At 71.1% G+C, this 52,352-nt stretch carries 58 protein-coding genes, 1 tRNA gene and 1 riboswitch (1 of these 60 only partly in view); of the genes, 27 read left to right on the top strand and 32 right to left on the bottom strand.

The annotated features are described in order from the left end of the window. Positions 1–19: 19 nt before the first annotated feature. The gene (locus DEJ06_RS08700; RefSeq protein ID WP_111039053.1) at positions 20–457 is read right to left on the bottom strand and encodes a YdeI/OmpD-associated family protein; all 438 of its coding nucleotides are present in this window, start codon (positions 455–457) and stop codon (positions 20–22) included. Positions 458–641: 184 nt separating this feature from the next. Here DEJ06_RS08700 and DEJ06_RS08695 point away from each other — a divergent pair, with 184 nt between their 5' ends. Genes DEJ06_RS08695 through DEJ06_RS08680 form a run of 4 tightly spaced genes read left to right on the top strand, consistent with a single transcriptional unit; the run spans position 642 to position 4,763 of the window. After that, complete coding sequence (locus tag DEJ06_RS08695; RefSeq protein WP_111029030.1) at positions 642–1,784, top strand: ABC transporter substrate-binding protein; 1,143 nt, start codon at positions 642–644, stop codon at positions 1,782–1,784. A gap of 5 nt (positions 1,785–1,789) precedes the next feature. Then, positions 1,790–2,785, top strand: coding sequence for an ABC transporter permease subunit (locus DEJ06_RS08690; RefSeq protein WP_258372461.1), 996 nt, complete (start codon positions 1,790–1,792; stop codon positions 2,783–2,785). Continuing rightward, positions 2,782–3,696, top strand: a complete 915-nt coding sequence (locus tag DEJ06_RS08685) for an ABC transporter permease (protein ID WP_111039051.1) — start codon at positions 2,782–2,784, stop codon at positions 3,694–3,696. The genes DEJ06_RS08690 and DEJ06_RS08685 overlap by 4 nt, the downstream gene beginning before the upstream one ends. Next, the gene (locus DEJ06_RS08680; RefSeq protein ID WP_111039050.1) at positions 3,693–4,763 is read left to right on the top strand and encodes an ABC transporter ATP-binding protein; all 1,071 of its coding nucleotides are present in this window, start codon (positions 3,693–3,695) and stop codon (positions 4,761–4,763) included. The genes DEJ06_RS08685 and DEJ06_RS08680 overlap by 4 nt, the downstream gene beginning before the upstream one ends. Before the next feature lie 174 nt (positions 4,764–4,937). Here the strand turns inward: DEJ06_RS08680 and DEJ06_RS08675 are convergent, their stop codons facing one another. Further along, the gene (locus DEJ06_RS08675; protein WP_017888122.1) at positions 4,938–5,417 is read right to left on the bottom strand and encodes an NUDIX domain-containing protein; all 480 of its coding nucleotides are present in this window, start codon (positions 5,415–5,417) and stop codon (positions 4,938–4,940) included. A 60-nt stretch (positions 5,418–5,477) separates the two neighbouring features. Here DEJ06_RS08675 and nagB point away from each other — a divergent pair, with 60 nt between their 5' ends. Next, complete coding sequence (gene nagB / locus DEJ06_RS08670) at positions 5,478–6,263, top strand: glucosamine-6-phosphate deaminase (protein ID WP_110895274.1); 786 nt, start codon at positions 5,478–5,480, stop codon at positions 6,261–6,263. 160 nt (positions 6,264–6,423) lie between these two features. On the opposite strand, the gene DEJ06_RS08665 is transcribed toward nagB, so the two are convergent. Further along, positions 6,424–7,599 (bottom strand): MalY/PatB family protein, encoded by a 1,176-nt coding sequence (locus DEJ06_RS08665; RefSeq protein ID WP_111039049.1) that lies wholly within the window; start codon positions 7,597–7,599, stop codon positions 6,424–6,426. A 44-nt stretch (positions 7,600–7,643) separates the two neighbouring features. Beyond that, on the bottom strand, positions 7,644–8,216 hold the full coding sequence (locus tag DEJ06_RS08660) for a TetR/AcrR family transcriptional regulator (protein WP_111039048.1): 573 nt from the start codon (positions 8,214–8,216) through the stop codon (positions 7,644–7,646). A gap of 78 nt (positions 8,217–8,294) precedes the next feature. Here DEJ06_RS08660 and DEJ06_RS08655 point away from each other — a divergent pair, with 78 nt between their 5' ends. The 5 genes from DEJ06_RS08655 to DEJ06_RS08635 all read left to right on the top strand — a co-directional run bounded on the left by DEJ06_RS08655 (position 8,295) and on the right by DEJ06_RS08635 (position 14,494). After that, complete coding sequence (locus DEJ06_RS08655) at positions 8,295–9,185, top strand: SDR family NAD(P)-dependent oxidoreductase (protein WP_111039047.1); 891 nt, start codon at positions 8,295–8,297, stop codon at positions 9,183–9,185. Positions 9,186–9,285: 100 nt separating this feature from the next. After that, on the top strand, positions 9,286–11,733 hold the full coding sequence (locus DEJ06_RS08650; RefSeq protein ID WP_258372460.1) for a GH92 family glycosyl hydrolase: 2,448 nt from the start codon (positions 9,286–9,288) through the stop codon (positions 11,731–11,733). Between the two features lie 67 nt (positions 11,734–11,800). Further along, complete coding sequence (locus DEJ06_RS08645; RefSeq protein ID WP_111029039.1) at positions 11,801–12,079, top strand: hypothetical protein; 279 nt, start codon at positions 11,801–11,803, stop codon at positions 12,077–12,079. Beyond that, a complete protein-coding gene (locus DEJ06_RS08640; RefSeq protein ID WP_111039045.1) occupies positions 12,076–13,947 on the top strand; it encodes an alpha/beta hydrolase in 1,872 nt (623 codons plus the stop codon). The genes DEJ06_RS08645 and DEJ06_RS08640 overlap by 4 nt, the downstream gene beginning before the upstream one ends. Then, positions 13,931–14,494 (top strand): hypothetical protein, encoded by a 564-nt coding sequence (locus DEJ06_RS08635; RefSeq protein ID WP_258372459.1) that lies wholly within the window; start codon positions 13,931–13,933, stop codon positions 14,492–14,494. The genes DEJ06_RS08640 and DEJ06_RS08635 overlap by 17 nt, the downstream gene beginning before the upstream one ends. A gap of 34 nt (positions 14,495–14,528) precedes the next feature. On the opposite strand, the gene nagA is transcribed toward DEJ06_RS08635, so the two are convergent. From nagA to DEJ06_RS08600, 7 genes are all read right to left on the bottom strand, one after another. Continuing rightward, the gene (gene nagA, locus DEJ06_RS08630; protein WP_111039043.1) at positions 14,529–15,695 is read right to left on the bottom strand and encodes an N-acetylglucosamine-6-phosphate deacetylase; all 1,167 of its coding nucleotides are present in this window, start codon (positions 15,693–15,695) and stop codon (positions 14,529–14,531) included. Continuing rightward, on the bottom strand, positions 15,692–16,099 hold the full coding sequence (locus DEJ06_RS08625; RefSeq protein ID WP_111039042.1) for a YrdB family protein: 408 nt from the start codon (positions 16,097–16,099) through the stop codon (positions 15,692–15,694). The genes nagA and DEJ06_RS08625 overlap by 4 nt, the downstream gene beginning before the upstream one ends. Before the next feature lie 8 nt (positions 16,100–16,107). Next, positions 16,108–16,968, bottom strand: coding sequence for a formyltetrahydrofolate deformylase (gene purU / locus DEJ06_RS08620; RefSeq protein ID WP_110861849.1), 861 nt, complete (start codon positions 16,966–16,968; stop codon positions 16,108–16,110). 127 nt (positions 16,969–17,095) lie between these two features. Further along, a complete protein-coding gene (locus tag DEJ06_RS08615) occupies positions 17,096–17,308 on the bottom strand; it encodes a hypothetical protein (protein WP_111029042.1) in 213 nt (70 codons plus the stop codon). A 107-nt stretch (positions 17,309–17,415) separates the two neighbouring features. After that, entirely contained in the window at positions 17,416–18,792 is a 1,377-nt protein-coding gene (locus tag DEJ06_RS08610; RefSeq protein WP_111039041.1) for an MFS transporter, read from the bottom strand. A 109-nt stretch (positions 18,793–18,901) separates the two neighbouring features. Continuing rightward, a complete protein-coding gene (locus DEJ06_RS08605; protein ID WP_220036499.1) occupies positions 18,902–19,336 on the bottom strand; it encodes a MarR family winged helix-turn-helix transcriptional regulator in 435 nt (144 codons plus the stop codon). 56 nt (positions 19,337–19,392) lie between these two features. Further along, complete coding sequence (locus tag DEJ06_RS08600; RefSeq protein ID WP_071404704.1) at positions 19,393–19,848, bottom strand: MarR family winged helix-turn-helix transcriptional regulator; 456 nt, start codon at positions 19,846–19,848, stop codon at positions 19,393–19,395. Between the two features lie 75 nt (positions 19,849–19,923). Here DEJ06_RS08600 and DEJ06_RS08595 point away from each other — a divergent pair, with 75 nt between their 5' ends. Continuing rightward, positions 19,924–20,796: an NAD(P)H-binding protein gene (locus DEJ06_RS08595; RefSeq protein ID WP_111039040.1), complete on the top strand. Its 873-nt coding sequence runs from the start codon at positions 19,924–19,926 to the stop codon at positions 20,794–20,796. A gap of 43 nt (positions 20,797–20,839) precedes the next feature. On the opposite strand, the gene DEJ06_RS08590 is transcribed toward DEJ06_RS08595, so the two are convergent. Both DEJ06_RS08590 and clpS read right to left on the bottom strand, forming a co-directional pair. After that, complete coding sequence (locus tag DEJ06_RS08590) at positions 20,840–21,313, bottom strand: DUF2017 family protein (protein WP_111039039.1); 474 nt, start codon at positions 21,311–21,313, stop codon at positions 20,840–20,842. Beyond that, a complete protein-coding gene (gene clpS, locus DEJ06_RS08585; protein ID WP_071404706.1) occupies positions 21,310–21,615 on the bottom strand; it encodes an ATP-dependent Clp protease adapter ClpS in 306 nt (101 codons plus the stop codon). Before clpS ends, DEJ06_RS08590 begins: the two co-directional genes overlap by 4 nt. A 38-nt stretch (positions 21,616–21,653) precedes the next feature. Next, positions 21,654–21,738: riboswitch (ZMP/ZTP riboswitch) on the top strand. Positions 21,739–21,834: 96 nt separating this feature from the next. Here clpS and glyA point away from each other — a divergent pair. The 3 genes from glyA to DEJ06_RS08570 all read left to right on the top strand — a co-directional run bounded on the left by glyA (position 21,835) and on the right by DEJ06_RS08570 (position 24,605). Beyond that, positions 21,835–23,112 carry a serine hydroxymethyltransferase gene (gene glyA, locus DEJ06_RS08580; RefSeq protein ID WP_111039038.1) on the top strand — a complete coding sequence of 426 codons (1,278 nt, stop codon included), beginning with the start codon at positions 21,835–21,837 and terminating at the stop codon, positions 23,110–23,112. Further along, complete coding sequence (locus DEJ06_RS08575) at positions 23,109–24,044, top strand: tetrahydrofolate dehydrogenase/cyclohydrolase catalytic domain-containing protein (protein ID WP_071404707.1); 936 nt, start codon at positions 23,109–23,111, stop codon at positions 24,042–24,044. Before glyA ends, DEJ06_RS08575 begins: the two co-directional genes overlap by 4 nt. 111 nt (positions 24,045–24,155) lie before the next feature. Next, positions 24,156–24,605: a hypothetical protein gene (locus DEJ06_RS08570; protein WP_111039037.1), complete on the top strand. Its 450-nt coding sequence runs from the start codon at positions 24,156–24,158 to the stop codon at positions 24,603–24,605. 148 nt (positions 24,606–24,753) lie between these two features. Here the strand turns inward: DEJ06_RS08570 and galK are convergent, their stop codons facing one another. Together galK and galT are read right to left on the bottom strand one after the other, a co-directional pair. Continuing rightward, positions 24,754–25,893: a galactokinase gene (galK, locus tag DEJ06_RS08565; protein ID WP_111039036.1), complete on the bottom strand. Its 1,140-nt coding sequence runs from the start codon at positions 25,891–25,893 to the stop codon at positions 24,754–24,756. Further along, positions 25,890–26,987 (bottom strand): galactose-1-phosphate uridylyltransferase, encoded by a 1,098-nt coding sequence (galT, locus tag DEJ06_RS08560; protein WP_111039035.1) that lies wholly within the window; start codon positions 26,985–26,987, stop codon positions 25,890–25,892. The genes galK and galT overlap by 4 nt, the downstream gene beginning before the upstream one ends. Positions 26,988–27,051: 64 nt before the next feature. On the opposite strand from galT, the gene DEJ06_RS08555 reads away from it, so the two are divergent. Next, a complete protein-coding gene (locus tag DEJ06_RS08555; protein ID WP_111039034.1) occupies positions 27,052–27,906 on the top strand; it encodes a DeoR/GlpR family DNA-binding transcription regulator in 855 nt (284 codons plus the stop codon). Next, entirely contained in the window at positions 27,903–28,835 is a 933-nt protein-coding gene (locus DEJ06_RS08550; protein WP_111039033.1) for an aldose 1-epimerase family protein, read from the top strand. Before DEJ06_RS08555 ends, DEJ06_RS08550 begins: the two co-directional genes overlap by 4 nt. Before the next feature lie 87 nt (positions 28,836–28,922). Here the strand turns inward: DEJ06_RS08550 and DEJ06_RS08545 are convergent, their stop codons facing one another. The 4 genes from DEJ06_RS08545 to DEJ06_RS18045 all read right to left on the bottom strand — a co-directional run bounded on the left by DEJ06_RS08545 (position 28,923) and on the right by DEJ06_RS18045 (position 30,572). After that, complete coding sequence (locus DEJ06_RS08545) at positions 28,923–29,243, bottom strand: hypothetical protein (RefSeq protein ID WP_027466636.1); 321 nt, start codon at positions 29,241–29,243, stop codon at positions 28,923–28,925. A gap of 175 nt (positions 29,244–29,418) precedes the next feature. After that, positions 29,419–30,255, bottom strand: coding sequence for an SGNH/GDSL hydrolase family protein (locus DEJ06_RS08540; protein ID WP_146245820.1), 837 nt, complete (start codon positions 30,253–30,255; stop codon positions 29,419–29,421). A 29-nt stretch (positions 30,256–30,284) separates the two neighbouring features. Beyond that, positions 30,285–30,357, bottom strand: a tRNA-Lys gene (locus DEJ06_RS08535). A gap of 53 nt (positions 30,358–30,410) precedes the next feature. Next, entirely contained in the window at positions 30,411–30,572 is a 162-nt protein-coding gene (locus DEJ06_RS18045; protein ID WP_017888098.1) for a hypothetical protein, read from the bottom strand. A 127-nt stretch (positions 30,573–30,699) separates the two neighbouring features. Between DEJ06_RS18045 and DEJ06_RS08530 the strand changes: the two genes are divergently transcribed. The 3 genes from DEJ06_RS08530 (at position 30,700) to DEJ06_RS08520 (ending at position 33,332) form a co-directional block, all read left to right on the top strand. Next, positions 30,700–31,329, top strand: coding sequence for a hypothetical protein (locus DEJ06_RS08530; RefSeq protein ID WP_027466634.1), 630 nt, complete (start codon positions 30,700–30,702; stop codon positions 31,327–31,329). 531 nt (positions 31,330–31,860) lie between these two features. Next, positions 31,861–32,460 (top strand): ECF RNA polymerase sigma factor SigK, encoded by a 600-nt coding sequence (gene sigK, locus DEJ06_RS08525; RefSeq protein ID WP_111039031.1) that lies wholly within the window; start codon positions 31,861–31,863, stop codon positions 32,458–32,460. Beyond that, positions 32,457–33,332, top strand: coding sequence for an anti-sigma factor domain-containing protein (locus DEJ06_RS08520; protein WP_111039030.1), 876 nt, complete (start codon positions 32,457–32,459; stop codon positions 33,330–33,332). The genes sigK and DEJ06_RS08520 overlap by 4 nt, the downstream gene beginning before the upstream one ends. A 184-nt stretch (positions 33,333–33,516) precedes the next feature. Here DEJ06_RS08520 and pstB read toward each other — a convergent pair whose 3' ends face one another. The 9 genes from pstB to DEJ06_RS08475 form a co-directional block, all read right to left on the bottom strand. Next, a complete protein-coding gene (pstB, locus tag DEJ06_RS08515) occupies positions 33,517–34,296 on the bottom strand; it encodes a phosphate ABC transporter ATP-binding protein PstB (RefSeq protein WP_027466631.1) in 780 nt (259 codons plus the stop codon). 49 nt (positions 34,297–34,345) lie between these two features. Beyond that, positions 34,346–35,431 carry a phosphate ABC transporter permease PstA gene (gene pstA, locus DEJ06_RS08510; protein WP_111024123.1) on the bottom strand — a complete coding sequence of 362 codons (1,086 nt, stop codon included), beginning with the start codon at positions 35,429–35,431 and terminating at the stop codon, positions 34,346–34,348. Between the two features lie 13 nt (positions 35,432–35,444). Next, positions 35,445–36,395: a phosphate ABC transporter permease subunit PstC gene (gene pstC, locus DEJ06_RS08505; RefSeq protein WP_111039029.1), complete on the bottom strand. Its 951-nt coding sequence runs from the start codon at positions 36,393–36,395 to the stop codon at positions 35,445–35,447. 196 nt (positions 36,396–36,591) lie between these two features. Next, complete coding sequence (gene pstS / locus DEJ06_RS08500) at positions 36,592–37,698, bottom strand: phosphate ABC transporter substrate-binding protein PstS (RefSeq protein ID WP_071404717.1); 1,107 nt, start codon at positions 37,696–37,698, stop codon at positions 36,592–36,594. A gap of 287 nt (positions 37,699–37,985) precedes the next feature. Then, on the bottom strand, positions 37,986–38,933 hold the full coding sequence (locus DEJ06_RS08495) for an NUDIX domain-containing protein (RefSeq protein ID WP_071404718.1): 948 nt from the start codon (positions 38,931–38,933) through the stop codon (positions 37,986–37,988). After that, complete coding sequence (locus DEJ06_RS08490; RefSeq protein WP_111039028.1) at positions 38,930–41,095, bottom strand: RNA degradosome polyphosphate kinase; 2,166 nt, start codon at positions 41,093–41,095, stop codon at positions 38,930–38,932. The genes DEJ06_RS08495 and DEJ06_RS08490 overlap by 4 nt, the downstream gene beginning before the upstream one ends. Before the next feature lie 116 nt (positions 41,096–41,211). Further along, complete coding sequence (locus DEJ06_RS08485; RefSeq protein WP_111029055.1) at positions 41,212–41,805, bottom strand: hypothetical protein; 594 nt, start codon at positions 41,803–41,805, stop codon at positions 41,212–41,214. A gap of 83 nt (positions 41,806–41,888) precedes the next feature. Continuing rightward, positions 41,889–42,719, bottom strand: a complete 831-nt coding sequence (gene mshD / locus DEJ06_RS08480; protein ID WP_111039027.1) for a mycothiol synthase — start codon at positions 42,717–42,719, stop codon at positions 41,889–41,891. Next, the gene (locus tag DEJ06_RS08475; RefSeq protein WP_017888078.1) at positions 42,719–43,402 is read right to left on the bottom strand and encodes a response regulator transcription factor; all 684 of its coding nucleotides are present in this window, start codon (positions 43,400–43,402) and stop codon (positions 42,719–42,721) included. Before DEJ06_RS08475 ends, mshD begins: the two co-directional genes overlap by 1 nt. A gap of 136 nt (positions 43,403–43,538) precedes the next feature. Between DEJ06_RS08475 and DEJ06_RS08470 the strand changes: the two genes are divergently transcribed. The 3 genes from DEJ06_RS08470 to DEJ06_RS08460 all read left to right on the top strand — a co-directional run bounded on the left by DEJ06_RS08470 (position 43,539) and on the right by DEJ06_RS08460 (position 45,641). After that, positions 43,539–43,820 (top strand): hypothetical protein, encoded by a 282-nt coding sequence (locus tag DEJ06_RS08470; RefSeq protein ID WP_128780538.1) that lies wholly within the window; start codon positions 43,539–43,541, stop codon positions 43,818–43,820. A gap of 136 nt (positions 43,821–43,956) precedes the next feature. After that, the gene (locus DEJ06_RS08465) at positions 43,957–44,559 is read left to right on the top strand and encodes an FABP family protein (RefSeq protein WP_027466617.1); all 603 of its coding nucleotides are present in this window, start codon (positions 43,957–43,959) and stop codon (positions 44,557–44,559) included. Next, positions 44,559–45,641: a folate-binding protein YgfZ gene (locus DEJ06_RS08460; RefSeq protein WP_111039026.1), complete on the top strand. Its 1,083-nt coding sequence runs from the start codon at positions 44,559–44,561 to the stop codon at positions 45,639–45,641. The genes DEJ06_RS08465 and DEJ06_RS08460 overlap by 1 nt, the downstream gene beginning before the upstream one ends. A 95-nt stretch (positions 45,642–45,736) precedes the next feature. On the opposite strand, the gene DEJ06_RS08455 is transcribed toward DEJ06_RS08460, so the two are convergent. Further along, positions 45,737–46,510: a class I SAM-dependent methyltransferase gene (locus DEJ06_RS08455; RefSeq protein ID WP_111032326.1), complete on the bottom strand. Its 774-nt coding sequence runs from the start codon at positions 46,508–46,510 to the stop codon at positions 45,737–45,739. Between the two features lie 44 nt (positions 46,511–46,554). Between DEJ06_RS08455 and DEJ06_RS08450 the strand changes: the two genes are divergently transcribed. Beyond that, positions 46,555–47,301 (top strand): phosphoglyceromutase, encoded by a 747-nt coding sequence (locus tag DEJ06_RS08450; protein WP_071244006.1) that lies wholly within the window; start codon positions 46,555–46,557, stop codon positions 47,299–47,301. 182 nt (positions 47,302–47,483) lie between these two features. Here DEJ06_RS08450 and DEJ06_RS08445 read toward each other — a convergent pair whose 3' ends face one another. Together DEJ06_RS08445 and phoU are read right to left on the bottom strand one after the other, a co-directional pair. Next, positions 47,484–48,032 (bottom strand): AAA family ATPase, encoded by a 549-nt coding sequence (locus DEJ06_RS08445; RefSeq protein ID WP_035809234.1) that lies wholly within the window; start codon positions 48,030–48,032, stop codon positions 47,484–47,486. A 50-nt stretch (positions 48,033–48,082) separates the two neighbouring features. Beyond that, positions 48,083–48,751 (bottom strand): phosphate signaling complex protein PhoU, encoded by a 669-nt coding sequence (gene phoU / locus DEJ06_RS08440; protein ID WP_027466613.1) that lies wholly within the window; start codon positions 48,749–48,751, stop codon positions 48,083–48,085. 146 nt (positions 48,752–48,897) lie between these two features. Between phoU and DEJ06_RS08435 the strand changes: the two genes are divergently transcribed. Together DEJ06_RS08435 and DEJ06_RS08430 are read left to right on the top strand one after the other, a co-directional pair. Then, positions 48,898–50,064 (top strand): cell wall metabolism sensor histidine kinase WalK, encoded by a 1,167-nt coding sequence (locus DEJ06_RS08435; RefSeq protein WP_071404724.1) that lies wholly within the window; start codon positions 48,898–48,900, stop codon positions 50,062–50,064. Then, entirely contained in the window at positions 50,061–50,741 is a 681-nt protein-coding gene (locus DEJ06_RS08430) for a response regulator transcription factor (protein ID WP_027466611.1), read from the top strand. Before DEJ06_RS08435 ends, DEJ06_RS08430 begins: the two co-directional genes overlap by 4 nt. Positions 50,742–50,837: 96 nt before the next feature. On the opposite strand, the gene DEJ06_RS18245 is transcribed toward DEJ06_RS08430, so the two are convergent. Continuing rightward, positions 50,838–51,494, bottom strand: coding sequence for a hypothetical protein (locus DEJ06_RS18245; RefSeq protein WP_128780543.1), 657 nt, complete (start codon positions 51,492–51,494; stop codon positions 50,838–50,840). A 141-nt stretch (positions 51,495–51,635) separates the two neighbouring features. Between DEJ06_RS18245 and DEJ06_RS08420 the strand changes: the two genes are divergently transcribed. After that, positions 51,636–52,118, top strand: a complete 483-nt coding sequence (locus DEJ06_RS08420) for a CarD family transcriptional regulator (protein ID WP_017888066.1) — start codon at positions 51,636–51,638, stop codon at positions 52,116–52,118. Positions 52,119–52,179: 61 nt separating this feature from the next. Further along, positions 52,180–52,352, top strand: the beginning of a protein-coding gene (gene ispD / locus DEJ06_RS08415; RefSeq protein WP_111039025.1) for a 2-C-methyl-D-erythritol 4-phosphate cytidylyltransferase. 1,045 nt of this gene lie beyond the right edge of the window; the window shows 173 of its 1,218 coding nt (coding positions 1–173); it begins with the start codon at positions 52,180–52,182; the stop codon falls past the right edge of the window.

Here is a 52,352-nt window from a genome sequence, read left to right as displayed (position 1 = left end):
GGACCTGGCCGCCGCACCCCTACCCCCGCAGGGACTCCACGGCCTTCTCGATCCGCCGGGCCCGTGTCTCCGGGGCCTTCGCCTGCGTGACCGGGTCGGCGAGTGCGCGCTGCCGCGAGTTCGACAGGGTGTCGAACGCCGCACGCACGCCGGCCTCCTGCAGCGCGGCGGCCAGGTCCTCCGGCAGGTCGACGGTCCGGGGCAGGGTGTCGACCTCGAGCGAGACCTCGACGGTGTCCCCGGCGGCGATCCCGGCGGCCGCACGTTGCGAGGCCGACAGCGGCACCAGGAACTGCCCGTCCATGACCCCGACGGTGGAGCGGTAGGTGTAGCCCCGGTGGATCGTGACGACCACCGCGGGGCGCTTGCCGGATCCGAGCGCCTCGATGACGGACTCCGGGACGGGGAGTCCGGTCGCCGTCTTCCGCGCTTGCAGGACCGTCGTCGTGAACCGCATCCGTGCCTCCAGGCCTGGTGTGGGCGCGACCCTGCGCCCAGAACGAGCAAAGCGTACAGCCGCACCCGCTGTTCCGCCGTCGTTCACCACCGGAGCACGGGCCGGAAACCGGCCGCGTCCACGATCGAGCAGAACCCGGACACCCGGTCCCCGCAGCACCTTCCCCCACCCGAAAGGCCCACCCGTGCAGCACAAGCGCACCCTGGCCGGCATCGCCCTGGCCGCCGCCGCAGTCGTCACCCTCGCCGGATGCTCCTCGACGAGCTCCGCCAGCACGAGCAAGGGCGACGCCGACTGGAAGACCACCACCAGCGCCGAGTCCGCCGGCGGCATGGACGCCCTGGTCAAGGCCGCCAAGGCCGAGGGCCAGCTCAACGTCATCACGCTCCCGCCGACGTGGGCCAACTACGGCAAGATCATCGACGGCTTCACCAAGAAGTACGGCATCAAGATCAACTCCGCGAACCCGAACGGCTCGAGCGCCGACGAGGTCGCCGCGGTCAAGTCGCAGAAGGGCCAGTCCACCGCCCCCGACGTGCTCGACCTCGGCAACGCCGTGCTGCAGGAGAACCTCGACCTGTTCGCCGACTACAAGGTCGCGAACTGGGACGACATCCCCACGAACCTGAAGGACGAGGACGGCGCCTGGACGCGCGACTACACCGGCCTGATGTCGATCGGGTACGACTCGTCGAAGATCTCCGACGCCCCGAAGGACATGACGGACCTGCTCGGCTCCGAGTACAAGGGCAAGGTCTCGATCGGCGGCGACCCGACGCAGGCGAACCAGGCCGCGTCCGCGGTGTACCTGGCGGCGCTGGAGAACGGCGGCTCGGCCGACGACATCACCAAGGGCGTCGACTTCTTCGGCAAGCTCAAGCAGGCCGGCAACTTCCAGAACGTGCTGCCGACGCAGGCCACCGTCGCCTCGGGTGAGACCCCGGTCGTCGTCCAGTGGTCGTACAACAACCTGGCCTGGGGCCCGGCGGCGGGCGCGAGTGGCAACAAGGACTGGAAGACCGTCGTCCCGAAGGGGCAGGCGCTCGGCTCGTACTACTCGCAGGCCATCAACAAGGACGCCCCGCACCCCGCGGCCGCCCGCCTGTGGGAGGAGTACATCGCCAGCCCCGAGGTCCAGAACCTGTACCTGCAGGCCGGCGCCTTCCCGTCCACCCTCGCCGCGCTGACGAAGTCGGGCAAGGTCGACCAGGACGCCCTCGACGCCGCCGGTGGCGCACCGAAGGACTACGTCGAGCTGACCGACGCGCAGGTCGCCGACGCCGCCAAGGTGCTCAAGGCCAAGTGGTCCTCGACGATGGGGTCCTGAGCAGCATGACCACCGCATCGGCAGACGCGCCCGCGGCGAGCGGCGCAGCCGCGACCGACGCCGCACCGGCGACGAGCGCGACGAGCCCCGTGCGCCCGACGTCCGCACGAGCGTCCGCCGATGCCGTCCGCCGCGGCGCCGGACCCCGTGTCCGGCGCCGCGTCGGCCTCGCCTGGCTGGGGCTGACGCCCTTCGCCGCCTACGTCCTGCTGTTCCTCGCCGTCCCCGCCGTGATCGCGATCGGCAGCGGCTTCTTCGACGCCTCCGGAGCGTTCACGTTCGCGAACCTCGCGGCCTTCGCCGACCCGTCCGTGCTGCGGGCGTTCGGCGGGTCGTTCGGCCTGTCCGCCGCCTCCGCGGTCATCGGTGCCGTGCTCGGCGCGGTCGTCTGCTGGGCGCTCTCGGCACTGCGGCCGGACGGGCTGGTCCGGTCGATGATCGACTCGGCGGCGAGCGTCCTCGCCCAGTTCGGTGGCGTCATGCTCGCGTTCGCGTTCATCGCGACGATCGGCGTGCAGGGCCTCGTCACGACGTGGTTGGTCACGGTCTTCCACGTCGACCTCAACGCGGACGGCGCCTTCCTGTACACGGTGCCCGGGCTCGTGATCCCCTACGTCTACTTCCAGGTGCCGCTCATGGTCCTCACGTTCATGCCCGCACTCGAGGGCGTCAAGGCCCAGTGGGGCGAGGCCGCCGCGACCCTCGGCGCCTCGCGCCTGACGTACTGGCGCCGGATTGCGTTGCCGGTCCTGGCACCGGCGTTCTGGGGGTCGCTCCTGCTGCTCTTCGCCAACGGCTTCTCGTCGTTCGCCACCGCCGCGGCCCTGATCTCGCAGGGCGGCATCGTGCCGCTGACGATCCGCACGCAGCTCACCAGCGAGACGCTCGCCGGCCTGCAGAACGTCGCCGGGGTGCTCGCCTTCGGCATGGTCGTCGTGATGGCGGTCGTGATGGGCGCGTACTCGCTGCTGCAGCGCCGTGCCGCGAGGTGGCAGCGATGAGCGCGGCGGCCCCGGTCCGTCCGGCCCGCCCGGCGCAGCCGGTTCGGCTCGGAGGCCCGTCCCGCGTCCGCCGCTTCGGCACGGCCCCGTCCCGTGGTGCGGCAGCGATCGTGCTCACCGTGATCGGGCTCCTGTTCGCCGTGCCGCTGGTCGCCCTGCTGCAGTTCACCTTCCGGCAGGGCACCGACGGCGGGCTCACCTTCGCGCACTGGGCGGCGATCGGTGACCCGGCCAACGCGTTCACCTACCAGCCGGTGTTCGACGGGCTCGGGGCGTCGCTGCTCATCGCCGTGATCACCGTCGGGATCGTGCTGCTCGTGCTGCTGCCGGCCCAGATCATCACCTCGCTCCGCTACCCCAGGCTCCGGAGCGTCCTGGAGTTCGTCTGCATCGTGCCGATCACCGTGCCGGTCGTGGTGCTCGTCGTCGGGTTCATCCCCGTGTACCAGGTCGTCTCGCAGGTCTTCGGGTCCGGCTCCTGGACGCTGGCGTTCGCGATCGGGATCATCACGCTGCCGTTCGCGTTCCGCCCGATCGCCGCCGCCATCACCGCGACGGACCTGATCGTCCTGTCCGAGGCGGCCCGGTCGCTCGGTGCCTCGTGGTGGACCGTCACCTGGCGCGTGCTCCTGCCGAACCTGCGCCGGGGCATCACCGCCGCGTGCTTCCTCACGATCACCGTGGTCCTCGGCGAGTACACCCTCGCCGCGTTCCTCTCCCGCAGCACGTTCCAGACCGGGCTCGTGCTCGTGCAGGGGACCGACCCGTACGTCGCCGCGATCTTCTCGGTCGCCGCGCTCGCGTTCGGCTTCGTGCTGCTCGTCCTCATCGGCCGCATCGGGACCCGTCGCACGGGCCGCGTCCGCCGCACCCGCACCACCCGTCGTCCCCGCCTCGAGGAGTCCGCATGACCGTCACCGCTCCGGCAGCCCCGGCGTCCCTCGCCACCACCGGTGCCGTCGTCGAACTCCACGCCGTCGAGAAGCACTACGGCGCACACCGTGCACTCGCGGGACTGTCGCTCCGCGTCGAGCCGGGGGAGTTCGTCTCGCTCCTCGGGCCGTCCGGTTGCGGCAAGACGACGGCCCTCCGCGCGCTCGCGGGCCTCGAGGCCATCGACGCCGGCTCGATCCGCATCGACGGCCAGGACGTCGCCGACACCCCGGTCAACAAGCGCGACATCGGCATGGTGTTCCAGCAGTACTCGCTGTTCCCGCACATGACGGTCCGGCAGAACGTCGCCTTCGGCCTCGAGATGCGCCGGGTCCCCGCCGCCGAGCGCAAGAGCCGCGTGGTCGAGGCCCTCGACATGGTCCGCCTCGGCGAGTTCGCCGAGCGGTACCCGCACCAGCTCTCCGGCGGGCAGCAGCAGCGCGTCGCCCTGGCCCGTGCCCTGGTCACCCGCCCCCGGGTGCTCCTGCTCGACGAGCCGCTGTCGGCCCTCGATGCGAAGGTCCGGGTGTCGCTGCGCGACGAGATCCGCCGCATCCAGAGCGACCTCGGCATCACCACCGTGTTCGTGACGCACGACCAAGAGGAGGCGCTCGCCGTCTCCGACCGGATTGCCGTGATGCAGGCGGGCGACATCGAGCAGGTCGGCACGCCCGAGGAGCTCTACCGCACCCCGTCGTCGGCGTTCACGGCGGACTTCGTCGGCCAGTCGAACCGGCTGCAGGGCGACCTGCGCGGGGGCGACGTCTTCGTGTACGGGTTCCGGGTGCCGGCGCTCGACTCCTCGGCTCCGGACGGGCCGGTGCTCGCCTACGTCCGGCCGGAGGACATCGCCTTCGCTCCGGAGGGTATCACCGGCACCGTCGTCTCCTCGAGCTTCCTCGGGTCGATCCGCCGCACCACCGTCCGCCTGGACGACGACACCGTCGTGACCGTCCAGCACGAGGTCGGCGACCGCCGGGCCACCGGCGACCCCGTCGCCGTGCGCCTGCTCGGCGCACCCGTGGCGGTCGCGCCGCTCGCGTAGCTCCCCCCCCCCCGCGAAAGCGACAGATCGCGCTCGCGACCGCGCTCACCGTCGCGAAAGCGACAGATGGGCGCGGATGCTTCGCGGACTTCTGTCGCTTTGGCGGGGTGGGCGGCACCGACGGCGGACGGGAGGCTCGTGGCGGCCTGGCACCGCGCCTCCAGACCGGTGGGGTCAGCGCTGGAAGCGCGCCTCGCGCTCGTCGGCCAGCCCGGCCTCGACGCGTGCCCGCATGTTCTCCGACATGTCGGGCAGGGCGTCGAGCCGAGCCCAGAACGCCTCGGTGTTCTCGCCGTCGGCGGGGTTCGGCGTCCCGGAGACGTACCGGCAGGCGAAGACGAGGTCGAGGTACTGCGACCGGTCGCCGTTCGGGTAGGTCATCTCGGGCAGCACCTGCACCCAGGCCAGGCGTTCGGCGACGGCGACGACGTCGGCTTCTTCCAGGACCTCGCGTTCGGCGGCGACGGCGGGTTCCTCGCCCGGGTCGACGATCCCGGTGACCGGGGTGTACGCGCCCGTGTCGGCCCGCCGGACCACGAGCAGTTCGCGATCGGCGCCGGAGCCGCGGGTCACGATGGCGCTCACGCCCGACAGCCAGAGCGGCGCCGTGCCGATCTTCTCGCGCAGGGACAGGACGAAGTCGGGGGTCGGCATGCCTCCACGCTACCCATGCGACCCCTGTCGCAGACTGGTCATGACCAGTAGGCTTGCCGTGTGGAGATCATCATCCTGCCCACGCCGGACGAGGTCGGTCGCGTCGCCGCGGCCAAGATCGCGTCCGTCGTCGCCAAGAAGCCGTCCGCCGTCATCGGTCTCGCCACCGGATCCAGCCCGCAGGGCATCTACACCGACCTGCAGCGCCGGGTGCAGGCGGGCGAGATCTCGTTCGCCGAGGCTCGTGGGTTCGCCCTCGACGAGTACGTCGGCATCCCGCTCGAGCACCCAGAGTCGTACGCGGCCGTGATCGCCCGCGACGTCGTGGCACCGCTCGGCTTCGACGCCTCGCGCGTGCGGGTGCCGGACGGCCGTGCCGCCGACCTGGAGTTCGCGGCCAAGGAGTACGACGCCGCGATCCGTGCCGCGGGCGGGATCGACGTGCAGATCCTCGGCATCGGGGCCAACGGCCACATCGGGTTCAACGAGCCGACCTCGTCGTTCGCCTCGCGCACCCGCATCAAGACCCTCGCGCCGTCGACCCGTGACGCCAACGCGCGCTTCTTCGACTCGCCCGAGCAGGTCCCGACGCACTGCATGACGCAGGGGCTCGGCACCATCCTCGAGGCCCGCGAGCTCGTCCTCGTCGCCCAGGGGCCGTCGAAGGCCGCGGCCGTCGCCGCTGCGATCGAGGGGCCGCTCAGCTCCTTCGTGCCCGGTTCGGCCCTGCAGCTGCACGAGCACGCGACCGTCGTCGTCGACGAGGAGGCCGCTGCCGGGCTGCAGCTCGCCGACTACTACCGCTACACGTACGCGAACAAGCCGGCCTGGCAGCGGTTCGAGTAGGCGCTGCGCCCTTCTCTCCACTCACACGCCGGCGTCTTGCCCCGGCGCCGCCGAAGCGTCGAGACGCCGCCGAATCCCGCGGCGTCTCGACGCTTGCGGGGCGTCGAACGCACACGCCGGCGTCTCGCGGCAGCCACACGCCGGTCGACGCAGCTCGGGCTCAGCCTCTGGCCGCTGCGGCGAGGCGGCTGAGCCCCTCGTCGAGGGTCTCCGCCGAGCACCCGAAGTTCAGCCGCGCGAAGCCCCGGCCCTGCCGTCCGAACGCCGGGCCGGAGCCGAGCGCCACCTTCGCCCGGTCGACGAGCTCCGCTGCGGGGTCGTCGCCCCACGGCAGCGCCCGCAGGTCGAGCCACGCCAGGTACGACGCCTGCGGCTGCCGGTACTCGGCGCCGGGCAGCACGTCGCCGATCCGCTCGGCCAGGGTGCGCCGGTTCGCCGCGAGCTCGGTGAGCAGTGATGCCAGCCACGGCCCGCCCTCGCTGAAGGCCGCCACGCTCGCCGTGTAGCCGAGGATGCCGGTGCGCTCGACGACCTCGGCCGGCAGTCCGTCGAACCAGGCGCGGGCCCGCTCCGAGGCGCCGATCATCATCGCGCACTTCGTGCCGGCGAGGTTCCAGGCCTTGCTCGCACTCGTCAGGGCGACGCCGAGCGACGTGGCCTCGGGGCAGGACTCCAGGAACGGCGTGAACACCGCGTCGGCGTGCACGAGCGGCGCGTGGATCTCGTCGGACACCACGACGGCGTCCCACTCGGCGGCCAGCTTCGCGAGTGCGACGAGCGACGCGCGGTCGTGCACCAGGCCGAGGGGGTTGTGCGGGTTGCAGAGCAGCACCGTGCGGGCTCCGTCGGCGAACGCCTGCGCGATGCCGTCCAGGTCCATCCGCCAGCCGGCCGTGGTGTCGAAGGGGTCGGCCGGGCCTGCGGGGGCGAGCAGCGGGACCTCGGTGACGGTGCCGCCGGCCTCGGACACGTACTCCCAGAACGGCGGGTACACGGGCGGCATGATGACCACCTGGTCGCCCGGCTCGATGACCCGGCGCAGCACCTCGACCGCCGCGACCGACACGTCCGTGGTGGTGCGGACCAGGTCGGGGTCGACCCGCCATGCCCACCGGCTCTCGGCGAAGTCGGCGAACGCCTCGGGCAGGGCCCGTCCGTGCCCGACGTACCCGGTGTCGCCGTTCGTCACCGCGGTGACCAGGGCGTCGCGGATCGGTTCGGCGAGCATGCTGTCCATCTCGGCGACGAACATGGGGAGCACGTCCGGCGGGTAGGCCGTGTACTTCTCGCTCGTGCGGGACCGGTACGCATCGAAGACGGACACCATGACGCTCATGCGCCCATCCTGACAGCGAGGCACGCAGGGCGCGAGGGTGGTGGTCAGGCCGGGCGGAGGCCCGCCAGCAGCACCTCGACGTAGCGCTCGGGGTCGTGCACCCGGGAGCCACCCGCCACGGCGGCCACCCGCATCCCGCACAGCAGCCGTCGCAGGTCGTCCGCATCGACGTCGGCACGCACGAGCCCCTCGGCCCGTGCCCGTGCGAGCAACGCGTCGACGGACTCGACCAGGTCGCCCGCGAGCGCCGCGGTGTCAGCGCACGAGAACCCGCCGTTCGTCAGGAGGTCGCCGAGGGCCGCGTCGTCGACCATGCTCCGGAACGCAGCCGTCACGACCCCCCGGAGCGCGTCCACCGCGTCGGGCAGCGCGACGGCGACACGGACGAGGTCGAGCATGTCCTCGAGCGCATCGATCGCGAGCGCCTCGAGCAGGTGCTGCTGCGACGGGAAGTGCCGGTAGGCGGTCCCGACACCCACACCGGCCTCGTGTGCAACGGCGTTGAGGAGCGGCTGCTCGCCCCGCTCGAGGAACGACCGGGCGACGTCGAGCAGCGCGGTCCGGTTGCGTTGCGCATCGGAGCGCAGCGCTTCGGGTCGGGCCATCGCGATCGTCATGCGGACACTCTATCCGCTTGTGCTACCGTTCCGGATGGATCATCCGATTCCACACGACGAGTGAGCAGGAGACGACCAATGGGCACCTTCGAGTGGGAACCGTCCGCGATGCCCGACCAGCACGGCCGGACCGTGGTGGTCACCGGCGCGACCGGCGGACTCGGGCTGGTGGTCGCGACCCGACTCGCAGCCGCCGGAGCACGCGTCATCGCTGCGGTCCGCAACCCCGACAAGGCGGCTCGCGTCCTGCCCGTCGGCCTGGAGGCGCGGGTCGTCGACACCGCGTCGGTCGCCTCGGTCACGGCGTTCGCCCGGCAGCTCGCGGCGGACGGCATCGTCGTGGACGCCCTCGTCAACAACGCCGGCGCGACGCTGGGCGCGTTCGGGTTGACCGACGAGGGCATCGAGCGCACCTGGGCTACCAACGTCGTCGGGCCGGCCGTGCTCGCCGACGCGATGCTCCCGGTGCTCGGCGGACCGTCGCCCCGGGTCGTGCTCGTCGGGTCGAACCTGTCGCAGCGCACCCGCCGCGTGCCCGCACCGGGCGGGGTCGACGATCCGAGCGACTACTCGCAGCTCGCCGTGTACACCGACTCGAAGACGGCGGCGACGGCGCTCGCGGTCGACCTCGGTGAGCGGCTCCGCGCGGCCGGCTCGGACGTCCGCTCGGTCATCGCACACCCCGGCATCGCGGCGACGGGGATGAACGACCAGGCCGAGACCCTCGCGCAGCGCCTCGGCGGCATGATCGCGCGCAGCATGGCCCGGACCGCGGAGGACGGCGCTCGCTCGACGCTCTGGTCGGCCACCGCGCCGGACGTCGCCGAGGGGGTGTTCGTCGGGCCGGCGCTGCGACGTGGTGACCGGCGGCTGCACGTCGTGCCCGTCCGCGGGACCGCCACCGACCCGGTGTTCCGGCAGCGGGTCCGCACCTTCGTCGACGCGGTCGCCGCGCGCACGGTTGTCTGACCGAACGGCGCCGGCCCGACGCCGAACCCGACGTGAACAGCGGGAGAGCGCTCGGTGACGCGGGCGGCGTCCCCCGTCCGAGGGGGCTAGCGTCACCGATGTGAACCGATCTCGCGTGCACCGTCGCCCGCTCGTCCGTCCGCTCCCGCTCGCCGCGGTGGCCACGATCGCCGCACTGCTGGGCACGGCGATCGTCGCCGCGCCGGCCGTGGCCACGCCCTCGACGCAGGCCGGGCGCACCGTCAGCGATCCCGCGCGGTACGTCGACCCCTTCATCGGCACGAGCAACAACGGCAACACCTGGCCCGGGGCCACCGCGCCGTTCGGCATGATGCAGTGGAGCCCCACGGGCACCGCGGGCGACCAGACGTCGACCCCGGTCGCGAACGGCTACTCGTACGACGTGAACCGGCTGCGCGGCTTCAGCCTGACGCACCTGAACGGTGCCGGGTGTGCTCCCGGGGCTGCTGGTGACGTGCCGATCATGCCGGTCACGACCCCGGTCACGACCTCGCCGTCAGCCGACTCGAAGGACGCCGTCTACGCCGCCGGGTACTCCCACGACCAGGAGTCCGCGAGCCCCGGCCGCTACGGCGTCACGCTCGACAACGGCGTCCGCACCGACCTGGCCGTGACCACCCGTGCCGGCGTCGGCGCGTTCACGTTCCCGGCCGGCAAGGACGCGAACCTGCTCTTCCGCACGTCGAACTCGATCAACGGCAGCGAGGCCGCGACCACCCGCGTCGACCCGCGCACCCGCACGGTCAGCGGCAGCGTCCTGACCGGCGGCTTCTGCAGCCGCCGCGCGAACGGCGGCGGCGCCACCAACCCGGACCGCCGCAGCTACTACCGCCTCTACTTCACCGCGACCTTCGACACGGCGTTCGCGAGCACCGGCACCTGGAAGGACGGCACGGTCCAGCCTGGAGGCACGTCCTCCTCCGGTGGGGAGGGGTACCTGACCGGCGCCGACCGCGCCGGACGCGGCTCCGGCGCGTGGGTCGGGTTCGATGCGCGTCGCGGAGCGACGGTGCAGGCGAAGATCGGCATCTCGTACGTGAGCGCAGCCGGGGCGGTCGCCAACCGTGACGGCGAGGTGACCGGGCGCTCGACCGTCGCCAGCGTGGCGGCCGGCACACGGGCCTCCTGGAACCGTGAACTGTCGCGCCTGCGCGTCGGTGGCGGCACGGCTGACCGGACCACCCAGCTGTACACGTCGGTCTACCACGCACTCATGCAGCCGAACACGCTGAACGACCGTGACGGGCGCTACCTCGGGCCCGACCTGCGGGTGCACCGGATGGACCGCGGACACCGGGCCGTCTACGGCACGTACTCCGGGTGGGACCAGTACCGGGCGCAGATCCAGCTGCTGGCCCTGCTGCGGCCGGACGTCGCCGGGGACATGGCGCAGTCGATGCTGCGGTTCGCCGAGCAGAACGGCGGCGTGTGGGACCGGTGGCTGCACCTCGGAGCGCCGACGCACGTGATGACCGGCGACCCCTCGGCCGCGACGCTCGCCACCTGGTACGCCATGGGCGTCCGGAACTTCGACGTCCGGGCTGCCTACGCCTCGCTCAAGCGCCAGGCGACGGTCGAGAACGCGGACGCCGAGAGCGACATCGGGTGCCCGGGGCAGTGCCTGGCGCAGCGGCCCGCACTCGACGAGTACCTGGAGCGGCAGTACGCGGCGAACGACGACTGCTCCTGCTGGGGCGGTGCGGCCGAGACCCTCGAGGACTCGATCTCCGACAGCGCGCTCGGGTACTGGGCCGGTTCCCTCGGGCTGCGGTCGGACGCCCGGATGTTCGCGGAGCGGGGGACCTACTGGAAGAACACCTTCAACGCCGCCGTCGGCTACCAGGCTGCTCGTCAGGCCGACGGATCGTGGACGCCCGACTGGTCGCCCTCGACCGGCACCGGATTCGCACAGGGCACCAGCGCGCAGTACACCTGGCTCGTGCCGCAGGACGTGCAGGGACTGTCGAGCGCGCTCGGCGGTGACGACGCCACGGTCGCACGGCTCGACGACTTCTTCCACGACAGCACCGGTGCGTTCGCGGTGACCGGTGGCGACGCCACGAAGTTCGACCCGACGAACGAGCCCGACATCCACACGCCGTGGATGTACAACGCGCTCGGCAAGCCCTGGAAGACGCAGGAGACCGTGCGGCAGGTCGTGGACGACGCCTACTCGACCGGCCCAGGCGGCCTGCCGGGCAACGACGACCTCGGCACCATGAGCGCCTGGTACGTCTTCGCCTCGATCGGCCTGTTCCCGCAGACGCCCGGGCGAGCGGAGATGCTCATCGGCAGCCCGACGTTCAGCACGGTCGACATCCGGCGGTCGAGCGGCGAGCGGATCGTCATCCGGTCCTCGGGGACCGAGCCGTACGTGCAGGGCGCCCGGTTGAACGGGTGGACGCACGAGCGGTCCTGGGTGCCGGCGTCGTTCGTGACGCGGGGTGGCACGTTGTCCTTGCGGGTCGGGGACGCGGCGGACACGAGCTGGGCGAGCGGCGAGCGGGGGCGCCCGATCGACCGCTGAACACCGCTTGACACACTGTACTTCAGCGGTGATATGTTGACCTCCTCGGGGAACACGAGGGGGCACCATGGGGGATCTGACGGTCGACCTGCCGACCATGCAGGCGGTCGCACGAGCGGCGGGGCAGGCGGTCACCGACCTCCGCTCTGAGCGCCCGTTGTCCGGTTCGGACGGCGGTGCATTCGGCTCGGGGGCGGTCGAATCCGCGTTCGTCGCGTCGGCCAGGGCGCACGACGCGATGATCCGGTCCCTCGGTGACGACGCGGACACGCTGCGCGAGTACGTGACCGCCGCCGCCGAAGCGGTCCTGCGTGCGGATGCCGACCTCGCCCGGCGGGTCCGGTGAGCGCGGACCCCGTCGCGGGCGACCCGGACGGCATCCAGCGGATCGCCCGTCGGCACGACGACCACTCGGACGCGGTCCGTGACGGCGCCCGGCACGTGCTCGTCGCCGCGGAGCACGCGGCGTCCGGCTGGGCGGGGCGGGCGCAACAGCGGTTCCTCGTGACGGCGGCGGCGATGCCGGCGAGTGCCCAGCGCGTCGCGGCGCGGCTGGCCGCGGCGTCGGCCGCACTCGCCACCTACGCGCGCCAGGTGCGGGAGATCCAGGACGACGCCGCGAGCCTGCAGACGACCCGGCGGAACACCGCGGACGACATCGCGGCCAACGAGCGGGCGATCCGCGATGCCACCGTGGTGGCGTCCGGACCGGATGCGGTCGAGTCGGACCGTGCGCTCCTGCAGCAGCTGGAGCGCAGCGGCGAGTGGTTGGCAGCGCTGGACGCTCGGCTGACGGCGCAATGGGACGAGCTCGTCGCCCGCCGAGCCGCAGCCGACCGAGTGGCGGCCTCCGCGCTCGAGGACCGGTCGGTGCTCGGCAAGCTGGTCTCCGCCACGGTCGTGTCCGCGATGAGCGACGGCCAGTTCCTCACGTGGCTCGGCACCCTCGACCCGGAGACCGTCGCCGCGCTCGGTGACGACGCACGGGTCGCCGAGCGGCTCGCCGGACTCGACCCTGCGCAAGTGGCCGGGTGGTGGCAGGCGATGTCGGGCGTCGACGGTGTGCCGTCCGCGGTCCAGCGGGCGTTCGTCGCGGCGATGCCGGTGGTCATCGGCAACCTGAACGGTGTCGCCTCCTGGGCGCGTGCACGGGCGAACACGACGGTGTTGGCTGACCGGCTCGCACACGCCCGCAAGCAGGTCCGCCACTGGCGTGGGCGGCACGACGCCGCCCGGAACCCGGCCGAAGCGGCGACGGCACGGGAGCAGCTGCTCGTCTGGGAACGGCAGCGCGACGCCTACCGGAACATCCAGGACACCCTCGCCACGACACCGGTCTCGCTGGTGGCACTCGTCGACGACCGTCCCCCGCTCGCGCAGGTCGTCGCGGGTGACCTCGACCGTGCCACGCACGTCAGCGTCATCGTGCCGGGCATGAACACCGCGACGTACCAGGACGGCACGGTGCAGGACTACAGCGCGATCGCCCGCGGGATGCGTCGTGAGGAGGCCCGTGTGGCTGGCATCCGCCGCAGTGACATCGCCGTCGTGTCCTGGATCGGCTACCACCCGCCGATGGCCGACGACCCGTCCTTCCGGACCGTCCTGGCGGACGACCGCGCGCGAGCGGGCGCCGAGCGACTCGTCGCCGACCTCGACGGGTTCCACGCGGCGCGAGCGGCCGCCGGGCGGGACGCCGACCTGACCGTCATGGGGCACTCCTACGGCACGACCGTGGCGACCATCGCCCTGACCAAGACCCACGCCGACCACGTGGTGCTGCTCGGCTCGGCCGGCGTGACGGACGCCGTACCGAACGCGTCCGCGCTGCACGTGCCCGAGGGGCAGGTCTTCGCCAGCCAGGGCGCGAAGGACGGCTGGGCCGTCACCGGGCAGAACCTGTCCGGTCGGCGTGACCCGACCGAGTCCACGTGGGACGCGCACGCGTTCAGCTCCGAGACCGAGGGCCGTGGGTCGGACACCCTGCACGGCGTCACCCGTCACGGGCCGTACGACGGCGATGACGACGACGGCCGGTACTCGTACTTCGACGACGGGACCACCGCCCAGCACAACGCTGCACGAGCGGCGATGGGACACGGGGACGAGATCCCCGAGCGGGGCGGACCCTTCGACCGGATGCGGCAGCAGACCAAGGACGACTGGCTCATGTACGGCTGGCAGACCGGGGGCACCGGTGACCCGACGCTCTGAACCGTGGGGCGCCTCACTCGCCGGAGCCCTGGTGGTCACCGCACTCCTGACCGGGTGCACCGGCGCCTCCCCGGACTCCCCGATGCAGAAGGACACGTCGATGAACGTCGAACAGTCGCACCAGGACGTCCTGGACATCTTCGCCGCCGTGCGCTCGGTCGTCGGGCAGGACGGTTGGGGTGACGAGGACCCCGGGTGGAACCTCTGCGGAAGTGATGGCGAGGACGCTGCGCAGTACACCTACGCGAGCACTCGGCGGCTCCCGCTTCCTGGTACAGCGGATCAGGTTGCCGAGGGGGTCACACGGGCCCTCGCGGCGATCGGGTACGAGGGTGCGCGTGTTCAGCACGACACGGAACTCACGCCGGAGCGGACGGTCATCAGCTACCCGAAGGGGTACCTCGGTGGGACAGCGGCAGACGGGTTCGCCATCTTCTTCCAGGCGTTCGATTCGTACGCGGACGTGTCCATCGACGGCCACTGCGTCCCCGGCCGGGCCCCACGGTTCGGTGAGCCCCTCAACCCCCGCCCGACCGACCTGCCGTGACGTGTCCGAGCGAGCCGTCTGCGCCGTGCGCGCTTCAGCGCAGCTCGCGCCCGCCGCCCCAGACGCGCTCGACCTCGAGCGACGGCGACAGTGCCACCAGATCGGCGGCGAACCCCGGCGCCAGCCGACCCAGACGGTCGCCGAGCCCCAGCGCGCCGGCCGGCACGCTCGTCAGCGCCGCCACGGCCTCGGGCAGGGTCCGCCCGGCGAGCGAGACCGCGTTGCGGAGCGCCACGTCCTGCGTCAGCGTCGACCCCGCGATGGTCTCCGTCCCCGCCACGTGTGCGACGCCGTCGGTCACCGTGACGTCGAGCGACCCGAGCCGGTACGACCCGTCCGCAGCGCCGGCGGCACCCATCGCATCGGTGATCAGCGCCACCCGACCCGGCGTCGCCCGGAAGAGCGTGTCCGCCACGACCGGGTGCACGTGCACGGCGTCCAGGATGAGCTCGAGCGTCACGCGGTCGTCCGACACGGCGGCGCCGATCGGCCCCGGAGCGCGGTGGTGCAGCCCGGGCATCGCGTTGCAGGCGTGGGTCAGGATCGTCGCGCCGGCGTCGAACGCGGCCCGCGCCTGGTCGTACGTGCCGACCGTGTGGCCGACGGCGACCGTGACGCCGGCGTCGACGAAGCGGCGGACGGCGTCGAGCGCTCCGGGCAGCTCGGGCGCGATCGTGACCTGGCGGATGACACCCTCGCCCGCTTCGAGCAGGGCGTCGACCGCGGCAGGGGTCGGGTCGATCAGGAACGACTCGTTGTGGGCGCCCTTGTTGTGCGGGGACAGGAACGGTCCCTCCAGGTGCACGCCGAGCACGAGCGGGTCGGTCGCCATCACGGCGCGGACGTGGGCCAGCGACGCCGCGAGGGCGGGGACCGGGTTCGCGACGAGCGACAGGACGGAGCGGGTCGTGCCGTGCGAACGGTGCATCGCGAGCGAACGGTCGAACGAGTCGTCCTCGTACGCCTCGGTCGCCCCACCGTGCCCGTGCAGGTCCACGAAGCCGGGCGTCAGGACCGCGTCGCCCAGGTCGACGACCCGGTCGGCCACGGGGGCCTCGGGGCCGGAGCCGGTCGCGTGGATCGTGTCGCCGACGACCAGGACCCAGCCGTCGGCCGTGGTGCCGGCCGCGTCGACGACGCGGGCTGCGCGGACCAGCGTGCGCTGGGCCTCCTGGCCGGTCTGGAGGCCCGTGGTGCTCATGCGATCTCCTTGCGGAACGCGATCACGCCGCTCAGGGCGGCGATCACGATGAAGACGATCCCGACGACCGGGTGGCCGATGGAGATCCAGGTCGCGCCTGCGGCGACGACCAGGGCGACCTCGACGATGGTCTTGCCGACGATGTCGGTCTCGATCGGGGAGCGCGGCGACCGGAAGAAGTACCAGACGACCGCGGCGAACAGCGGAGCCCCGACCATGAACAGGTAGCCGGGGAGCGGGAGCTGCCACGACCAGTAGCCCCAGAAGGCCAGGGACAGCAGGCCGAACACCATCACGGCGATCCGCAGGATCATCCAGGCCTCGAACCGCCGTCGCGGCTGCCGGACGGCTGCCGGGTCGGGGACCGATTCCCAGTCGACGGGGGACTGCGGGGCGTTGGTCATGGTGCTGCCTACTTGAAGATGATGGTGCGGGCGCCGTCGAGCAGGACGCGGTCCTCCGCGATCCAGCGCACCGCCTGGGTGAGCGTGCGGGACTCCTCGTCCTGCCCGATGGACACCAGCTCGGCCGGTTCCTTGGTGTGGTCGACGCGGACGACGTTCTGCTCGATGATCGGGCCCTCGTCGAGGTCGCTCGTCACGAAGTGCGCGGTCGCACCGATGAGCTTCACCCCGCGGGCATGCGCCTGCCGGTACGGGTTCGCGCCCTTGAAGCCGGGCAGGAACGAGTGGTGGATGTTCACGGCACGCCCCTCGAGTGCCGCGCAGAGTTCGGGCGACAGGATCTGCATGTAGCGGGCGAGGACCACGAGCTCGATGTCGTGCTCCTCCACCGCCTGCAGCACGCGCCGCTCCATCTGCTCCTTCGACTCGGCGTCGGTGACCGGGCGGTGCTCGAACGGCACGGAGTAGAACGCGGCGAGCTCGGACAGGTCCGCGTGGTTCGACAGCACGAGGGGGACCTCGATCGGCAGCTGTCCGCCGCGCTGCCGGTAGAGCAGGTCGTTCAGGCAGTGGCCCGCCTTCGACACGAGCACGAGGGTGCGCAGCGGACGACCGACGACGTCGAGCTGGACGCGGGCGTCGTAGCGGGCGGCGACGGGGGCGAGTGCTGCCTCGAAGGCGGCGCGGTCCACCGGCGCCATCACCTGCAGGCGCATGAAGAACGTGTTCGTGTCGGCGCTGGAGAACTGCTGCGACTCGGTGATGTTGCCCTGGGCGGCGACGATCGCTCCGGAGACGGCGTGCACGATCCCGGGCTGGTCGTCGCAGACGAGCGTCAGGGTCCAGTGCGTGGGGGTCGGGTCGGTCACCGGATCAGGGTACCGGCCGCGGGGGAGGTGCTTCGTGAGCAGGAATGGTCGAGTGCGCCGCGGCGACTCGACCATTCCTGCTCACGAAGCGTCAGTGGCGGGCGCGGCAGCGGTGGCGCGCCCGGCGTCAGCGCCGGCGCGCGAGCAGACGACGGACGAAGTAGACCTCCATGCACAGGGCCAGGACCGTCGCCGCGATGCCGATGCCGACGTACGCGGAGCCCCGGTCGGCGTTGACGATCGCCGCGATCGGGATGCCGATGCAGAGGATGCCGCAGATCACCACGTTCCAGATCGCGCCTGCCTTGGTGTCGCTGCTGAACCCGCCGCCGTTCGCCATGCCCGCGACGCTACCGGTCCGCGGGTGGCGAGGTGCTCCAGGACGTCCGGAGGCCGCCGAGTGAGCAGAAGACGTCGGGTGCGGGGGTACGACCCGTCATCTTCTGCTCACTCGGCGTCGGGCGCGGGCGCCGGCGCGGGCGCAGCGGCGGCGGCGCGCCCGGTGTCGGCGTCCCGCAGCCGGCGGTCCGCCAGGGTCAGCACGGTCAGGAGCACCGCGACGCCGAGGATCACCCACGCCAGCACGTGCAGGTCCGGCGTCGTCGGGGCCTGGCCGAACACGCCACCGATGAGCGAGGACGCCGCGATCGCCCCGATGTACACCGCGGTGCGCGACAGCCCGGCCGCGGTGCCGATGTACTCCGCGGGGACGAGCCGGTACAGCGCCGCCTGGTTCGATACCGACGCCAGGGCCTGCGGTACCCCGAACAGCGCCGGGGTCAGGGCGAGCAGGACGACGGGCGACCCGGTGTGCAGGAAGAGCAGGAGCACACCGCCCAGGATCGGCACCAGTGCGGCGACGACGAGCGGCCCGCGGATCGCGGTCTTGCGTGCGACCACGAACGAGGCCACCCCGGCGACGATCGCGGCCGGCAGCTGGATGTACCCGGCGACGTCGCTCGGGTAGCCCGCGACGTCCTGCACCCACTGCGAGAACCCGTAGGTCATCGTGTAGGCGAGCAGGTACGTCAGGAACAGGCGGCCGTACGTGCGGGACAACGCGCCGTTCCGGGCGAGCAGCCGCACGTCGACGAACGGTCGCACGGCCCGCAGCTCCCACGCCACCAGGGCGACGAGCAGCACGACGGCCACCGCGAGCAGCCACCACAGCCCGGCGGACAGGTCGAGCAGGAAGACGAGCAGCGCCGAGACGGTCCCGGTCATCAGCACCATGCCGAGCGGGTCGAGCGCCTGCAACACCGGCAGCTCGGCGTCGTCTCGCGGACGCAGCCGGTCGGACGGCAGCCAGGCCGTCGCCACGACGATGCCGAACACCGCGAGCGGCACGTTCACCAGGAAGATCGCGTGCCAGCCGAACGCGGCGATGAGCGCCCCTCCGAGCGGTGGGCCGGCGGCGGCGGACACGAGCGACGTGATCGACAGCGCCCCGAGCACGAGCGGCGGCGTGGGCTTCCCGATCCGGACGGAGTGCTGTCGGAGGGTGGTGAGTGCCGCCGGGTACGCCGACGACGTCCCGATGCCGATGAGCACCCGGGCGAACACGGCCCCGCCGAACCCGGTCAGGACCTCGGGCACCACCCCGGCGATCCCGACGATGACGAGCCCGGTCAGGAACACCTTCTTCGGGCCGAACCGGTCGGCGAGCTTGCCCATCGTGGGCTGCGCGATCGCACTCGCCAGGTACAGGGCCGCGACGAGCCAGATCGCCTGCGCCGCACCGATGCCCAGGTCGCGGGAGATCGGGGTGAGGGCGACCGACACCATCGTGGTGTTGATCGGGTTGAGCAGGGGTCCGACGAGCACCGGGATGAGGAGCTTCGGGCCGAAGCCGCTGCCCGTGGTCGTGTCGGGGGTCGTGGTGGTGGACGTGAGAGTGCTTCTTCCGGTTGCAGGACTGGGCGAGGGGTGCGGGTCAGGGATCGACGATCGGCCCGAGCAGGTCCATCGCCCGCGCGACGACGCGGCGGTCCGCCTCGGGCAGGGTCGCGAGCCGCTCGGCGAGCTCGCGGTTCCGCGCGGCCCAGGCGGCCTGGCGGGCGTCCCGACCGGCCGCCGTCGCGCTGACGATCGATCGCCGGCCGTCCGTCGGGTCTGCCTGCCGCTCGGCCAGGCCGAGGTCGACCAGGGCCTGGACGGTCGCGCCCATCGACTGCGGTCGGACACCCTCGGCTCGGGCCAGGTCGGCGATGGTGGCCGGCCCGTGCCGCAGCAGGCGTCCGAGAGCGGCGGTCTGCGACGCCGTGACGTCGTCCGACTTCGAGGCCAGCAACGACCGCCGCAGTCGTCCGTGCATCGTCAGCACGGCGTCGGCCAGGTCGGTCGGGTCGGTCTCGGGCGCGTTGGTCACGCCCGGGAGGCTAATCCGTCACCAGCCCACCTTGCAAGTTTGCCTTCTGATATCGCTCAGGGAACGGCGGACCCGTCGTCGCCCGCGTCCGGCTCGAGCAGTGGGAGCAGGGTCGCCGAGACCGGTTCCGCACCGTCGCCGAACCACGCGTTGCTCGCCCGGACGATCGGGTGGGCGCGTGCCAGCAGCGCCTCGCCCTGGTCGGTCAGCCGCATCCGGGAGGCCCGTCCCCGGCCCGGTGCGGCGCCCCGCTCCACGAGTCCCCGCGTCGAGAGCCCTCCGACGAGCGTCGTCATGCTCTGCGGTCGGACGCCGACCGCTCGCGCCAGGTCGGCCTGGCTGAGCTCGCCCGCCGCCGCGAGCTGGATGAGTGCCCCGAACTCCACGGGTGTCAACCCGAGCGGCGCCAGCTCGGCCGCGAGCCGGCGGGAGAGCGTCCGTGCGGCCCGGATCACCGTCCACGCCACGATGCCGTCGACGTCGTCGCGCGGGGCTGGGAGTTCCTGGGGCACGGGGCGATTGTACCGGCGTACGTTCTGGTATCAGGAAACTGATACCAGAATGGGTCAGCGGGACGAGGAGCAGACATGGGCGAGATCGTGGCGGTCACCGGTGTGACCGGGGACGTCGGGGGCAAGACTGCGGAGCTGCTGCGGGCGGCCGGGGTGACGGTGCGTGCCGTGGTCCGACGGCCCGAACAGGTCGACGCGCTCCGGGCGCGGGGCATCGACGGCCGCCTGGCCGACCTGGACGACGAGGACGCGCTCACCGCGGCGCTGGAGGGGGTCGACCGGTTCTTCCTCGTGACGCCGGTCAGCCAGCGGCAGCGCGAGCAGGGCGCCACCGGGGTCCGTGCGGCGCAGCGCGCAGGGATCGGCCGGATCGTGCAGCTGTCGGGCGGGGACGCCGCCGAGCACTCCCCGATGTCGTGGGCGAGCGCCGCCTGGCACATCGACCGGCTGGTGCGCGAGAGCGGGCTGGCGTGGACGATCCTGCATCCTTCGTCGTTCATGACGAACGTGCAGCCCTCGGCGCCGGCGATCCGACGGGGGTGGTTCCCGCACACCACGGGCCGCGGGGTGATCGGCTGGATCGACACCGAGGACATCGCCCGGACCGCCGCCCGGGTGCTGACGGAGGACGGCCACGACGGCACCGAACCGGTGCTCACCGGCCCGGACCTGCTCGACGCGCGCGGTGTCGCCGCCGCGCTCGCCACCGGGCTCGGCCGACCCGTGCGCGCCCTGCACCTGCCGAGCCGGGTCTACGCCGGTGTGCTGCGCCTGAGCGGCGTGCCCGCGTGGCAGGCCGAGGGGCTCCGGCAACAGTTCGGCCGGGTCGTCCGCCGCGGCCTCGACGGCGTCGACGTGATGAGCGACGACGTCCGACGCATCACCGGCACCGCGCCCCGGAGCCTGACCGACTGGGCGCGAGCCCACCGCGACGACCTGCTGGGGTGACCCGCCGCACCGGAGGTGATCCGGGCCTCCAGGCCGTGGGCCGTCAGCGCGACGTGAGCGTGACGACCAGGTGTTCCTGCACGTAGCCGAGCCAGTCGTAGACGTCGCGCAGGCCGACGCCCGCGTCGGCCTCGACCGAGCGTTCCTCGTCGTCGGCGTCCTCGATGCCCAGCCGATCGGCGATCGTCAGCCGCAGGTCGGTGAGCGTGCGGAGCCATGCCTGCTCGTCCTCGGCGTCGAGCGAACCGTCGCGGGTGCCCGTCAGCCAGTCGTGCACGATCGAGGCGTTCGTCGTCTTCTGCGTGAGCAGGTCGGACTGCGTGTACTTCCGGAACTCCGCGCTCGCCTCGTCGTCGCCAGGATAAGCATCCGGGAACATCCGTTCGCTGATCGGGTCGGTGGACAGGTCGCCGCCGAGCACCTGCTGCAGCTGCTCGGTGAGCGAGGCGAGCAGGTCGCGCTCGCCGGAGGACAGGCCGAGGTGCACGCCGTCGGCGCGGCGGACGAACGGGATCACGCTTCGGGGGCCTTGTCGACGGTCGCCTGCAGCCCGTAGCCGTGCATGGACTGCACGTGGGCCTCCATCGACTCACGCGGGCCGGTCGCCACGATCGCCCGGCCGTCGTCGTTGACCTGGTGCATGAGCCGCTCGGCCTGCTCGCGAGAGAACCCGAAGTGCCGCTGGAAGACGTAGGTGACGTACGACATCAGGTTCACCGGGTCGTCCCACACCACGGTGACCCACGGGGTGTCCGCCCGCGCACTGGTCCGTTCGTCCGTGGTGGTCCGTTCGTCCACGTCGGGCGAGAGCAGCGTCATGCATCCAGGGTGACACAGGGTGCGGTGGCTCGGTACGATCGTCAGGTCGCGACTGGCGTTGGATGGGTCACCATCGGGGAGCGACCAAGACACGGTGCGCGGCCGTACGCCTGGGCTGCACCGACCGACCGTCCGAGTGCGACCAGCTGGTCGTCCGCACACCGTAGGAGTCCCGTGTCCATTGCCGATCTGCCCCCGTTCGTCTCTGACTCGGCCGAGGTGGCCGAGCAGGCCGCCGCACGCGCCGCCTTCAACGCCCCGCTCGCCGAGGTCGATCCCGAGATCGCCGCCGTCCTGCAGCAGGAGCTCGGCCGCCAGCGCGACACCCTCGAGATGATCGCGTCCGAGAACTTCGTGCCGCGCGCCGTGCTCGAGTCGCAGGGCTCCGTGCTCACCAACAAGTACGCCGAGGGCTACCCGGGCAAGCGCTACTACGGCGGCTGCGAGTACGTCGACGTCGCCGAGCAGCTCGCCATCGACCGTGCCAAGGCGCTCTTCGGTGCCGAGTACGCGAACGTGCAGCCGCACTCCGGTGCCACGGCCAACGCGGCCGTCCTGCACGCCATCGCCTCGGCCGGCGACACCATCCTCGGCCTCGAGCTCGCGCACGGCGGTCACCTGACCCACGGCATGAAGCTCAACTTCTCGGGCCGCATCTACAACGCCGTGGCGTACGGCGTCGACCCGGAGACGTTCGAGGTCGACTACGACGACATCCGCGCCAAGGCCATCGAGCACCAGCCGAAGGTCCTGATCGCCGGGTGGTCCGCCTACCCGCGCCAGCTCGACTTCGCGAAGTTCCGCGAGATCGCGGACGAGGTCGGCGCGAAGCTCTGGGTCGACATGGCGCACTTCGCCGGCCTCGTCGCCGCCGGGCTGCACCCGTCCCCGGTCCCTCACGCCCACGTCGTCTCGTCGACGGTCCACAAGACCCTCGGCGGCCCCCGCTCGGGCATCATCCTGTCGAACGACGAGACCCTGTTCAAGAAGCTGAACTCCGCGGTCTTCCCGGGCCAGCAGGGCGGCCCGCTCATGCACGTGATCGCCGCGAAGGCCACCGCGTTCCTGCTCGCCGGCACCCCGGAGTTCAAGGACCGTCAGGAGCGCACCATCCGTGGCGCCCAGGCCCTCGCCGCCCGCCTGACCGCTGACGACGCCAAGGCCGCGGGCATCGACGTGCTCACCGGCGGCACCGACGTGCACCTGGTGCTCGTCGACCTGCGCGCGTCCGAGGTCGACGGCAAGCAGGCCGAAGACCTGCTGCACGAGGTCGGCATCACCGTGAACCGCAACTCCGTGCCGTTCGACCCGCGCCCGCCGATGGTCACCTCGGGTGTCCGCATCGGCACCTCGGCGCTGGCGACCCGCGGCTTCGGCGACGCCGAGTTCACCGAGGTGGCCGACATCATCGCGCTGACCCTCATGCCGAACCCGGACGTCGCAGCGCTCTCGGCCCGCGTGAAGGTCCTGACCGACGCGTTCCCGCTCTACGCGTGAGCGGTTCGGTCAGCGCGGCGCTCCCGCGCGAGCTCTGGGCCGGTGAAGGGAGTGCCGTCCGCATCGACGGCACGGCCCTCGCCGCCCGGACGCTCGACGAACTCCGGGGCCGGATCGACCGCCTGCACGAGCACGGCATCCGCCCGGGCCTCGGCACGATCATGGTCGGCTCGAACCCCGGCTCGATGTCCTACGTCGCGGGCAAGCACCGCGACTCGGCGTCGATCGGGCTCGACTCGCACCGCATCGACCTGCCCGAGACCGCGTCCGCTGCCGACATCCGGGCCGCGATCCTGCAGATGAACGACGACCCCCGGGTCACCGCGTTCATCGTGCAGCTCCCGCTGCCGCAGGGCATCGACCCGACGCCGATGCTCGAGCTCATGGACCCGTCGAAGGACGCCGACGGCCTGCACCCGACGAACCTCGGCGAGCTCGTGCTCGCCGTGCCCGGTGGTGCCGGCACGATCGACGCACCGCTGCCCTGCACCCCGCGGGGCATCGTCGCGATGCTCGACGCGTACGAGATCCCGATCCGCGGCGCACACGTCACGATCATCGGGCAGGGGCTGACCGTCGGACGGCCGCTCGGCCTGCTGCTCACGCGGCTCGAGGCGACCGCGACCCTGACGCACTCGCTGACGGCCGACGTCGCCGCGGAGTGCCGTCGCGCCGACATCATCGTCGCCGCAGCCGGGGTCGCCGGGCTCGTCAAGCCGGACTGGGTCCAGCCCGGAGCCGCCGTCATCGACGTGGGGATCACCCGCGTGGTCAACGAGGAGACCGGCAAGGCGAAGCTGCACGGCGACGTCGACCCCGCGGTCGCGTCGGTCGCGGGCTTCCTGTCGCCCACCCCCGGTGGCGTCGGGCCGATGACCCGCGCGATGCTCATGAAGAACGTCGTCGAGGCCGCCGAGCGCCAGCTGTCGTAGCGCGGGCGCGTGCGCTCGCGTGGCGATGGTGAGCAGCAATGGTCGGGTGGCGTCATCGCACCCGACCACTGCTGCTCACGAAGTGCACTCCGCCGGTGCTACGGTCGCGGCATGGGGGAAGAACGTCTGCAGACGACGCCGGTGATGCGAGCCCGGCCCGAGCCGTCGCAACTGACCAAGGACGCCCGGTGGCTGATCGTCATCGTGGCGATCTGCGTGCTGTTCCAGGCTCCCGGGTCGACCTGGGCGACGACCTTCGTGCACGCCGGCCAGGAGTACACGTTCACGTCGGGCCCCTGGTCCGGGTGGACGCTCGCGACGGTGGGGTTCGCGGTCGCCGGGTTCGTCGTCGCGATCGCCCGCCGAGGTGCAGCCCGGTTCGACGAGCACACCGTGATGGGCCTGACCCTGGCCGCCGTGCTCGGGACCACCGCCCTGGTGTGGTTGCTCATGCCGGCGCAGACCGCGTGGGTGGAGTGGGCCGTGGAGCACGGTCGGACGCACCCGTTCGTGCTCGGGAACGTGGTGGAGTACGTCCGGTACGCGGACTACCTCGGCTGAGTCGGCGGGGGCGCGGTCGGGGCTGTCGGGGTGCTGCCGTTCTTTCGCGCCGAGCGACAGTCCACGGGCTGATCGCCGCGTGAACTGTCGCTGAGCGCGAAACGTCGAGCGCGCGAGCGGCTGAGCGCGCACGCGCGCGCCGCACCCGTCAGTCGCGCCGGGCGCCCTGCGCGGCGTGCACCGTGAACACGTTCGGCTCGCGGAACCCGGCGTCGGCGAAGGCGACGGTGACGGCGGCGGTGATCGCCCCGCGTGACTCCTGGTCGACCAGCGCGATCGCCGCACCGCCGAACCCACCACCGGTCATGCGCGCACCGACGGCACCCTGCTCGACCGCGGTCGCGACGGCCAGATCGAGCTCCGGCACGGAGATCTCGAAGTCGTCGCGCATCGACTCGTGCGACGCGACGAGCAGGGAACCGATCGCCCGGGGGCCCTGTTCGCGCAGCGTGCGGACGGTGTCGAGGACGCGCTGGTCCTCGGTCACGATGTGCCGTACGCGGCGGAAGGTCTCGTCGTCCAGGAGCTCCTGCGCACGAGGCAGGTCCTCGACGCTGACGTCACGCAGGGCCTCGACACCGAGCACCCGCGCACCCTTCTCGCACGAGGCCCGACGAGCCGCGTAGCCACCGGTCGCGTGGGCGTGCTCGACGCGGGTGTCGATCACCAGGACCTCGAGCCCGTTCGCCTCGAGCGCCAGGTCGACGACGGCGGTGTCGAGCGTGCGGCAGTCGAGGAACACGACGGCGTCCTGCTCGCCGAGCAGCGAGGCGGACTGGTCCATGATCCCGGTGGGGGCACCGACGGCGTGGTTCTCCGAGTACTGCCCGACGCGCGCCAGGGTCTTCCGGTCGAGGCCGAGTTCCCACAGGTCGTTGAAGGCCAGCGCGACACCGCATTCGATCGCCGCACTGGACGACAGGCCCGCACCGACCGGCACGTCGGACTCGATGAAGACGTCGAACCCGGTCTTGTCGTCCAGATCGGCACCGGCCTGCTCGCGCAGGGCCCAGGCGATCCCGAAGACGTAGGCCGACCAACCGTCCATGGCCTCGGGCGACAGGTCGTCGAGGGACAGCGCCATCGGCTCGCTCGTGGCGTCGAAGGCGGAGGCGACGCGGATCGTCCGGTCGTCGCGCTGCGCGATGGAGGCGGTGGTGCGACGGTCGATCGCGAAGGGCAGCACGTAGCCGTCGTTGTAGTCGGTGTGCTCACCGATCAGGTTGACGCGACCCGGGGCGGAGTACCGCACCGTCGGCTCGTACCCGTAGACCTGCTGGAACGTCATGCGCGCTCGACTCCCTGTCGGATGAACTCGGCCGCCTTCTCGGGCACGAGGTCCCCGATCCAGGCGCCCATGGCGGCTTCGCTGCCGGCCAGGAACTTCAACTTGTCCGCCGCACGTCGCGGCGAGGTGATCTGCAGCATCAGCCGCACGGTGTCGCGGGCGGTGTGCACCGGCGCCTGGTGCCACGCGGCGATGTACGGCGTCGGGTCGCCGTAGAGCGCGTCGAGCCCACGCGTGAGCCGGAGGTGCATGTGGGCCAGCTCGTCCTTCTCGGCGTCGGTCAGGCTGGCGAAGTCGGGGACGTGGCGGTGCGGCAGCATGTGGATCTCGATGGGCCAGCGCGCGGCGAACGGGACGAAGGCGGTGAAGTGCTCGCCAGCGAGGACGACCCGCTCGGAACCCCGCTCGTTCGCGAGGTGCTGCTCGAACAGGTCCGGACCGAACCGTTCGATGCTCGCGAGCAGGCGCTGGGTGCGCGGCGTGATGTACGGGTACGAGTAGATCTGCCCGTGCGGGTGGTGCAGCGTGACGCCGATCGCCTCGCCCCGGTTCTCGAAGGGGAACACCTGCTGGATGCCCGGCATCGCGGAGAGTGCGGCGGTACGGTCGGCCCAGGCTTCGACGACGGTGCGGGCACGCGACTCGGAGATGGAGGCGAAGGACCCGGAGGTCTCGGGCGAGAAGCACACGACCTCGCACCGGCCGACCGAGCGGAGCTGGCGGTTCAGGCCGACGTCGCTCAGGGACTCGAGCGACTCGGGGGCGTCGTCGGCTTCGAGCAGCGGGCCGAACGACGGCGAGCGGTTCTCGAACACGGCGACGTCGTAGCGGCTCGGGATCTCGGACGGGTTGGCCGGGCTCTGGGGTGCGAGCGGGTCCTGGTCGGCCGGCGGCAGGAACACCCGGTTCTGCCGGGATGCCGCGATCGACACCCATTCGCCCGTCAGGACGTCCTGCCGCATCCGCGCCGTCTCGGGTCGCGGGTCGAGCACGCGTTCGTCGATGCTGCGTTCTGCGGGCAGTGTCGAGTCGGCGTCGTCGAAGTAGAAGAGGTCGCGGCCGTCCGCGAGCTTCGTCACGCGCTTGGTGATCACCGGAACAGCCTAGCGCCCATCCGAAGCGTTGCGAAAGACATCGGAAGCAAGCGAAACTGTGCACATGACGGACGCCGACCTCTCCTTCCTCGCCGGCGCGCTGCCCGCGCCCCTCCGGCAGGACCGCATCGTCGCGATCGTCGAAGGCGCCCCCGGCATGGTCCGGACGGCCGCGTTGGCCGCGTCCCTCGGCACCAGCGAGGTGACGGTCCGCCAGGACCTCGCCGTCCTCGACCAGGAGGCCCGGATCCGGCGGGTGCACGGAGGCGCGGTCCGCCCCGGGGCCGGGTCCACCGAGCGCCCCTTCGAGGAGACCGCCGTCGAGCACCAGGTGGCCAAGGCCGCCATCGGCCGTGCGGCCGCTGCGCTGGTCCGCCCGGGGGAGTGCGTCGTCCTCGACGTCGGCACCACGCCGGCCGCCGTCGCCGAGGCCCTCGTGGCGCGCACCGAGCTCACCGGCGTCACGGTCGTCACGAACTCCCTCACCACGGCGCTCGCGCTCGAGCGTGCGGTCCCGCGCTTCACCGTGATCGTCACCGGCGGCACCCTCCGGCCCCTGCAGCACTCGCTCGTCGCCCCCTTCAACGGGGCGGTCCTGCCGATGATCGCCGCGGACCTCGTGTTCCTCGGCGGGACCGGACTCGACGTCGACCACGGCCTGACGAACGTGAACCTGCCCGAGACCGAGGCCAAGCGGATGCTCGCGGCGACGGCCCGGCGTACGGTCGTGGTCGCGGACGGGTCGAAGTTCGGCCGGGCCCACATCGGGGTCGTCCGCGCGCTCGAGGACATCGACGTCGTCGTCACCGCCGAGGCCGACGCCGCCGCGGTCGCCACGATCCGGGCGGCCGGGGCCCAGGTGATCGTCGCCGACGGCGAGCAGCACACCGAACCAGCCGGAAGGAAGAACACCCCATGACCGCAGCACCCACGGGTGGCCAGTACCGCCTCCACCACGCCGGACCCGACGGGGTCGTCGAAGCCGTGGTCACCGAGGTCGCCGCGGGCATCCGCGAACTCCGCGTCGCCGGCTTCGACATCACCGAGCCGTTCCCCGTGACCGAGCAGCCGCCGGGGGCGAACGGTATCGTCCTGGCGCCCTGGCCGAACCGCGTCGCCGGTGGTGTGTGGGTGTTCGACGGCAAGCGGCAGCAGCTCGACGTCTCGGAGCCGAAGTACGGCAACGCGTCGCACGGACTGCTCCGGTTCGCCCCGTACCGGGTGGTGTCGCAGACCGAGACGTCGATCCAGCAGGAAGCGACGATCCACCCGCAGCACGGGTGGCCCTTCACCCTCGAGACGCGCGTGCTGCACGAACTCGTCGACGACGGCATCCGTGTCACGCACGAGGTCACGAACCGTTCGGGCGTGCGCGCACCCTTCGCGGTCGGCGCGCACCCGTACCTGCGTGCCGGTGACACCCCCGCCGACGACCTGGTCGTCACGCTCGACGCCGCGACCGCCTTCACCGTCGACGAGCAGAAGGTCCCGAACGGTTCGGTGCCGGTCGAGGGCACGCCGTACGACCTGCGCCAGGGGCGACGTGCCGGGGACTCGGACCTCGACACCGCCTACAAGGACGTCACCCCTGACGCCGACGGGATCCGCCGCACGACGATGCACGGGCCGGAGGGCGACGGGGTCGAGCTCTGGCAGGACGCCTCGTTCCCCTACGTGCAGGTCTTCACCTCGCGCGAGTACCCGCGGGGCGACGGGAAGGGCCTGGCGGTCGCGGTCGAACCGATGACGGCGCCCGCGAACGCCCTGAACTCGGGCGAGGGCCTGCGCTGGCTCGAGCCGGACGAGACCTGGACCGGTTCGTGGGGGATCCGCCGCGTCTGGTCCTGAGGAGTCCGGTCGGCACCACCGCTGACACGAAGAAGGCCCCGCCGGGTGTCCGGCGGGGCCTTCTGTGTTCGTGTCGGACGCCGGGCGTCAGCCGCGGCGCATCCGGAGTGCCTCGACCGCGAGGGACTCGGTCGCGTACCGGCCGACCTCGTGCGCCCACGCCGGGTCGTCGCCACGGAGCGCGATGAAGTCCTTGCGCTGCCGGCAGACGTAGCCGAGCACGGCGGTGGCCGTCGCGACCTCGATGAAGTCCTTGCGGATGTGGCGGGTCGTGACCTGGGCGTTGCGGCGGAGCGTGTCGAGCAGGAGCTCGTTGCTCATCGTCGTGTTGGTCGCTGCTGCGAGCTCGACGATGCGGCGCGCGTCACCGGTGGTGCTGGTCTGCGTGGCTTCGATGGGCTCGATCACGGTGTACCCCGTTCGTTCGTGGTGGTGCTGTGCTGCAGGATCCGGTGATCGGATCCGGGAACGACACTATCGGCGGCAGCCCAACAATCCGCTGAGGGCGGGCTGTGGTGGGCAGGGGATCTCCCATGAGCCCGCTGGGGACGGGTTGTACCCCGTTCAGGAGCAGACGGCGTCCTCAGACGCAGCTGGCGCTGCCGACGGGTCCGCCGAGGGCGTCGAGGGACTCGCTGACGCGGTCCGCCAGGTACTGGTAGCCGGCGTCGTTCGGGTGGCCGCCGTCGACGGCGGAGTACCCCGGGCTGTTGCTCGACGTGAACCACCTGCCGGCGAGGGCGTCGATGTACGGGACACCGGCGGCGGCGGCACCCGCGGAGACCGACGCGGCGACACCGACGGTCGAGTTCGCCCACGGCAGCGGTGCTGACGGGCCGAGCGCGACGACGACGGCGTCCGGCCAGGTCTGCTGCGCCGTGTGGAGGGTCCGCTCCACCGTGGCGCGGAGGGTGTCCGAGTCGACGAGCCAGTCGTTCTGACTTCCCTGCACGATCACGAGCTGGGGGTCGAACGCAGCGTGCCGCTCGAGGCGTGGCCCGTACGTGTAGTGCGACGAACCGGTCCGACCGGTGTCGACGTAGCCCGTGCCCGGGTACCCGTCGATCTTGGCCGTCCACCCACGGTCCTCGCTGAGGTCCTGTGCCCAGCCGCGGAGTCCGCTGGCCGAGCCCCGACCCGAGGTGTACGAGTCACCCACGATCAGGACGCGTGACCTGGGCTCGATCGCCGCGGCGACGCGGTCGGCCGAGACGCCGGGGGCAGCGACGGCCGAGGCCGAGGTCGACGAGGACACCGGCTGGCAGGCACTCGAGACGCTCGGCAGGATCAGCAGGAGTCCGGAGACCCCGAGTGCCATCGCGCCGAGGGCGAGTGTCGGCACCAGCTTCCGGCGGCGTCGGCGCATCGTCGCCGGGCCGGTGGGGGTGCCCGGCCGCTCGCGCTGCGATCGTCGGCCCATCGAGGACATTCTAGACAGGAGCTAGTGGGTGGGCCCCGTGGGGCTCGAACCCACGACCCTCGGATTAAAAGTCCGGTGCTCTACCAACTGAGCTAGAGGCCCTCACCCGCAAGGCTAGCGGGTGAGGGCCTCCGAGACGGAACCGTCTGACCGGGTCAGCCCCGGCGTCCGGTGAGCGTCCGCAGCAGCCACGCGATGACCGCGATGATCAGCAGCACGATGCCGACGTAGAGCAGGAACTTGAGGCTCGCAGCGAAACCGCCGACGAACAGCAGGATGACTGCGATCACAGCCAGGATGATGAGCAGGGCGTTCATGGATGGTCCTCTCCTTCACGTGCAGGGAGGAGCGCCTCCCTGCCGCAACACGGTACGCGTGGCGCAGCCGTTGCGTTCTGGGCGAACGGGACGCGGGCGTGTCACCGGCCGCGCCTACACTGCTGCGGTGCCTCGCGATCACCACCGTCCCGTCCACTTCACCGACGCCGAGTTCGCCGCCATCCAGGGCGGTGAGGACCCGGCGCTCGTGAACCGTGTCGCGCACGAGACCGCGAACGCCCTGCTGCACCGGGTGCGCGAGGACCCGGACCCGGCCGTGGTCGAGCGGCTCGTCACCTACACCGACGTGCACGGCATCGACGCCATCGCGGAACTGTGGGCACGGGTCGGGGCACACACGCTGCCGGGGGCGCTCTGGCGGGTGTACCTGGTGCGCATCGTCATCCGGCAGAACCCGGAGGAGATCGCGTACCTGTTCGAGCGGGGCACGGCGCAGATCGGCACGATCGACCAGGCGGTCGCGGGTGCCGAGGAGCCGACGGGGCCGGCGGAGATCCTGACGCTCGCCGACCGCATCCTGCACGGCCTGTACACGGGCGACCTCGCGGTGGCGCTCGACCGCGGGGCGTCGTTCTGCCGTCTGACCGCCGCCGGCGCGACCGCCGTGGCGGACGAGTCCGACCTGGTGGCATCCGAGCGCGCGAGCGAACTCACGACGCGGGCGCTCCGCCTGACGGAGCTGGCGGCCGACCTGACCGAGGCTGCGGCGCTCTGGCGCCGCGACAGCCTGGACTGAGCGAGCGGCGGGGCGGACCCGCACCGGGCCTCCAGGCCCGCGCAGCAGCGCGATGCCGCGCCAAGCCAGGGCCGCGCAGCAGAGGACCGGAACGGATCCGGGCACAAAAAGACCGGGCCGCAGAAGCGCCTCTCGGCGCGAGGCCGCTCGAAGCGGCGAATTTTGGAGCCCGGGGCTTGCTGCGGCCCGGCGAGACCAAGTCTACGAGACGTCGGCTGATCACTCGACCCTGTTCACTCATGGTGGACAGAACCGGCCCCGGGCGTGCCCGCGCGCACCCCGGTGCAGGCCCGCCGCGCCCATCCCGTCGAGAAATCCCGACCCCCATCCAATCCACAGCGGGGACCGCACCGAATCATCAGCGTGACGGACGGAATGCCCGTCACGAAGCGAGAGGCCCGGTGTGACCCGGACCGGCACCGCCGGTCAATTCCCTGTGGGTCACGCCGGCCCCTCGTCTCGACCGCCCATGCGGATGCTTCGTGCTACCCGCCTGGTCAACGAAAGCAACCGAGAGGAGGGAAACCTGCAATGCTTGCCCTCGTGGATAGCGACACCGAACGCTGGAGCTCGTCAGAGCCAGCTCAGGCATCGCCGGACGACCTCCTCGCCCAGGTCGCCGCCGGTGACCAAGCCGCCTTCGCGGACCTCTACGACGCACTCTCCGGTCGGGTCCTCGGTCTGATCACGCGCCTCCTCCGGGACCGCGCGCAGTCGGAAGAGGTCACACAGGAGGTCTTCCTGGAGGTCTGGCAGCAGGCCACCCGCTTCGACCGGAAGCGTGGGACGGCCGCCAGCTGGGTCCTCACCATGGCCCACCGCCGAGCGGTCGACCGGGTCCGTGCCTCGCAGTCGTCGCACGACCGCGACACCAAGATCGGCATCCGCGACCTCGAGGCCGGTTTCGACCAGGTCTCCGAGTCCGTCGAGATCCGCATCGAGCACGAGCGCGTCGGCCGAGCGCTGGCGAAGCTCACCGAGTTCCAGCGGCAGGCCGTGCAACTCGCGTACTACGGCGGCTACTCGCACAGCGAGATGGCCGAACACCTCGGTGTCCCCATCGGCACCGTCAAGACCCGTCTCCGTGACGGGATGATCCGACTCCGAGACGAGATGGGGGTGACCTCATGACCGAACGCCACGACGACCCCGCACTGATGACGGGTTCCCACGCACTCGACGCGCTGTCCGACGACGAGCGCGCGCTCCTCGAGGACGCCCTCCGGACGTCCCCCGAGCTGCAGGCCGAGAACGACTCGCTGCGCGAGACCGCGCTGCAGCTCGCCTACGCCGTCGCACCGATCGAGCCCCCCGCGTCGCTCAAGGCGTCGCTGCTGGCCCGGATCGCGACGACCCCCCAGGCTGCGCCCCTCGCCGACACGACGGTCGACCAGACCCCGGTTGCCGAGACCACCTCCGTCCAGGAGGCCCGTCACGAGCCCGCCAGGCACGTCGCCTCGATCGCCGACGGCCCCACCGCCGGTGGCCGGGCATCGTCCGAGGCCCGCCGCCGCTGGTTCCAGCGTCCGGCGGTCATGCTGACGGCCGCAGCTGCCGTCGCCGCGGTCTTCTTCGGCGGACTCGGCGTCGGGTCGATCTTCGACCCGAACGGCTCCGGCACCGGCACCACGCAGGCCTCGAGCGGCCTCGACCGCATCTACGCCGCCTCGGACTTCCAGCGCACCACCACCAAGGTCGCGGGCGGCGGTTCGGCGACGGTCGTGTGGTCGAACGACCTCGGCAAGTCCGCGGTGATCCTCGACGGTGTCGAGCAGGCGCCGAAGGGCAAGACGTACGAGCTCTGGTACATCGGCTCCGAGGAGCAGGGCGGCACCATCAAGTCGGCCGGCCTGGTCGACGGTGCGGCTGACGGTGTGCACTCCGCCGTGCTCAAGGGCGCGATGTCCGAGGGCGCGACGATCGGGATGACGGTCGAGCCCGAGGGCGGTTCCGAGCAGCCGACCACCTCGCCGATCATGGCGGTCCCCACCACCACGGCCTGACGCCTCGGGCGGTCCTGCTGGACTGCCACCGACGCAGAACGACGAAGCCGCTGTCACACGACAGCGGCTTCGTCGTTCTGCGTCCGCACGGCTCTCCGGCGCAACCACGAAGGCCCGGTGCGCGTCCGTGGCGGACGTGCACCGGGCCTCCAGGCCGTCCGTCAGTGCGACGGACGGATGCCGATCAACCGAAGCGGCCCGAGACGTAGTCCTCGGTGGCCTGCACGGACGGGTTCGAGAACATCGTCGCGGTGTCGTCGAACTCGATGAGCTTGCCGGGGGCGCCGGTGCCGGCGATGTTGAAGAACGCCGTCTTGTCGCTGACGCGCGACGCCTGCTGCATGTTGTGGGTCACGATCACGATCGTGAACTCCTTCTTGAGCTCCTCGATCAGGTCCTCGATGGCGAGGGTCGAGATCGGGTCGAGGGCCGAGCAGGGCTCGTCCATCAGGAGCACGTCCGGCTCGACCGCGATCGCGCGGGCGATGCAGAGACGCTGCTGCTGCCCACCGGACAGACCCATGCCGGGCTTGTCGAGGCGGTCCTTGACCTCGTTCCACAGGTTCGCACCCTGCAGCGAGCGCTCGACGATGTCGTCGGCCTCGGAGCGGGAGACGCGCTTGTTGTTGAGCTTCACGCCCGCCAGCACGTTGTCGCGGATCGACATCGTGGGGAACGGGTTCGGACGCTGGAAGACCATGCCGACCTGACGACGGACGAGCACGGGGTCGACGCCGGCGCCGTACAGGTCGTCGCCGTCGATCTTGACCGAGCCCTCGACCCATGCGCCGGGGATGACCTCGTGCATGCGGTTCAGGGTGCGGAGGAAGGTGGACTTGCCGCAGCCCGACGGGCCGATGAAGGCCGTGACGGTGCGGGGCTCGATGGTGATGTCGACACCCTCGACCGCCTTGAACTTCGAGTAGTAGACGTTGAGGCCGTCGACCTCGATGCGCTTGGACACGTTGATCCTTCTGGGTGGGTGGTGTCGCTGGTTCCGCGGGGGCGGAGGGTCAGCGGCTGAGCTTGGGGGCGAAGAGACGGGTGATGAACCGGGCGAGCAGGTTGAGCAGCATCACGATCAGGATGAGCACGAGGGCCGCGGTCCAGGCCCGGTCGACGAACGGCACCGGGTTGGCGCCCTGCTGCGAGTACTGCGTGTACGCGTACACCGGCAGGGTCATCATCGGGTCACGGAACAGGTTGTAGTTCATGCTCGCGGTGAAGCCGGCCGTGACGAGCAGCGGGGCGGTCTCACCGATGACGCGGGCGATCGAGAGCATGACGCCGGTGGTGATGCCGGCGAGGCTGGTGGGGAGCACGACCTTGAGGATCGTGAGGTACTTCGGCACCCCGAGGGCGTACGAGGCCTCGCGGAGTTCCATCGGGACGATCTTCAGCACCTCTTCGGTGGAGCGCACGACGATCGGGATCATCAGCACCGACAGGGCGACGGAGCCGACCAGGCCGAAGCGGGCACCCGGGCCGAGGAACAGCGCGAAGAGCGCGTAGGCGAACAGACCGGCGACGATCGACGGGATGCCCGTCATGACGTCGACGAAGAACGTGATGCCCTTCGCCAGTGCGCCGCGACCGTACTCGACGAGGTAGATCGAGGTGAGCAGGCCGATCGGCACCGAGATGAGCGCCGCGAACAGCGTGATCTCGAGCGTGCCGATGAGGGCGTGGACCGCGCCGCCGCCCTCGGAGATGACCCCGCGCATCGAGTACGAGAAGAAGTTCGCGTCGAAGCGGGCGACGCCCTTGGCGATGACCGTCCAGAGCAGCGACACCAGCGGCAGGACCGCGATGACGAACGCAGTGATGACGAGCGAGGTGACCAGGCGGTCGACCGCCTTGCGGCCACCCTCGACGATGCGCGAGATGACGACGATGAGGACGTCGAACAGGACCGTGCCGAGGAAGATCGCGGCGACGACGTTGAAGTCCTTGACGGCGCCACCCGCGTTGAGCAGGGCGAAGACCAGGACGAGGGCGACCCAGCTGCCGACGAGCAGCAGCCACGGGACGGAGGCGTGCAGCTTGCCGTTGGCGTAGACGTTGCCGGCGGTGCCGGTCTGACGGAGCGCGAGGGACATCGGGTGCGACCTCTCAGCTGACTCGGCTGCGGACGATGTACCGCGCGAGCATGTTGATGACCAGGGTGATGACGAAGAGGATCAGACCCGACGCGATGAGCGCGTTCAGTGCCGTACCGGATGCCTCGGCGAACTGCAGGGCGATGTTCGCGGCGATCGTCGAGGGGTTCTGCGACGTCAGCATCTGGAACGTGACGTTCGTCGAGACCGACAGCACCAGCGCGATCGCCATCGTCTCGCCGAGAGCACGACCGAGGCCGAGCATGATCGCGGAGACGATGCCGGACTTCGCGAACGGCAGGACCGACAGGCGGATCATCTCCCAGCGGGTCGCGCCGAGGGCCAGGGCCGCTTCCTCGTTGAGGGTCGGGGCCTGCAGGAAGATCTCACGCATGACCGCGGTCATGATCGGGATAGCCATGACGGCGAGGACGATCGACGCGGTCAGGATCGTACGACCGGTGCCGGACACCTGGCCGGAGAACAGCGGGAACCAGCCGATGTACTCGTTCAGGAACACGTAGAACGGCTTCACCAGGGGCGCCAGCACGGCGATGCCCCAGAGGCCGTAGACGACCGACGGCACGGCGGCCAGCAGGTCGATCACGTAGCCGAGGACCGGCGCGAGTCGACGCGGCGCGAAGTGCGAGATGAAGAGGGCGATCCCGAGGGACAGCGGCACGGCGATCACGAGCGCGATGAGCGCGGACCAGACGGTGCCGAAGACCAGGGGGCCGACGAAGTCCCAGAAGTTCGTGGCCTTGCCCGGCAGCTCGCCGACCTTGGCGGAGAAGGCCGGGATGCTCTGCCAGACGAGGAACGCTGCGACGAGCACGAGCACGAAGAGGATGAGGCCGCCGGCGATGACCGAGGCGGCGGAGAAGACGCGGTCGCCGACACGGACGACGGGCTTCGGCTTGATCGGGGTGACGGTGGCCCCTGGCTGGGCCGGTGCGGTCGTCATGGGGTACTCCTGTCGGAGGAACGCCGGGGGAGGCGACGGGTTCTGGGGTGGTGGTGCGGTGTCCGGGCCGTGGGCCCGGACGGGTGCGCGTCCGGGTGGGTCCTGGACGGGTGCGCGTCCGGGTGGTGTCCTGGACGGCTGAGTGCCCGGACGCCGGTCGAGTGGGTGGGACCGGCGTCCGGGCGCTCAGGGGGCCTTACTTGATGGAAGCGACCGCGTCCTTGGCCTTCGACGCGAGGTCGGAGGAGAGGGCGGCCGACTTGGCCTCCTTGGCAGCGGCGTCCTGAGCGGCGCTCGAGACGACGTAGTCGAGGTAGCCCTTCACGAGCTCGGCCTTGTCGGCGTCCTTGTACTCCTGGCACGCGATGGCGTAGGAGACGAGGACCAGCGGCCAGGCGCCGTCAGCGGTGTCCTTGCGGTCGATGTCGATCGCGAGGTCGTTGTCCTCACGGCCGGTCGCGATCTTCGAGTCGGCGACGACCTGCGCGGCACCGTCGGCCGAGATCTCGGTCGCCTTGTCGCCGACCATCAGCTTCGCGCGGTCGAGGTCACCCGCACCGGAGTCGTCGATGTAGGTGATGGCGTTGGTGGCGTTGCCCATCGCGGAGGCGACACCGGAGGTGCCCTTCGCGCTGTCACCGACCGAGTACGGGAAGGTCTGGCTGGGCTCTTCGGTCCAGACGTCCGAGGCGTTCGCGGAGACGTACTCCGAGAAGTTCTGCGTGGTGCCCGAGTCGTCGGAGCGGTGGACGACCGTGATGTCGGCGTCCGGCAGCTTCGCGTCCTTGTTCAGGTCGGCGATCTCGGAGTCGTCCCACTTGGTGATCTTGCCCGAGAAGATGCCCGCGATGGTCTTCGCGTCGAGGGTCAGGTCGCTGACGCCGTCGACCTTGTACGCGATGGCGATCGGGGAGATGTAGACGGGGATGTCGATGCCCTTGGTGTCCGCCTTGCAGGACTCGAACTTGCCCGAGAGCTCCTCGTCCTTCAGCGCGGCGTCCGAGCCGGCGAAGTCCGCGGCACCCGACATGAAGTTCTCGCGACCAGCGCCCGAGCCGTCCGGGGTGTAGTTCACGGTGACGCCCGAGGCCTCGTTCTGGAAACCGGCGGCCCAGGTGGCCTGCGCGGTCTGCTGTGCCGACGAGCCGGAGCCGGTCAGGGTGCCGGAGAGCTTCGAGTAGTCGCTGCCGCTGGTGGAGGAGGACTCGGTGCTGCCCGCGTCCTCGTTCGCCGCGCACGAGGAGAGCACGACTGCGCCGGCGATCGCGATTGCTGCGATCGAACCGATTCGCTTGATGTTCACAGGGGTCCCTTCGGGAATGGAATGCAGTGGGACCACTGCGGTCCCTGGGCCGGTGCCGACCCGGGAGCGACTGTAGGGACGTGAGGTGACCGCAATCACCCCCGCTGGTGAACGGAAGGTGAACGAGGGGTTGTCCACGTCGGGGCGGCGTGCGCCGCACCCGCGCAGGGAGCAGGATCGGGGGCACTGTGCGCTCGTTCGGAAGATGCGCACGCATGATCGCGGACGAGCGGTCGGGAGGCCCGGATCGCGTTCCCGGGCGCGGCGCGGCCCCGTCGCGTGGCCGGTTACGCCGGGATCGTGTTGCGGTGCGTCTCGACCGCGACGAGGGTGTCCCCCGCGATGTGCATGACGGAGAAGTCCCCGACCGACAGCATCGCGGCGCGGCGCAGGTCGAAGCGACCGGAGTCGTCGGCGGTCGCGGTGGCGATCCGGGCGATGATGTCGGGCAGCACCGGACCGTGCGAGCAGAGGACCGCGGTCTTGCCCTTGTCGAGCCGGCGCCGGACGACGCCCTTGACGTCGGCGGCGCCGCGGTCGTGGGCGTCCTGGCTGATGTCGGCGGTGCTCGAGACCCCGAGCTTCGTCGCGGCGGAGAGCGGCTCGACGGTCGCGAGGCACCGCGCCGCCGTGCTGCTCACGATCTTCTTCGGGCCGAACGCTGCGACCGGTGCCGCGGCGGCCTTGGCCTGCGAGCGGCCGACGGGCAGCAGCGGACGGGTGGCGTCGGGGCCGTCCCAGTCCGAGCCGGGCACCGTCTTCGCGTGGCGCAGGGTGATCAGGGCGAACGTGCGGTGCTGTCCGGCGGCGGCGCGTTCGGCGAACCGGTCGAGGATCGCGACGTCCCGCTCGTACGTCAGGCGGTTGCGGGCGTCGTCGATGGTGACCCACTCCAGCGCCGCGACCTCGTGGTTCGGCACGAAGGCACCGGCGCGGGCGTACTCCTTGGCCGAGACCCGGGCCGCCCAGTAGTGCACGACCTTGTCGCGGCCGTTCGGCAGCACGTACTCAGCGGTGCCGAGCGGTGCGCCGAGGTGGACGCGGTACCCGGTCTCCTCGTCGATCTCGCGCACGGCGGTCGTCGGGACGGCCTCGCCCGGGTCCACCTTGCCCTTGGGTAAGGAGACGTCCTTGTGGTGGTCGCGGTGGATGAGCAGCACGAGGGGTGTGCCGTCCTGTTCGCGCCAGACGACCGCACCCGCAGCGACGACGGGGCCCGAGGGACCGCCGCTCACCGAGTCGAGCGCTTCCGGGCCGAGATCTTCCGCATGGTCACATTCTGCACGTCCTCGAGCGGACGGCCCGCATCGTCCGTGGAGTGCCGTGTCCACTCGCCGTCGGACTCCAGGTGCCACGAGCTGGCGGTGTCGGCCATCGCCAGGTCGAACATCTCCTGGACCTCGTTGATGTGGTCCGGGGCGACCAGCCGCACGAGCGCCTCGACGCGTCGGTCGAGGTTGCGGTGCATCATGTCGGCGCTGCCGATGAACACCGCGGGGTCGCCGTCGTTGTGGAATGCGAACGCACGGGAGTGCTCGAGGTAGCGCCCGACGATGCTCCGCACGCGGATCGTGTCGCTGACGCCTTCCATGCCCGGCTTGAGCGAGCAGATGCCGCGCACCCAGACGTCGATCGGCACACCGGCCTGGCTCGCCAGGTAGAGCGCGTCGATGATCTGCTCGTCGACCATCGAGTTGACCTTGATCCGGATGCCCGAGGGCTTGTCGGCCCGGGCGTTGGCGGCCTCGGTCTGGATGCGCTTGAGCAGTCCCTTCCGCAGGTGCAGCGGTGCGACGAGCAGGCGCTTGAACTTCTTCTCGATGGCGTAGCCGGACAGCTCGTTGAACAGGCGGGTGAGATCCTTGCCCACGGTGTCGTCCGAGGTGAAGAGCCCCATGTCCTCGTAGATGCGCGAGGTCTTGGGGTTGTAGTTGCCCGTGCCGATGTGGCTGTAGTGCTTGAGCGTCCCGCCCTCCTGCCGGATGACGAGCACGAGCTTCGAGTGCGTCTTCAGCCCGACCAGGCCGTAGACGACGTGCACGCCGGCCTTCTCGAGCTTCCGGGCCCAGGTGATGTTGTTCTGCTCGTCGAAGCGGGCCTTGATCTCGACCAGGGCGAGGACCTGCTTGCCGGCGGCCGCGGCGTCGATGAGCGCTTCGACGATGGGGCTGTCGCCGGAGGTGCGGTACAGGGTCTGCTTGATCGCCAGGACGTTCGGGTCGGCCGCGGCCTGCTCGAGGAACGCCTGCACGCTCGTGGCGAAGGACTCGTAGGGGTGGTGGACCAGGACGTCGTTCGCCTTGATCGCACGGAACAGGTCGGGCTTCGTGTTCGGTTCACCCGGCTGGAACTGCACCGGGGTGGTCGGCACGTGCTTCGGGTAGTGCAGGTCCGGACGGTTGATCTTGGAGATCTCGAACAGTCCGCCGAGGTCGAGCGGCGACGGCAGCCGGAAGACCTCTTCCTCGGTGATGTCGAGTTCACGCACGAGCAGGTCGAGGGTCACCGGGTCCATGTCCTCGGTGATCTCGAGGCGGATCGGCGGACCGAACCGGCGGCGCAGGAGCTCGCGCTCGAGGGCCTGGATGAGGTTCTCGGCCTCGTCCTCCTCGATCTCGACGTCCTCGTTGCGGGTGACCCGGAACACGTGGTGCTCGAGGACCTCCATCCCCGGGAACAGGTCGTCGAGGTGGTTCGCGATGAGGTCTTCGAGCGGGATGAAGCGCATCCGGCCGGAGTTGTCGTCGGGGAGCTTGATGAAGCGGGAGAAGTTCTGCGGCACCTTGAGGCGCGCGAACTCCTGGCGCTGCGACTTCGGGTTGCGGACCCGCACCGCCAGGTTGAGCGAGAGCCCGGAGATGTAGGGGAACGGGTGCGCCGGGTCGACGGCCAGGGGCATGAGCACCGGGAAGATCTGCTCGTTGAAGTACTCCCGCATCCGCTGCCGGTCGGCTTCGTCGAGGTCGGACCAGTGCTCGATGTGGATGCCCGCGGCGTCGAGGTCGGGCTTGAGCGACCCGATGAAGGCCTGGGCGTGCCGGTCCTGCAGCTCGTGGGCCTTCTTCGCGATGTCACGCAGGACGTCGCTGGGAGCACGGCCGACGTTGGTCGGGACGGCGATGCCGGTGTCGATGCGGCGCTTCAGGCCGGCGACGCGGACCATGAAGAACTCGTCGAGGTTGGACGCGAAGATCGCCAGGAAGTTCGCCCGCTCCAGCAGGGGCTGCGTGCGGTCTTCGCCCAGCTCGAGCACGCGCTGGTTGAACCGCAGCCAGCTCAGCTCGCGGTCGAAGTAGCGGTCCGTCGGCAGTGACTCGTGCTCGATCTCGATGACTTCGTCGAAGTCGTCGAGGTCGGGTGCGACGGATTCGCCGTCGAGCTGCGGTTCGGTGTCCATCCCCACATCCTGCCACCCGGCCCCTGCCACCGGAGGGGCCTCGGTGGACGCTGTGGAAACCGGTGGTGAACCGTTCGGTTGTGCAGGAACGGCCGCGACGGACCGAGGTGCTGCGCTCAGCGCGCGAAGACCTGCACGAACGCGCCCCACTGCGCCGGCGCCCGCTGCTCGAGCCACGCGCAGAACTCGGGGTAGGCGGCATCGATGGACAGGACACTGATCACCCCGCGCTGGCCGTGCACCTTGACGTCCAGGCCGCCGAAGCGGTTCGTCGTGGGCCGGATGTGCTTGATGGCAGCGGGGTCGACGGTCCGGGCGGCACGGAACATCGGCGTGACGACCAGCTGCGAGTCGTACGCCTCGACCCGGCGCCGCTTCTGCCCGACGCCCAGGTAGACGAACAGCAGCCCGAACAGCCCGATGCCGAGACCGCCGAGGAGCATCCCGATCGCCTCGGGGTCGTCGAGCAGGGCGAGTGCGGCCAGCAGGAAGAACCCGCCGACCACGATGAAGACGATCCCGATGATCCGGAGCAGCAGGTAGTTCCACCGGCGAGCGCGGACGGTGAAGAGCACGCCGTACGCCTCGTCCCCGACGACCGCCGACGGGGGGCGCTTCCGGTCGCTCTGGCGGACGAGTGCGGTGACGACGGCGGGGATGGCGACCATCGCGGCCATCGCGAGGAACACCGGCGACGGGTTGAAGTTCACCGCCCTGCCCCCGAGCGTGTGTCCGGACGTCGTCGTTCGATGGGCGATCCGCCCTGGTCCCCCTGGATCATGGGCGCAGCGTATCAGTGACCTGAGATTTGCTCCGGCGCCGCGTACTGCACGTCGATCGCGTGCTGGGTGAACCCCGAGCGCCGGTACAGCGCCAGCGCCGGCTCGTTGTCCCCCTCGACGTACAGTGCGGCGGCGGTCAGGCCGCGGCCGCGCAGCCGATCGGTGCCCGCACGCATGAGCACACCGCCGAGTCGCTGCCCCTGCAGGTCGGGCCGCACGGCGACGGCGTAGAACTCGCCGATGCCGTCCTCGACCTTGAGCCAGCACGAGCCCGCGAGCTGCCCAGAGGCGTCGCGGAGCAGCAGCAGGTCCTCGCCGGAGAACCAGTCGTCGGCCTCGCGGGCGTGCAGGTCGTCGAGCGTCATCCGCCCCTGCTCGGGGTGGTGGGCGAAGGCGGCGGCGTTCAGCGCGAGCCAGTCGGTCTCGTCGTCGGTGCCGGGGCGGAACGCCGACAGCGAGTAGCTGTCGGGCAGCGCGACGTCCGAGTCGGCGGCGACGTCGGAGTCGGCGACGGGCGCCCGGAGCTGCAGCAGCGTGCGGACCGCGCGCCAGCCGAACCGGTCGGCCAGCGCTCGCGCTGCCGGGTTGTCCCCGTGCGCCCACGCGAGCCGGGGAGCGGCCCCGCCGCCCAGCGCGAGTGCCTGCGTCACCAGGGCCGTGCCGATGCCCTGGCCACGGGCCTCCTGGGCGACGACGAGTTCCAGCTCGCCGTCACGGACCACGGCGACCCCGTGGTCGACCGTCAGGACGGTCGCGCGCCCGGCGCGGACGTCCACCAGGGTCTGGTCGGAGAACGGGGGAGCCTCGCCGGGGGCGACGAAGCTGCCGAGATCGGGGAGCACTACTGCCCCATCAGGCGCTCGGCCTCGTCGTCGTAGACGTTGAAGCGGTACCCGACGTTGCGGACGGTGCCGATGAGCGACTCGAGGTCGCCGAGCTTGGCGCGCAGCCGTCGGACGTGCACGTCGACCGTGCGGGTGCCACCGAAGTAGTCGTAGCCCCAGACCTCGCTGAGCAGCTGCTCGCGGGTGAAGACGCGTGACGGGTGGGTGGCGAAGAAGCGCAGGAGCTCGAACTCCTTGAACGTCAGGTCGAGCGGCCGGCCGCGCACCTTGGCGGAGTAGCTGGCCTCGTCGATGACGACACCGGACGCCTGGATCTTCGAGCTCGTCTGGCCCTTCGCCGCACGACCGGCGGACAGTCGGATGCGGGCGTCGATCTCGGCCGGGCCCGCGCTCTCGAGCACGACGTCGTCGACGTTCCAGTCGCTGTTGACAGCGGTCAGCCCGCCCTCGGTGACGACGAGCACGATCGGTGTGGTCGACCCCGACGAGGCGAGGATCTTGCACAGGGCCTTCGCGCTGACCAGGTCGGTGCGGGCGTCCACGAACATCAGGTCGCTCTGCGGGGCGTTGACCAGCTGTGCGGCCTCGGCCGGCACGTGGCGGATCCGGTGGCTCAGGAGGCCCAGGCTCGGCAGGACGTCTCCGGGCGCGGTCGAGGTGAGTACCAGGAGCTGTGCCACAGGACCTCCGGAGGTGGATGACGTCGTGGAGACATCCTAGTGATGCTCGGGAAGGACTCATCCGGCCGGACGGATTGCGCGTCATCCCGCACCGCACGGTGCGTGCGCTCCGCACGTCCCTGCCATGATGGAGCGCGTGACCGAGCCCGTGCACCCCACCGACCAGCGTCGCCTGCGGCTGACGTCCGTCCTGCCGGTCTGGGTGCTGGCGGTCGTCGGGGCCGTGCTCGTGCTGACCGTGGCCGAGCGCGACGCCTTCGCCTGGCTGCTGCTCGTCTTCGTCGCCTGCGTCATGGTCAGCTTCGTGCTGCAGCTCATCACCGCCACGAAGGACGGTCTGGTCGAACGGATCAGCATCGCGTCGTCCGGGGCGTTCGTCGTGGTCCTCGTCACCGCGGTGGTGCTCCTGGCGCGTTGAGCCGAGCCGCGTAGACTCCGAGCATGGATTCGCTGCTTGCGCTCGAGCTCTTCTACGTCGGCCTCCTCGGCCTGGCGTCGCTCGCGATCGCGTTCATCTCGGTGGTCGTCGTCGTGAAGCTGTTCAAGGGCCAGCGTTGATCGAGCTGCCCGAGGGCCTCGCCCCCGAACTGGTCCCGCTGTCGTGGCTGGTCGGCGTGTGGGAGGGCACCGGCGTGGTCGAGTACCCGGTCGGTGACGACGACGAGGTCCGGAACTACGAGTTCGGCCAGCGCGTCAGCTTCAGCCACGACGGCCTGCCGTACCTGAACTACTCGTCGACCACGTGGCTGCTCGACGACGACCACACCCCGCTCGCCGCCGAGATGGGCTACTGGCGGATCGACCGTCCGACCGAGCCGGGCGACCGCGGCCCCGCGATGCTCCTGGGCGACGGGCCCACGCCCTTCAGCACGGTCGAGAGCGTCGAGGCACTCCGCAACACCACGGACGGCTTCGACGTCGAGGCCGCGATCATCCACCCGACGGGCGTCAACGAGCTCTACGTCGGCCGGGTGCTGAAGGGCCGGATCGACCTGTCGACCGACGCCGTGCTGCGCTCGCCGAACGCGAAGGACTACTCCGCCGCGACCCGCCTGTACGGACTGGTCGAGGGCAAGCTCTTCTGGGCGTGGGACATCGCCGCGCTCGGTCGCGAACTCACCTCGCACGCCTCGGGGCAGCTCGCGAAGGTCGACTGATGTCGGTGTTCGCCGCGCGTGACGGCTTCGTCGCGGCCGCCTCCGTCGCCGCGCACTTCGGCAACCCGATCGGGGAGCAGCGCCTGCTGACCCGGGGGCGTGCCGTCGTCGAGCTCGGACTCGGTGTCGTCACCGTCTCCGGACCGGACCGGTTGTCGTGGCTCAACTCGATCACCTCGCAGCAGCTCACCGGGTTGCCGACCGGTGTCAGCACCGAGACGCTCGTCCTCGACCAGGCCGGACGCGTCGAGCACGCGGCTCGCGCCGTCGACGACGGTGCGACGGTCTGGCTGCTCACCGAGCGCGCTGACGCTGCGCCGCTCGCCGGGTGGCTCGACTCGATGCGCTTCATGCTCCGGGTCGAGGTCGCCGACCGCTCCGCCGACTTCGTCACCCTCGGCTGGTTCGGGGCGAGCGCCCCGTTCGCGTCCGTCGAACTGCCGGAACCGCCCGTCGCCGAGTGGGTCGACCCGTGGGGCGCCGTCACGCCGGGCGGATGGGGCTACGCCGACCAGGAGGCCCACCCCGGCTCCGACTGGACCCTCCGCATCGCCGTGGTCACCCCCGGCACCGCGACCGCGATCGTCGCGTCCGACGTGCCCGTCGCGGGGCTGCTCGCGTACGAGGCGCTGCGGATCGCCGCCTGGCGCCCGACCCTGTCCGACGTCGACGAGCGGACGATCCCGCACGAGCTCGACTGGCTGCGCTCCGCCGTGCACCTGTCGAAGGGCTGCTACCGCGGGCAGGAGACCGTCGCCAAGGTCCACAACCTCGGGCACCCGCCGCGTCGGGCCGTGCTGCTGCACCTCGACGGGTCCGACGGCGTGCTGCCAGTGCCCGGAACCCCGGTGCTGCTCGACGACAAGCAGGTCGGACGGCTCTCGGCGTCGGCGATCCACCACGAGCTCGGTCCCATCGGGCTCGCCGTGGTCAAGCGTTCCCTCGACCCCACCGCGACCCTGCGGCTCGAGGCCGACGACGTCGTGGTGACCGCGGCGCAGGAGACCATCGTCCCGCCCGAGGCCGGTGCGACGGCGAACGTCCCGCGCCTGCCCCGGCTCGGAGCCGTCAAGCGCTCCTAGCTCCCCGTTGGCGGTCGCAAAACACCGGTGTTCGCCGGTCGCACCGCGGTTTGCGGGTGTTCGGAGCGCGAACACCGGTGTCTTGCGTCGCAGCGTCAGGCAGGCTCGACGGCCGACCACGGGACGCTGAGCTCGCCGAGCCGCCAGCGCGTCACCCCGTGCAGCACCGGCCAGCCGCGGTCACGCATCCCGCGCACCGTGGCGATCCACCGCTGCCGGGGCCCGTACGTGCCGAGCGGAGCCGCGACCGCCCACGACAGGTCGAGGTCGCGCAGGAACGCGTGCACCCGCTCCCCGGGCACGTTGCGGTGGATCAGGGCCTTCGGCAGCCGCTCGGCGACGATCGAGGGTACGTCGAGCCCGGCGAGCCGGAGCGACACCGTGAAGGTGTGCGGCGCGACGTCGTCGAGTGTCACCCACGATGCGACCCGGCCGACCTCGTTGCAGGTCCCCTCGACGAGCGCACCGCCGGGCTGCAGCCGGTCCTGCATGATCCGCCACGACCCGACCACCGCGGACTCGTCGTACTGCCGGAGCACGTTGAACGCCCGGATGACGGCTGGCCGGCGCTGCCCGGGCGTCGGGGTCTCGAAGCCACCCAGGCGGAACGTCACGCCGTCGCGGGTGCCTGCGTTCGCGAGCGCGACCCGCGAGGGCTCGATCTCGATGCCGGTCACCTCGACGTCGGGTCGGACGGCCGCCAGCCGGTCGCGCAGCTCGAGGGTGGTGGTCGGTGAGGCCCCGTAGCCGACGTCGGCGACGAGCGGGTCGTCCGTCCTGCGCAGCACCGGCAGGGTCGCGATCCACCGGTCGACGCGGCGGAGCCGGTTGTACCCGGTCGTCCCGCGCGTCACGTTCCCGATGGGCATGCGTCAAGGGTACGGGGCCGGTACCGCTCGGTAGACTCGGAGGCATGACCTCCACGCTCGTCCTGCTCCGTCACGGCAACAGTGACTGGAACCAGAAGAACCTGTTCACCGGTTGGGTCGACGTCCGGCTCAGCGAGCTGGGCGAGAAGGAGGCGAAGCGCGCCGGCGACCTCATCGCCGAGTCCGGCATCGTCCCCGACGTCCTGTACACCTCGCTCCTGACCCGTGCGATCCAGACGGCGGACATCGCGCTGCTGCAGGCCGACCTGGCCTGGCTGCCGGTGAAGCGCGACTGGCGCCTCAACGAGCGCCACTACGGCGACCTGCAGGGCAAGGACAAGGCCCAGACCCTCGCCGAGTACGGCGAGCAGCAGTTCATGGAGTGGCGCCGCTCGTTCGACGTCCCGCCGCCCCCCATCGCCGACGACGCCGAGTGGTCGCAGTTCGGTGACCGTCGTTACGCCGAGCTCGGCGACCAGCTGCCCCGCACCGAGTCGCTCAAGCTCGTGATCGACCGTCTGCTGCCGTACTGGGAGTCCGACATCACGAAGGACCTCGCCGCCGGCAAGACCGTGCTGGTGACGGCCCACGGCAACTCGCTGCGGGCGCTCGTGAAGCACCTCGACGGCATCTCCGACGACGACATCGCCGGCCTGAACATCCCGACGGGCATCCCGCTGGTGTACGAGCTCGACGACGACTTCACGCCGACGAAGCCCGCGTACTACCTGGACCCCGAGGCCGCCGCAGCCGGCGCCGCCGCCGTGGCCGCCCAGGGCGCCAAGAAGTAGCACCCACGCACGAACGCCCCGTCCGGCATCCGGGCGGGGCGTTCATGCGTGTGGGGCTTCGCGAAAGCGACAGTGGGTCGCGAACGTTCCGCCGACTCCTGTCGCTCTGCCAGGAGGAACGGATCGCCCCGTCGACGACCTGTCGCTTCGGCAGCACGGTCGGCTCGACGAGCCGTGGCTGGTCAGACGAAGTGCGACGCGATCTCCTGCACCAGGGCGCCGACGTCGTAGGGCTTCGTCGTGTCGACCCGGATCACCGGCACGCCGGGAAGACCGACGGGCCGGGCGTCGTCGCCGTGCTCGTCCCAGAAGGCCAGCACGTCGGCCAGGTCCCCGTGCACCTCGTGCCGCACCGGCACGGTGCCCGGTTCGTACCGGTCGCGCAGCCGCTGCTCGGCGGTGGCGCGGTCCGTGTCGCACCACACCTCGACGGCGCGAGGCGACCCGGCGGACGCGAGTCCGGCCTCCAGGAGGTCCCGGTCACGCGACGGCAGCCAGACGGCGTCGAGGACGACCCCGTTCTCGACGGCCCGCGCCATGGACCACATCGTGTCCATCGCGATGCCGCCGAGCGGGCGCGAGGCGATCATCGGGCCGACGACGTCGGCGAGCGGCTCCTTGATGCGGTCCTTCGACAGGAACGGGCAGCCGAGCACCTCGGCGAGTGCCGTGCCGATGCTGCTCTTGCCGGAACCGGGCATGCCGTTGACGATGATCGCGACCTGGGCCATGCCACGATCCTCGCAGACCGATCGGGCCGGGTCAGACCGTTCGGTTCGGGTCAGACGGCCGCGGTCGAGGTGGACGCGCCGGTCCAGTCGCCGGTGGCCAGGTACTCGACCTTCTTCGCGATCGAGACCGCGTGGTCGGCGAAGCGCTCGTGGTAGCGGGAGGCGAGGGTGGCGTCGACGGTGTCGATCGGACCGCCCTTCCAGGCCTCGCCGAGCACGAAGTCGAAGACGCTGGCGTGCAGCTCGTCGACGGCGTCGTCTTCGTCGCGGATCTCGGCCGACAGCGCGATGTCCTCGGTGGCGAGCAGCCGCGTGAGCTTCTGCGCCATCGCGACGTCGTGCCGGCCCATCTCCTTGAACGTGCTGCGGAGGCCCTTCGGCACGACCTTCTCGGGGAAGCGCTGGCGGGCGAGCTGCGCGATGTGCTCGGCCATGTCGCCCATGCGCTCGAGCGAGGAGCTGACGCGCAGGGCGGTGACGACGACGCGCAGGTCGCGGGCGACCGGTGCCTGGCGGGCGAGGATGTCGATCGCGATCTCGTCGAGGCTGTTCGCGGCGAGGTCGATCTTCTCGTCGTCGGCGATCACCTCTTCGGCGAGGGCGACGTCGGAGTCGCTGAAGGCCTGCGTGGCTCGGGTGATGGCGGACTCGACGAGCCCGGCGATCTCGGTCAGTCGCTCCTGGACGTCCTGGAGTTCCTGCTGGAAGACTTCGCGCATGGGGGAGTACCTCTCTCTGCGTACCGGACGAGTGTCGTCAGCCCAGGTGAACGAATGGTGACGCGGGGCTGAACGCTTCGCGTTCTGGCCTTCCGCAGACGGTGAACGGTACCGGAACCCCGCATGACCATCCCTACACTGGCGGCATGGACAACGCGTGGCTCGTGCCACTGTCGATGCTCCTCGGCGGGGTCTTCGGCGCGGGCGTCGTGGTGCTGATCATCACCGCCGAGCGGACGGCACGTGCTGCCGACGTGGCGGAGCGGACCCTGCCGGACGGCGTCGCAGCGGTCATCGCGACGATGCACAACCCGGCGGTCGTCATCGACCCGTCGAACACCGTCGTCGCGGCATCCCCCCAGGCCCTCACGGCGGGGCTCGTCGTGCGCCGGCGCCTGGTGCACCACGAACTGCTCGAGCTCATCGACCGGGTGCGCAAGAGCGGGGAGATGGGGTCGGAGGACCTCGAGCTGCCGCGTGGCCGCCACGGGGAGCTCATCGGCTACCTCAGCTTCCGTGCCGCCCAGCTCGGCAACCGGTACGTCCTGCTCACGGCGGACGACCTGACCGAGAGCCGGCGCATCGACGAGGTCCGCCGCGACTTCGTCGCCAATATCTCGCACGAGCTGAAGACGCCGATCGGCGCCATCGGCCTGCTGTCCGAGACCCTCGTCCTCGCCGCCGACGACCCCGTGCACGTGAAGAAGTTCGCCGCGCAGCTCATCACCGAGTCCGAGCGGCTCGGAGCGCTGACGAAGGACATCATCGAGCTGTCCCGGCTGCAGTCCGTCGACGCCCTCGAGAACAGCGAGGAGACCGGCATCGACAAGATCGTGCAGGCCGCCATCGACGCGAACGAGGTCGTCGCCCGCGCCCGCTCGATCGAGATCATCCGTGCCAAGAAGTCGAAGCTGCGGGTGATGGGCGACCGGGGGCTGCTGCAGGTCGCGGTGTCGAACCTCATCGCCAACGCGGTGAAGTACTCGCCGGACAACACCCGCGTCGGTGTGGGCGTCCGGTCGTCGAAGGGCTTCGTCGAGATCGCGATCACCGACCAGGGCGTCGGCATCCCCGAGGCCGACCTCGACCGCGTCTTCGAACGGTTCTACCGTGTCGATCCCGCACGGTCGCGCGCCACCGGGGGCACCGGCCTCGGGCTCGCGATCGTCAAGCACGTCGTCAGCAACCACGGTGGTGACGTGCGCGTCTGGTCGCAGCCCGGCAAGGGCTCGACCTTCACCATCCGTCTGCCCGAGGCAGATCCCGAACTGACCACAGCACTCGAAGAGCAACTGGAAGAGCAGCCATCGTGACCAAGATCCTCATCGTCGACGACGAGCCGGCCCTGAGCGAGCCCCTGGAGTTCCTGCTGCAGCGTGAGGGGTACGAGACCTCCGTCGCTGCCGACGGCGTCACCGCGCTGTCGAAGTTCGACGCGGAGAACCCCGACCTGGTGCTCCTCGACCTCATGCTGCCGGGCCTGAGCGGCACCGAGGTGTGCCGGCAGATCCGGACCCGGTCGAACGCGCCGATCATCATGCTGACCGCGAAGGACTCGGAGGTGGACATCGTCGTCGGGCTCGAGCTCGGCGCCGACGACTACGTGACGAAGCCGTACTCAACCCGGGAGCTCCTGGCCCGGATCCGTGCCGTGCTCCGTCGCCGGACCGAGGACGACCCGGCGGACAGCGGGATCCTGCAGGTCGGCGGCATCCGGATGGACGTCGAGCGGCACACGGTGTCGGTCGACGGGTCCGAGACCCCGATGCCGCTCAAGGAGTTCGAGCTCCTCGAGCTGCTGCTCCGGAACGCCGGCCGTGTGCTGACCCGCGGGCAGCTCATCGACCGGGTGTGGGGTTCCGACTACTTCGGCGACACCAAGACCCTCGACGTGCACATCAAGCGCATCCGCTCGAAGATCGAGCGGGTCCCGTCGACCCCCGAGATCCTGGTGACGGTCCGCGGTCTCGGGTACCGCATCGAGGCCTGAGACGGACGGACAGGAGGCCCGGTGCGAGTCCCTGGGACTCGCACCGGGCCTCCTGTGCGAACGGCTCGGGCGCGGTGTCAGCCTCGCCCGTCGGCGTCAGTTGGTGCCGTTGTCGCCCTCGGACGAATCCGTCTGCGAGTCGGTCGGCTGCGTGCCGGGCACGGCCTCGCCGGTCGACTGTGCGCCGCTCTCGGACGGGGACGTCGAGGTGGGCGTCGGGGTCGGGCTCGGCGCGAGGGTCTGGTACTCCTCCTGCGAGCTCGTCAGCACCGGCACGTTGGCCGAGGTGCCCTCGGCGTCGGGGTAGCTGAAGTAGACCTTCACGAGCGAACCGGGCTTGGCGTCCGCGTTGTCGAACACGATCGGCTCGGCGTCACCGGCGGTCGTGCCCTGCGTGGTGTCGCCCTCTTGCACGCTCGACTCGTCGTCGCTGCCCGCACCAGCGGCCATGGCGAGGTCGACGTGGGTGTTCGCCGGCACGTCGACGGTCTGGGTGTCGCCGCCGATCTCGATCGAGACGGTGTAGTCGTCCTGGTCGTCGTTGTTCACGAGCGTGCCGATGAAGCGGGCGCTCTCACCGTCGTCCGAGATCAGGAGGGCGTTCCGCACGTCGACCTTGCCGGTCGAGACGTCCACGCCGTCGGTGATCTGCTTGATGTCGACGGTGTGGGCCGGCGACATGAACTCGCACCCGGTGGCGCCGAGCGCGATGGTTGCCGCAACGGCGACGGACACGAGTACCCGAGGTCGCAAGAGATTCCTCCGTAAGTCACGATGGAGACCGGGCGGTCCCCGCGCCCATCCTAGCGATCACCGGGAGGGGTGAGCGTTGAGGGTCCCCTTACCGGAACGGCCCTTGTGGTAAACTGGATGTCTGGGAACGGAGCCTGATACATGCAATTCGAGGTCGGCGAGACCGTCGTCTACCCCCATCACGGGGCGGCAACCATCTCTGAAGTCAAGACTCGCGTCATCAAGGGCGAGGAAAAGGTCTACCTGAAACTGCGGGTGACGCAGGGTGACCTGACGATCGAGGTCCCGGCGGACAACGTCGACCTGGTCGGCGTCCGCGACGTGATCGGCAAGGAAGGACTCGACAAGGTGTTCGAGGTCCTCCGGGCACCGTTCACGGAAGAGCCCACCAACTGGTCACGCCGCTACAAGGCGAACCTCGAGAAGCTCGCTTCCGGTGACGTCATCAAGGTGTCCGAGGTCGTCCGCGACCTCTGGCGGCGCGATCAGGACCGCGGGCTCTCCGCGGGTGAGAAGCGGATGCTGGCCAAGGCCCGGCAGATCCTCATCTCCGAGCTCGCGCTGGCCGAGAAGACCGACGAGGACAAGGCATCGACCGTCCTCGACGAGGTCCTGGCTTCCTGAGCCTGACGACAGCGCACTGAACACGACAGCACGAACGACGACCGCACGGTTCCCCGAAGGGGTGGACCGGGCGGTCGTCGTCGTTGCGGCCGGCTCCGGCACCCGGCTCGGCATCGGGACCGCGAAGGCGTTCGTGCCCGTGGCCGGTGCGCTGATGCTCGCGCGGGCGCTCGAACCCCTGTTCGCGCTGCCGTCACCGACGCTCGTCGTCGTGGTCGCACCCGCGTCGCACCT

This window comes from Curtobacterium sp. MCLR17_051 (assembly GCF_003234395.1).
GTDB lineage: Bacteria > Actinomycetota > Actinomycetes > Actinomycetales > Microbacteriaceae > Curtobacterium > Curtobacterium flaccumfaciens.
The sequence above is the reverse complement of the archived record's forward strand: the minus strand, read 5'-3'. Positions and strand labels throughout refer to the sequence as shown.

Excerpts from the sequence above, each read along its gene's own strand:
- DEJ06_RS08700 (WP_111039053.1), bottom strand. The coding sequence starts at position 457 with ATGCGGTTCACGACGACGGTCCTGCAAGCGCGGAAGACGGCGACCGGA.
- DEJ06_RS08690 (WP_258372461.1), top strand. The coding sequence starts at position 1,790 with ATGACCACCGCATCGGCAGACGCGCCCGCGGCGAGCGGCGCAGCCGCG.
- DEJ06_RS08685 (WP_111039051.1), top strand. The coding sequence starts at position 2,782 with ATGAGCGCGGCGGCCCCGGTCCGTCCGGCCCGCCCGGCGCAGCCGGTT.
- DEJ06_RS08680 (WP_111039050.1), top strand. The coding sequence starts at position 3,693 with ATGACCGTCACCGCTCCGGCAGCCCCGGCGTCCCTCGCCACCACCGGT.
- DEJ06_RS08675 (WP_017888122.1), bottom strand. The coding sequence starts at position 5,417 with ATGCCGACCCCCGACTTCGTCCTGTCCCTGCGCGAGAAGATCGGCACG.
- DEJ06_RS08665 (WP_111039049.1), bottom strand. The coding sequence starts at position 7,599 with ATGAGCGTCATGGTGTCCGTCTTCGATGCGTACCGGTCCCGCACGAGC.
- DEJ06_RS08660 (WP_111039048.1), bottom strand. The coding sequence starts at position 8,216 with ATGACGATCGCGATGGCCCGACCCGAAGCGCTGCGCTCCGATGCGCAA.
- DEJ06_RS08655 (WP_111039047.1), top strand. The coding sequence starts at position 8,295 with ATGGGCACCTTCGAGTGGGAACCGTCCGCGATGCCCGACCAGCACGGC.
- DEJ06_RS08645 (WP_111029039.1), top strand. The coding sequence starts at position 11,801 with ATGGGGGATCTGACGGTCGACCTGCCGACCATGCAGGCGGTCGCACGA.
- nagA (WP_111039043.1), bottom strand. The coding sequence starts at position 15,695 with ATGAGCACCACGGGCCTCCAGACCGGCCAGGAGGCCCAGCGCACGCTG.
- DEJ06_RS08625 (WP_111039042.1), bottom strand. The coding sequence starts at position 16,099 with ATGACCAACGCCCCGCAGTCCCCCGTCGACTGGGAATCGGTCCCCGAC.
- DEJ06_RS08615 (WP_111029042.1), bottom strand. The coding sequence starts at position 17,308 with ATGGCGAACGGCGGCGGGTTCAGCAGCGACACCAAGGCAGGCGCGATC.
- DEJ06_RS08595 (WP_111039040.1), top strand. The coding sequence starts at position 19,924 with ATGGGCGAGATCGTGGCGGTCACCGGTGTGACCGGGGACGTCGGGGGC.
- clpS (WP_071404706.1), bottom strand. The coding sequence starts at position 21,615 with ATGACGCTGCTCTCGCCCGACGTGGACGAACGGACCACCACGGACGAA.
- DEJ06_RS08570 (WP_111039037.1), top strand. The coding sequence starts at position 24,156 with ATGGGGGAAGAACGTCTGCAGACGACGCCGGTGATGCGAGCCCGGCCC.
- galK (WP_111039036.1), bottom strand. The coding sequence starts at position 25,893 with ATGACGTTCCAGCAGGTCTACGGGTACGAGCCGACGGTGCGGTACTCC.
- DEJ06_RS08555 (WP_111039034.1), top strand. The coding sequence starts at position 27,052 with ATGACGGACGCCGACCTCTCCTTCCTCGCCGGCGCGCTGCCCGCGCCC.
- DEJ06_RS08550 (WP_111039033.1), top strand. The coding sequence starts at position 27,903 with ATGACCGCAGCACCCACGGGTGGCCAGTACCGCCTCCACCACGCCGGA.
- DEJ06_RS08540 (WP_146245820.1), bottom strand. The coding sequence starts at position 30,255 with ATGGGCCGACGATCGCAGCGCGAGCGGCCGGGCACCCCCACCGGCCCG.
- DEJ06_RS18045 (WP_017888098.1), bottom strand. The coding sequence starts at position 30,572 with ATGAACGCCCTGCTCATCATCCTGGCTGTGATCGCAGTCATCCTGCTG.
- sigK (WP_111039031.1), top strand. The coding sequence starts at position 31,861 with ATGCTTGCCCTCGTGGATAGCGACACCGAACGCTGGAGCTCGTCAGAG.
- DEJ06_RS08520 (WP_111039030.1), top strand. The coding sequence starts at position 32,457 with ATGACCGAACGCCACGACGACCCCGCACTGATGACGGGTTCCCACGCA.
- pstA (WP_111024123.1), bottom strand. The coding sequence starts at position 35,431 with ATGTCCCTCGCGCTCCGTCAGACCGGCACCGCCGGCAACGTCTACGCC.
- pstC (WP_111039029.1), bottom strand. The coding sequence starts at position 36,395 with ATGACGACCGCACCGGCCCAGCCAGGGGCCACCGTCACCCCGATCAAG.
- DEJ06_RS08490 (WP_111039028.1), bottom strand. The coding sequence starts at position 41,095 with ATGGACACCGAACCGCAGCTCGACGGCGAATCCGTCGCACCCGACCTC.
- DEJ06_RS08460 (WP_111039026.1), top strand. The coding sequence starts at position 44,559 with ATGTCGGTGTTCGCCGCGCGTGACGGCTTCGTCGCGGCCGCCTCCGTC.
- DEJ06_RS08455 (WP_111032326.1), bottom strand. The coding sequence starts at position 46,510 with ATGCCCATCGGGAACGTGACGCGCGGGACGACCGGGTACAACCGGCTC.
- DEJ06_RS08450 (WP_071244006.1), top strand. The coding sequence starts at position 46,555 with ATGACCTCCACGCTCGTCCTGCTCCGTCACGGCAACAGTGACTGGAAC.
- DEJ06_RS08445 (WP_035809234.1), bottom strand. The coding sequence starts at position 48,032 with ATGGCCCAGGTCGCGATCATCGTCAACGGCATGCCCGGTTCCGGCAAG.
- phoU (WP_027466613.1), bottom strand. The coding sequence starts at position 48,751 with ATGCGCGAAGTCTTCCAGCAGGAACTCCAGGACGTCCAGGAGCGACTG.
- DEJ06_RS08435 (WP_071404724.1), top strand. The coding sequence starts at position 48,898 with ATGGACAACGCGTGGCTCGTGCCACTGTCGATGCTCCTCGGCGGGGTC.
- DEJ06_RS08420 (WP_017888066.1), top strand. The coding sequence starts at position 51,636 with ATGCAATTCGAGGTCGGCGAGACCGTCGTCTACCCCCATCACGGGGCG.